This window comes from Halopseudomonas pelagia CL-AP6 (assembly GCF_000410875.1).
GTDB classification, from domain to species: Bacteria; Pseudomonadota; Gammaproteobacteria; order Pseudomonadales; family Pseudomonadaceae; genus Halopseudomonas; species Halopseudomonas pelagia.
Map to the genome: position 1 here is coordinate 1 of NZ_AROI01000013.1, position 53681 is coordinate 53681.

67 protein-coding genes (1 of these 67 running past the window's edge) are annotated in these 53681 nt (G+C 58.1%); 53 read left to right on the forward strand and 14 right to left on the reverse strand.

All coding sequences use genetic code 11. The features are described 5' to 3' along the window. Positions 1-187: 187 nt before the first annotated feature. The 28 genes from rpsJ (at position 188) to rplQ (ending at position 13749) form a co-directional block, all read left to right on the forward strand. Positions 188-499, forward strand: coding sequence for a 30S ribosomal protein S10 (gene rpsJ / locus K787_RS0111050; protein WP_028614853.1), 312 nt, complete (start codon positions 188-190; stop codon positions 497-499). Positions 500-592: 93 nt separating this feature from the next. After that, entirely contained in the window at positions 593-1228 is a 636-nt protein-coding gene (gene rplC, locus K787_RS0111055) for a 50S ribosomal protein L3 (RefSeq protein WP_028614854.1), read from the forward strand. Between the two features lie 12 nt (positions 1229-1240). Next, a complete protein-coding gene (gene rplD / locus K787_RS0111060; RefSeq protein ID WP_022962872.1) occupies positions 1241-1843 on the forward strand; it encodes a 50S ribosomal protein L4 in 603 nt (200 codons plus the stop codon). Next, positions 1840-2139: a 50S ribosomal protein L23 gene (gene rplW / locus K787_RS0111065; protein WP_022962873.1), complete on the forward strand. Its 300-nt coding sequence runs from the start codon at positions 1840-1842 to the stop codon at positions 2137-2139. The genes rplD and rplW overlap by 4 nt, the downstream gene beginning before the upstream one ends. 10 nt (positions 2140-2149) lie before the next feature. After that, positions 2150-2974 carry a 50S ribosomal protein L2 gene (gene rplB / locus K787_RS0111070; RefSeq protein WP_022962874.1) on the forward strand — a complete coding sequence of 275 codons (825 nt, stop codon included), beginning with the start codon at positions 2150-2152 and terminating at the stop codon, positions 2972-2974. Positions 2975-2986: 12 nt separating this feature from the next. Beyond that, positions 2987-3262: a 30S ribosomal protein S19 gene (gene rpsS, locus K787_RS0111075; RefSeq protein ID WP_022962875.1), complete on the forward strand. Its 276-nt coding sequence runs from the start codon at positions 2987-2989 to the stop codon at positions 3260-3262. 11 nt (positions 3263-3273) lie between these two features. Continuing rightward, on the forward strand, positions 3274-3606 hold the full coding sequence (gene rplV / locus K787_RS0111080) for a 50S ribosomal protein L22 (RefSeq protein ID WP_022962876.1): 333 nt from the start codon (positions 3274-3276) through the stop codon (positions 3604-3606). A gap of 12 nt (positions 3607-3618) precedes the next feature. Continuing rightward, positions 3619-4299, forward strand: a complete 681-nt coding sequence (gene rpsC / locus K787_RS0111085; RefSeq protein ID WP_022962877.1) for a 30S ribosomal protein S3 — start codon at positions 3619-3621, stop codon at positions 4297-4299. A gap of 11 nt (positions 4300-4310) precedes the next feature. After that, the gene (rplP, locus tag K787_RS0111090) at positions 4311-4724 is read left to right on the forward strand and encodes a 50S ribosomal protein L16 (RefSeq protein WP_022962878.1); all 414 of its coding nucleotides are present in this window, start codon (positions 4311-4313) and stop codon (positions 4722-4724) included. Continuing rightward, complete coding sequence (gene rpmC / locus K787_RS0111095) at positions 4724-4915, forward strand: 50S ribosomal protein L29 (protein ID WP_022962879.1); 192 nt, start codon at positions 4724-4726, stop codon at positions 4913-4915. Before rplP ends, rpmC begins: the two co-directional genes overlap by 1 nt. Positions 4916-4917: 2 nt before the next feature. Next, positions 4918-5181, forward strand: a complete 264-nt coding sequence (rpsQ, locus tag K787_RS0111100; RefSeq protein ID WP_022962880.1) for a 30S ribosomal protein S17 — start codon at positions 4918-4920, stop codon at positions 5179-5181. A 42-nt stretch (positions 5182-5223) separates the two neighbouring features. Further along, complete coding sequence (rplN, locus tag K787_RS0111105; RefSeq protein ID WP_022962881.1) at positions 5224-5592, forward strand: 50S ribosomal protein L14; 369 nt, start codon at positions 5224-5226, stop codon at positions 5590-5592. An 11-nt stretch (positions 5593-5603) separates the two neighbouring features. Continuing rightward, positions 5604-5918 (forward strand): 50S ribosomal protein L24, encoded by a 315-nt coding sequence (gene rplX, locus K787_RS0111110; RefSeq protein ID WP_022962882.1) that lies wholly within the window; start codon positions 5604-5606, stop codon positions 5916-5918. A gap of 17 nt (positions 5919-5935) precedes the next feature. Beyond that, positions 5936-6475 (forward strand): 50S ribosomal protein L5, encoded by a 540-nt coding sequence (gene rplE / locus K787_RS0111115; RefSeq protein WP_028614855.1) that lies wholly within the window; start codon positions 5936-5938, stop codon positions 6473-6475. A gap of 10 nt (positions 6476-6485) precedes the next feature. After that, complete coding sequence (gene rpsN, locus K787_RS0111120) at positions 6486-6791, forward strand: 30S ribosomal protein S14 (protein ID WP_022962884.1); 306 nt, start codon at positions 6486-6488, stop codon at positions 6789-6791. A 39-nt stretch (positions 6792-6830) separates the two neighbouring features. Next, complete coding sequence (rpsH, locus tag K787_RS0111125; RefSeq protein ID WP_022962885.1) at positions 6831-7223, forward strand: 30S ribosomal protein S8; 393 nt, start codon at positions 6831-6833, stop codon at positions 7221-7223. Positions 7224-7235: 12 nt separating this feature from the next. After that, positions 7236-7766: a 50S ribosomal protein L6 gene (gene rplF, locus K787_RS0111130; protein ID WP_022962886.1), complete on the forward strand. Its 531-nt coding sequence runs from the start codon at positions 7236-7238 to the stop codon at positions 7764-7766. Positions 7767-7776: 10 nt separating this feature from the next. Beyond that, positions 7777-8127 (forward strand): 50S ribosomal protein L18, encoded by a 351-nt coding sequence (gene rplR / locus K787_RS0111135; protein ID WP_022962887.1) that lies wholly within the window; start codon positions 7777-7779, stop codon positions 8125-8127. A 10-nt stretch (positions 8128-8137) separates the two neighbouring features. After that, on the forward strand, positions 8138-8641 hold the full coding sequence (gene rpsE, locus K787_RS0111140; protein WP_022962888.1) for a 30S ribosomal protein S5: 504 nt from the start codon (positions 8138-8140) through the stop codon (positions 8639-8641). 6 nt (positions 8642-8647) lie between these two features. Then, positions 8648-8830, forward strand: a complete 183-nt coding sequence (gene rpmD / locus K787_RS0111145) for a 50S ribosomal protein L30 (RefSeq protein WP_022962889.1) — start codon at positions 8648-8650, stop codon at positions 8828-8830. 3 nt (positions 8831-8833) lie between these two features. After that, complete coding sequence (rplO, locus tag K787_RS0111150; RefSeq protein WP_022962890.1) at positions 8834-9268, forward strand: 50S ribosomal protein L15; 435 nt, start codon at positions 8834-8836, stop codon at positions 9266-9268. After that, positions 9269-10600, forward strand: a complete 1332-nt coding sequence (gene secY / locus K787_RS0111155; protein ID WP_022962891.1) for a preprotein translocase subunit SecY — start codon at positions 9269-9271, stop codon at positions 10598-10600. Between the two features lie 24 nt (positions 10601-10624). After that, complete coding sequence (gene rpmJ / locus K787_RS24720; protein ID WP_084672050.1) at positions 10625-10741, forward strand: 50S ribosomal protein L36; 117 nt, start codon at positions 10625-10627, stop codon at positions 10739-10741. 170 nt (positions 10742-10911) lie between these two features. Beyond that, the gene (gene rpsM, locus K787_RS0111160) at positions 10912-11268 is read left to right on the forward strand and encodes a 30S ribosomal protein S13 (protein WP_022962892.1); all 357 of its coding nucleotides are present in this window, start codon (positions 10912-10914) and stop codon (positions 11266-11268) included. 20 nt (positions 11269-11288) lie between these two features. Next, a complete protein-coding gene (gene rpsK / locus K787_RS0111165) occupies positions 11289-11678 on the forward strand; it encodes a 30S ribosomal protein S11 (RefSeq protein ID WP_022962893.1) in 390 nt (129 codons plus the stop codon). A gap of 13 nt (positions 11679-11691) precedes the next feature. After that, positions 11692-12312, forward strand: a complete 621-nt coding sequence (gene rpsD / locus K787_RS0111170) for a 30S ribosomal protein S4 (protein WP_022962894.1) — start codon at positions 11692-11694, stop codon at positions 12310-12312. A 25-nt stretch (positions 12313-12337) separates the two neighbouring features. Further along, positions 12338-13339, forward strand: coding sequence for a DNA-directed RNA polymerase subunit alpha (locus K787_RS0111175; RefSeq protein WP_022962895.1), 1002 nt, complete (start codon positions 12338-12340; stop codon positions 13337-13339). 26 nt (positions 13340-13365) lie between these two features. Beyond that, positions 13366-13749 (forward strand): 50S ribosomal protein L17, encoded by a 384-nt coding sequence (gene rplQ, locus K787_RS0111180; RefSeq protein WP_022962896.1) that lies wholly within the window; start codon positions 13366-13368, stop codon positions 13747-13749. 367 nt (positions 13750-14116) lie between these two features. On the opposite strand, the gene uvrA is transcribed toward rplQ, so the two are convergent. After that, positions 14117-16951 carry an excinuclease ABC subunit UvrA gene (uvrA, locus tag K787_RS0111185; RefSeq protein WP_022962897.1) on the reverse strand — a complete coding sequence of 945 codons (2835 nt, stop codon included), beginning with the start codon at positions 16949-16951 and terminating at the stop codon, positions 14117-14119. Positions 16952-17169: 218 nt separating this feature from the next. On the opposite strand from uvrA, the gene K787_RS0111190 reads away from it, so the two are divergent. From K787_RS0111190 to K787_RS0111205, 4 genes are all read left to right on the forward strand, one after another. Beyond that, positions 17170-18540 (forward strand): MFS transporter, encoded by a 1371-nt coding sequence (locus K787_RS0111190; protein ID WP_022962898.1) that lies wholly within the window; start codon positions 17170-17172, stop codon positions 18538-18540. Between the two features lie 29 nt (positions 18541-18569). Continuing rightward, on the forward strand, positions 18570-19058 hold the full coding sequence (ssb, locus tag K787_RS0111195) for a single-stranded DNA-binding protein (protein ID WP_022962899.1): 489 nt from the start codon (positions 18570-18572) through the stop codon (positions 19056-19058). Between the two features lie 90 nt (positions 19059-19148). Continuing rightward, on the forward strand, positions 19149-19826 hold the full coding sequence (locus K787_RS0111200; RefSeq protein WP_022962900.1) for a histidine phosphatase family protein: 678 nt from the start codon (positions 19149-19151) through the stop codon (positions 19824-19826). Between the two features lie 86 nt (positions 19827-19912). Further along, entirely contained in the window at positions 19913-20791 is an 879-nt protein-coding gene (locus K787_RS0111205) for a sugar nucleotide-binding protein (RefSeq protein ID WP_028614856.1), read from the forward strand. Between the two features lie 60 nt (positions 20792-20851). Here the strand turns inward: K787_RS0111205 and K787_RS0111210 are convergent, their stop codons facing one another. Then, positions 20852-21547: an OmpW/AlkL family protein gene (locus K787_RS0111210; protein WP_022962902.1), complete on the reverse strand. Its 696-nt coding sequence runs from the start codon at positions 21545-21547 to the stop codon at positions 20852-20854. Positions 21548-21752: 205 nt separating this feature from the next. Here K787_RS0111210 and K787_RS0111215 point away from each other — a divergent pair, with 205 nt between their 5' ends. The 6 genes from K787_RS0111215 to K787_RS0111240 are packed head-to-tail and all read left to right on the forward strand — an operon-like array spanning position 21753 to position 26566. Then, the gene (locus K787_RS0111215; RefSeq protein ID WP_022962903.1) at positions 21753-22529 is read left to right on the forward strand and encodes a DUF3450 domain-containing protein; all 777 of its coding nucleotides are present in this window, start codon (positions 21753-21755) and stop codon (positions 22527-22529) included. After that, complete coding sequence (locus K787_RS0111220; protein WP_022962904.1) at positions 22526-23872, forward strand: MotA/TolQ/ExbB proton channel family protein; 1347 nt, start codon at positions 22526-22528, stop codon at positions 23870-23872. The genes K787_RS0111215 and K787_RS0111220 overlap by 4 nt, the downstream gene beginning before the upstream one ends. Further along, complete coding sequence (locus K787_RS0111225) at positions 23865-24380, forward strand: MotA/TolQ/ExbB proton channel family protein (protein ID WP_022962905.1); 516 nt, start codon at positions 23865-23867, stop codon at positions 24378-24380. The genes K787_RS0111220 and K787_RS0111225 overlap by 8 nt, the downstream gene beginning before the upstream one ends. 10 nt (positions 24381-24390) lie before the next feature. Next, entirely contained in the window at positions 24391-24810 is a 420-nt protein-coding gene (locus K787_RS0111230) for an ExbD/TolR family protein (RefSeq protein WP_022962906.1), read from the forward strand. Further along, positions 24810-25487 (forward strand): energy transducer TonB, encoded by a 678-nt coding sequence (locus tag K787_RS0111235; RefSeq protein WP_022962907.1) that lies wholly within the window; start codon positions 24810-24812, stop codon positions 25485-25487. Before K787_RS0111230 ends, K787_RS0111235 begins: the two co-directional genes overlap by 1 nt. Then, on the forward strand, positions 25487-26566 hold the full coding sequence (locus tag K787_RS0111240) for a tetratricopeptide repeat protein (protein WP_022962908.1): 1080 nt from the start codon (positions 25487-25489) through the stop codon (positions 26564-26566). Before K787_RS0111235 ends, K787_RS0111240 begins: the two co-directional genes overlap by 1 nt. Before the next feature lie 46 nt (positions 26567-26612). On the opposite strand, the gene K787_RS0111245 is transcribed toward K787_RS0111240, so the two are convergent. The 7 genes from K787_RS0111245 to K787_RS0111275 all read right to left on the reverse strand — a co-directional run bounded on the left by K787_RS0111245 (position 26613) and on the right by K787_RS0111275 (position 32586). Further along, the gene (locus K787_RS0111245; RefSeq protein WP_022962909.1) at positions 26613-27134 is read right to left on the reverse strand and encodes a DUF3299 domain-containing protein; all 522 of its coding nucleotides are present in this window, start codon (positions 27132-27134) and stop codon (positions 26613-26615) included. Positions 27135-27145: 11 nt separating this feature from the next. Further along, the gene (locus tag K787_RS0111250; protein WP_022962910.1) at positions 27146-28408 is read right to left on the reverse strand and encodes an ABC transporter permease; all 1263 of its coding nucleotides are present in this window, start codon (positions 28406-28408) and stop codon (positions 27146-27148) included. Continuing rightward, positions 28408-29121, reverse strand: a complete 714-nt coding sequence (locus K787_RS0111255; protein ID WP_022962911.1) for an ATP-binding cassette domain-containing protein — start codon at positions 29119-29121, stop codon at positions 28408-28410. The genes K787_RS0111250 and K787_RS0111255 overlap by 1 nt, the downstream gene beginning before the upstream one ends. A gap of 97 nt (positions 29122-29218) precedes the next feature. After that, a complete protein-coding gene (locus K787_RS0111260) occupies positions 29219-29851 on the reverse strand; it encodes a DUF2796 domain-containing protein (RefSeq protein ID WP_022962912.1) in 633 nt (210 codons plus the stop codon). A 121-nt stretch (positions 29852-29972) separates the two neighbouring features. After that, positions 29973-30863 carry a thioredoxin gene (gene trxA / locus K787_RS0111265; RefSeq protein WP_022962913.1) on the reverse strand — a complete coding sequence of 297 codons (891 nt, stop codon included), beginning with the start codon at positions 30861-30863 and terminating at the stop codon, positions 29973-29975. 101 nt (positions 30864-30964) lie between these two features. Continuing rightward, positions 30965-31618 carry a class I SAM-dependent methyltransferase gene (locus tag K787_RS0111270; protein WP_022962914.1) on the reverse strand — a complete coding sequence of 218 codons (654 nt, stop codon included), beginning with the start codon at positions 31616-31618 and terminating at the stop codon, positions 30965-30967. A gap of 62 nt (positions 31619-31680) precedes the next feature. Continuing rightward, entirely contained in the window at positions 31681-32586 is a 906-nt protein-coding gene (locus tag K787_RS0111275) for a LysR family transcriptional regulator (protein WP_022962915.1), read from the reverse strand. Positions 32587-32716: 130 nt separating this feature from the next. On the opposite strand from K787_RS0111275, the gene K787_RS0111280 reads away from it, so the two are divergent. From K787_RS0111280 to K787_RS0111350, 15 genes are all read left to right on the forward strand, one after another. Then, positions 32717-33706, forward strand: a complete 990-nt coding sequence (locus K787_RS0111280) for an NAD(P)H-dependent flavin oxidoreductase (protein ID WP_022962916.1) — start codon at positions 32717-32719, stop codon at positions 33704-33706. Then, positions 33703-35196, forward strand: coding sequence for an AMP-binding protein (locus K787_RS0111285; protein WP_022962917.1), 1494 nt, complete (start codon positions 33703-33705; stop codon positions 35194-35196). The genes K787_RS0111280 and K787_RS0111285 overlap by 4 nt, the downstream gene beginning before the upstream one ends. A 119-nt stretch (positions 35197-35315) precedes the next feature. Next, positions 35316-35789, forward strand: a complete 474-nt coding sequence (nrdR, locus tag K787_RS0111290; protein ID WP_022962918.1) for a transcriptional regulator NrdR — start codon at positions 35316-35318, stop codon at positions 35787-35789. Then, on the forward strand, positions 35782-36915 hold the full coding sequence (gene ribD / locus K787_RS0111295) for a bifunctional diaminohydroxyphosphoribosylaminopyrimidine deaminase/5-amino-6-(5-phosphoribosylamino)uracil reductase RibD (protein ID WP_022962919.1): 1134 nt from the start codon (positions 35782-35784) through the stop codon (positions 36913-36915). Before nrdR ends, ribD begins: the two co-directional genes overlap by 8 nt. A 12-nt stretch (positions 36916-36927) precedes the next feature. Next, complete coding sequence (gene nhaD / locus K787_RS0111300; RefSeq protein WP_022962920.1) at positions 36928-38184, forward strand: sodium:proton antiporter NhaD; 1257 nt, start codon at positions 36928-36930, stop codon at positions 38182-38184. A gap of 55 nt (positions 38185-38239) precedes the next feature. After that, entirely contained in the window at positions 38240-38908 is a 669-nt protein-coding gene (locus K787_RS0111305; protein ID WP_022962921.1) for a riboflavin synthase, read from the forward strand. 22 nt (positions 38909-38930) lie between these two features. Further along, entirely contained in the window at positions 38931-40025 is a 1095-nt protein-coding gene (gene ribBA / locus K787_RS0111310) for a bifunctional 3,4-dihydroxy-2-butanone-4-phosphate synthase/GTP cyclohydrolase II (RefSeq protein WP_022962922.1), read from the forward strand. A gap of 58 nt (positions 40026-40083) precedes the next feature. Then, positions 40084-40563 carry a 6,7-dimethyl-8-ribityllumazine synthase gene (gene ribH, locus K787_RS0111315; protein ID WP_022962923.1) on the forward strand — a complete coding sequence of 160 codons (480 nt, stop codon included), beginning with the start codon at positions 40084-40086 and terminating at the stop codon, positions 40561-40563. Next, positions 40560-41039: a transcription antitermination factor NusB gene (nusB, locus tag K787_RS0111320; protein WP_022962924.1), complete on the forward strand. Its 480-nt coding sequence runs from the start codon at positions 40560-40562 to the stop codon at positions 41037-41039. Before ribH ends, nusB begins: the two co-directional genes overlap by 4 nt. Before the next feature lie 30 nt (positions 41040-41069). Continuing rightward, positions 41070-42062, forward strand: coding sequence for a thiamine-phosphate kinase (gene thiL, locus K787_RS0111325; protein WP_028614860.1), 993 nt, complete (start codon positions 41070-41072; stop codon positions 42060-42062). Beyond that, positions 42055-42540, forward strand: a complete 486-nt coding sequence (locus K787_RS0111330; RefSeq protein ID WP_022962926.1) for a phosphatidylglycerophosphatase A family protein — start codon at positions 42055-42057, stop codon at positions 42538-42540. The genes thiL and K787_RS0111330 overlap by 8 nt, the downstream gene beginning before the upstream one ends. 32 nt (positions 42541-42572) lie before the next feature. Next, on the forward strand, positions 42573-43217 hold the full coding sequence (locus K787_RS0111335; RefSeq protein WP_022962927.1) for a retropepsin-like aspartic protease family protein: 645 nt from the start codon (positions 42573-42575) through the stop codon (positions 43215-43217). 124 nt (positions 43218-43341) lie between these two features. Then, the gene (ribA, locus tag K787_RS0111340) at positions 43342-43953 is read left to right on the forward strand and encodes a GTP cyclohydrolase II (protein ID WP_022962928.1); all 612 of its coding nucleotides are present in this window, start codon (positions 43342-43344) and stop codon (positions 43951-43953) included. Next, on the forward strand, positions 43953-44378 hold the full coding sequence (locus K787_RS22865) for a hypothetical protein (protein WP_161785941.1): 426 nt from the start codon (positions 43953-43955) through the stop codon (positions 44376-44378). The genes ribA and K787_RS22865 overlap by 1 nt, the downstream gene beginning before the upstream one ends. Next, positions 44378-45190, forward strand: a complete 813-nt coding sequence (locus K787_RS0111350) for a cobalamin-binding protein (RefSeq protein WP_022962930.1) — start codon at positions 44378-44380, stop codon at positions 45188-45190. The genes K787_RS22865 and K787_RS0111350 overlap by 1 nt, the downstream gene beginning before the upstream one ends. Positions 45191-45205: 15 nt before the next feature. On the opposite strand, the gene K787_RS0111355 is transcribed toward K787_RS0111350, so the two are convergent. The 5 genes from K787_RS0111355 to K787_RS0111375 all read right to left on the reverse strand — a co-directional run. Next, positions 45206-46312: a Wadjet anti-phage system protein JetD domain-containing protein gene (locus tag K787_RS0111355; protein ID WP_040640962.1), complete on the reverse strand. Its 1107-nt coding sequence runs from the start codon at positions 46310-46312 to the stop codon at positions 45206-45208. Between the two features lie 2 nt (positions 46313-46314). After that, positions 46315-49947, reverse strand: coding sequence for an ATP-binding protein (locus K787_RS0111360; protein ID WP_022962932.1), 3633 nt, complete (start codon positions 49945-49947; stop codon positions 46315-46317). Further along, entirely contained in the window at positions 49947-50615 is a 669-nt protein-coding gene (locus K787_RS0111365; protein ID WP_028614861.1) for a DUF4194 domain-containing protein, read from the reverse strand. Before K787_RS0111365 ends, K787_RS0111360 begins: the two co-directional genes overlap by 1 nt. After that, positions 50608-52047, reverse strand: a complete 1440-nt coding sequence (locus K787_RS0111370; protein WP_022962934.1) for a Wadjet anti-phage system protein JetA family protein — start codon at positions 52045-52047, stop codon at positions 50608-50610. The genes K787_RS0111365 and K787_RS0111370 overlap by 8 nt, the downstream gene beginning before the upstream one ends. A gap of 118 nt (positions 52048-52165) precedes the next feature. Further along, positions 52166-53681, reverse strand: the 3' portion of a protein-coding gene (locus K787_RS0111375) for a TonB-dependent receptor domain-containing protein (protein ID WP_022962935.1). It continues 344 nt past the right edge of the window; the window shows 1516 of its 1860 coding nt (coding positions 345-1860); its start codon lies off the right edge, out of view; the stop codon is at positions 52166-52168.

Here is a 53681-nt window from a genome sequence, read left to right on the forward strand (position 1 = left end):
TGCCGGCGTGGTTGCCAAGATTATCGCCTGATAATCTGGGCCATAAGCAAAAGCCCCCTTTTTTAGGGGGCTTTTGTATTTAGGTTGACAGTGGGTGGACGCATCAGTAGAATTGCGCCTCCCTTGGATGGGCCTACCCGGTGTTCGGGTGAGCTCTGAAGAATTGAAGCTTGGAGTTTCTGGTCAAATGCAGAACCAACAGATTCGTATTCGGTTGAAGGCTTTTGATCACCGCCTGATAGATCAATCAACCCAGGAAATCGTGGATACCGCGAAACGTACTGGGGCTCAGGTCCGTGGTCCAATTCCTTTGCCGACTCGCAAAGAGCGTTTTACAGTGCTGGTTTCACCGCACGTCAATAAAGATGCCCGTGATCAGTACGAGATCCGCACCCATAAAAGGGTTCTGGATATCGTGCAGCCTACCGACAAGACTGTCGATGCGCTGATGAAACTGGACCTGGCAGCTGGCGTTGAGGTTCAGATCAGCCTCGGCTGATAGTCCCATACGACGGGGGCTATAAGTCGTGTAACGCCCTGCAATGGGCGGCCATAGCGGGTAATAGCCCCGTGCACTCATGAGGTTTAAAGAATGACTATTGGATTAGTCGGCCGGAAATGCGGTATGACCCGCGTTTTCACTGAAGATGGTGTTTCCATACCGGTTACGGTTGTAGAAGTTGAACCGAACCGCGTCACACAGGTTAAATCCCTGGATACGGATGGCTACCAAGCCGTTCAGATCACCGTTGGTGAGCGTCGCGTTAGTCGCGTTAGCAAGCCGATGGCCGGGCATTTCGCCAAAGCCAATACCGCGGCTGGCCGTCGCGTCTGTGAATTCCGCTTTGAAGAAGGCGAGTTTGCTGCTGGCTCCGAAATCACCGTGAGCATTTTTGAAGCGGGTCAGATGGTTGATGTTACTGGTCAGTCCAAAGGTAAGGGCTTTGCCGGTACGATCAAGCGTTGGAACTTCCGCGGTCAGGATGCGACTCACGGTAACTCTGTATCGCACCGCGTTCCTGGCTCTATCGGCCAGTGCCAGACCCCAGGTCGGGTATTCAAGGGCAAGAAAATGGCTGGTCACATGGGTGCTGAGCAAGTGACCGTGCAGACCCTTGAAATCGTCCGCGTTGACGCCGAGCGTAATCTGCTGCTGATCCGGGGCTCTGTCCCAGGCGCACCAGGTAGCGACGTCATTGTCCGCCCGGCTGTCAAGGCCAAGGGTTAAGGGGGAGTTACCATGAATCTGAATGTAGCTGGTGCAAATGCGATCGAAGTATCTGATCTGACTTTTGCCACCGAGTTTAATGAAACCCTGGTTCACCAAGCCGTTGTTGCCTATATGGCTGGTGGTCGTCAGGGTACTAAGCAGCAGAAGACCCGTGCTGATGTGTCCGGTGGCGGTAAGAAGCCCTGGCGTCAGAAAGGTACCGGTCGTGCCCGTGCTGGCACCATCCGCAGCCCAATTTGGCGCGGGGGCGGTACCACTTTTGCGGCTCGTCCACAGAACCATGAGCAGAAGCTGAACAGGAAGATGTACCGTGGCGCGCTGCGCTCGATCCTGTCCGAGCTGATCCGCCTGGACCGTTTGGTAGTGGTTGAAGAGTTCTCTATGGAAGCTCCCAAGACCAAGGCCCTGGTTGGCATGCTCAAGGATTTGAATCTGGACAACGTGTTGATCGTTACTGACAGCCTTGACTCCAATCTGTACCTCGCTGCGCGCAATCTGCCGCATGTTGATGTACGTGATGTGCAGGGTTCAGATCCGGTCAGTCTGATCGCTTACGACAAGGTACTGATCACCGTACCTGCTGTTAAGAAGTTCGAGGAGATGCTGGGATGAACCAAGAGCGCATTTTCAAAGTACTGCTTGGCCCGCATGTATCCGAGAAGGCTACCGTGCTGGCTGACAGCAAGAACCAGTTCGTGTTCAAGGTGGATACCACCGCGACCAAGCTGGAAATCAAAAAGGCTGTCGAGCAATTGTTCAGCGTTAAGGTCAAGACTGTTGCGACCTTGAACGTTAAAGGCAAGACCAAGCGAACCGTTCGCGGCCTGGGCAAGCGTAATGACTGGAAGAAGGCGTACGTCAGCCTGCAGCCTGGTCAAGACATCGATTTTGCCAGCGCTGATAAGTAAGGGGTAAATCATGGCAATTGTTAAATGTAAACCTACTTCCCCTGGCCGCCGCTTCGTAGTCAAGGTCGTTAATTCCGACCTGCACAAGGGTGCTCCATATGCACCTCTGGTCGAGAAGCAAGGCAAAACGGGTGGTCGTAACAATAATGGTCGCATCACCACGCGTCATCGTGGGGGCGGGCATAAGCAACATTACCGTTTGGTTGATTTTCGTCGCAACAAGGATGGCATTCCAGCCACCGTTGAGCGTATCGAATACGATCCAAACCGTACCGCTCACATCGCGCTGCTGATGTATGCAGATGGCGAGCGTCGCTACATCATCGCACCTAAGGGTGTGAGCGCTGGAGACCAACTGGTCTCAGGTGCAGAGTCGCCGATTAAGCCCGGTAACTCCTTGCCGCTGCGTAATATTCCGGTGGGTAGCACCATTCACGCGATTGAGCTGAAGCCCGGTAAAGGTGCTCAGGTTGCTCGTAGTGCCGGTGCTTCCGTACAGCTGGTTGCTCGTGAAGGTGCCTATGTGACAGTTCGTCTGCGGTCCGGCGAAATGCGCAAAGTACTGGGCGAGTGCCGTGCCACCCTGGGCGAAGTGTCCAACGGTGAGCACAGCCTGCGTTCATTGGGTAAGGCTGGCGCCAAGCGCTGGCGCGGTGTTCGTCCGACCGTTCGTGGTGTTGCCATGAACCCGGTAGATCACCCGCACGGTGGTGGTGAAGGCCGTACTTCCGGTGGTCGCCACCCAGTATCGCCATGGGGCTTCCCGACCAAGGGTGCCAAGACTCGGTCCAACAAGCGCACAGACAAGATGATTGTCCGTCGCCGCAGCAAGTAAGGAGATACGACAGTGCCGCGTTCTCTAAAGAAAGGTCCTTTTATCGATCTTCACCTGTTAAAGAAGATCGAAGTGGCAGTTGAGAAGAACGATCGCAAACCAATCAAGACTTGGTCGCGCCGTTCTATGGTCCTGCCGCAGATGGTTGGTTTGACCATTGCTGTTCATAACGGTCGTCAGCATGTTCCGGTTATTGTTTCCGAAGACATGGTCGGCCACAAGTTAGGCGAATTTTCTGCAACGCGTACCTATCGTGGTCACGTAGCAGACAAGAAAGCCAAGCGCTAAGGGGTTAGAAGATGGAAGTTGCCGCTACACATAAAGGCGCCCGCCTCTCTGCCCAGAAAGCGCGCTTGGTCGCCGACCAGATCCGCGGAAAGAAAGTGGATGAGGCCCTGAACCTGCTGAAATTCAGCAACAAGAAGGCCGCTGAAGTCATCAAAAAGGTGCTCGAGTCGGCAATCGCCAACGCCGAGCACAATGATGGCGCAGACGTGGATGACCTTAAGGTGTCCACCGTGTTTGTCAACGAGGGTCGCTCTCTGAAGCGCATCATGCCACGTGCCAAAGGCCGTGCTGATCGCATCGTAAAGCGGTCTTGTCATATCACGGTCAAGGTTGCTGACAAGTAGGGAGTCGATCACATGGGTCAGAAAGTACATCCGATAGGCATGCGCCTCGGTATTGTTAAACAGCACACTTCGGTGTGGTACGCAGAAGGCCGCACTTATGCGGACTATCTGAATACAGATCTGAAAGTACGTGAGTACGTTCAGACCAAATTGAAAAGCGCTTCGGTCAGCCGCGTTGATATTCAGCGCCCGGCACAAACCGCCAAAATTACCATCCACACTGCCCGTCCAGGCATCGTGATTGGCAAGAAGGGCGAGGATGTCGAGAAGCTGCGTCAGGAACTGACCAAGCAAATGGGCGTGCCCGTGCACATCAACATCGAAGAGATCCGCAAGCCGGAACTCGACGGTGCCCTGGTCGCACAAAGCGTTGCTCAGCAGCTCGAGCGTCGCGTTATGTTCCGTCGCGCTATGAAGCGCGCAGTACAGAATGCCATGCGTATCGGCGCCAAGGGTATCAAGATCCAGGTAAGCGGCCGCCTTGGCGGTGCAGAAATTGCCCGGACCGAATGGTATCGCGAAGGTCGTGTGCCTTTGCACACCCTGCGCGCCGACATCGATTACGCGACGGCTGAAGCCCACACCACATACGGTGTGATTGGCGTCAAGGTTTGGATTTTCAAAGGCGAGATCATTGGTGGTCAGCCCGAAGAAACCAAAACTGCCGCTCCCAAGAAAAAAGCTGCTAAGTAAGGGGTACGCACATGTTACAACCCAAGCGTACGAAGTTCCGCAAGCAAATGACTGGCCACAACCGTGGCTTGGCACTTCGCGGTAGTAAGGTGAGCTTTGGCGAATACGCATTGAAAGCCGTTGGCCGTGGTCGTTTGACCGCGCGCCAGATCGAGGCAGCACGTCGTGCCTTGACCCGTCACGTTAAGCGTGGCGGCAAGATCTGGATTCGTGTGTTCCCGGACAAGCCGATCTCCAAGAAGCCGTTGGAAGTTCGGATGGGTAAAGGTAAGGGTAATGTCGAGTACTGGGTTGCCCAGATCAAGCCTGGCAAAGTCCTGTATGAGATTGAAGGTGTTTCCGAAGAGATGGCGCGTGAGGCTTTTGCCCTTGCTGCTGCCAAGCTGCCTCTCGCTACCACCTTTGTTAAGCGGACGGTGATGTGATGAAAGCAACAGAACTTCGTGAAAAATCTGCTGAGCAGCTCAACGAGCAGCTGCTCACCCTGCTGCGTGATCAGTTCAATCTGCGCATGCAGAAGGCAACCGGTCAACTCGGTCAGAGCCACCTGCTGAAGCAGGCCAAGCGTGATATTGCCCGAGTCAAGACCGTGCTCAATCAGAAAGGTGGTAATTGATCATGGCCGAGACACAAACAGTCAGTACCGTCACCGGCCGTGTGGTCAGTGACAAGATGGATAAAACCATTACTGTCGTCATCGAGCGTCAGGTAAAGCATCCGCTGTACGGTAAGTACATGCGCCGCTCTACCAAGCTGCATGCGCACGATGAAAACAACGAATGCCGCATTGGCGATACTGTCACCATTAAGGAAACCCGTCCCTTGGCCAAAACCAAGAGCTGGACCCTGGTGCAGATCGACGAGCGCGCGGAACAAGTTTAAAGCCCCGCGCGTTTGCGGATTTTTTAAGGGTCGGAGAAAGTTATGATTCAGACTCAATCCATGCTGGAAGTGGCAGATAACAGTGGTGCACGTCGCGTTATGTGTATCAAGGTTCTGGGCGGTTCTCACCGCCGCTACGCCGGCATTGGCGATATCATCAAGGTGACCGTGAAGGAAGCAATTCCCCGCGGCAAAGTAAAGAAAGGCCAGGTGCTTAACGCGGTCATCGTGCGTACCCGTCACGGTGTACGCCGTACGGACGGTTCTTTGATCCGTTTTGATGGCAACGCTGCCGTTCTGCTCAACAATAAAAATGAGCCGATCGGAACCCGCATCTTTGGGCCAGTGACGCGTGAACTGCGTAATGAGCGGTTCATGAAGATCGTTTCCCTCGCGCCCGAAGTGCTGTAAGGAGCCCGGTCATGCAAAAGATTAAACGTGAAGACGACGTAATCGTCATCGCCGGCAAGGATAAAGGCAAGCGCGGCAAGGTCCTCAAGGTCCTGGCTGATCAACGTCTGCTGATTTCCGGCGTCAACATTATCAAGCGGCACACCAAGCCTAATCCCATGGCTGGTTCGCAAGGCGGTATTGTTGAAAAGGAGGCGCCAATCCACGTCTCCAACGTGGCAATCTTCAACGCCGCGACTAGCAAAGCCGATCGTATTGGCTTCAAGGTCGAAGACGGTAAGAAGGTTCGTATTTTCAAGTCGACGCAAAAAGCCGTCGACGCTTGAGAATCTAGGTGCTTACCATGGCAAGATTGAAAGAACACTACCGGACTACTCTCGTTCCCCAGATCCAGGAAGAATTGGGCCTGAAGAACGTGATGGAAGTGCCGAAAATCACCAAAATCACCCTTAATATGGGTCTTGGTGAAGCTGTTGGTGATAAGAAGATCATCGAAACCGCAATGGCTGACCTGGAGAAGATCACGGGCCGAAAAGGCATCGTGACCTACGCTCGCAAGTCGATCGCCGGCTTCAAGATTCGTGACGGCTGGCCGATTGGTGTCAAGGTTACCTTGCGCCGCGAGCAGATGTACGAATTCCTGGATCGCCTGCTGTCGATCTCTCTGCCGCGTGTGCGTGACTTCCGTGGCCTGAACGCGAAATCGTTCGATGGCCGTGGCAACTACAGCATGGGCGTCAAGGAACAGATCATCTTCCCGGAAATCGATTACGACAAGATCGACGTTCTGCGTGGTCTGGACATTACTTTGACCACCACTGCCCGGACGGATGACGAAGGTCGCGCGCTACTGCGTGCGTTCAAGTTCCCGTTCCGTAACTAGGAGTCAGGTAATGGCAAAAGTCAGCATGAAAAACCGCGAGGCCAAGCGCACTCGCATGGTTGCCAAGTACGCTGCAAAGCGTGCTGAAATCAAGGCTATCATTGGCAATATCAACGCGTCTGTCGAAGACCGTTGGAATGCCCAAGTAGCTTTGCAAAAACTGCCGCGCGATGCCAGCCCGGTTCGTCAGCGTAATCGCTGCCGCATCACTGGTCGTCCGCACGGTGTATATCGCAAGTTTGGCCTGAGCCGTATCAAGTTGCGTGAAGCAGCTATGCGCGGTGACGTCCCCGGTCTGGTTAAAGCCAGCTGGTAAACCAGACCTTAATTACTCAGTTTCAGGAGCACAAAGCCCATGAGTATGCAGGACCCGTTAGCTGATATGCTAACCCGCATCCGTAATGCCCAGATGGCTGAAAAGTCCAGTGTCAGCATGCCTTCGGCAAAGCTGAAGGTGGCTGTCGCCAAAGTATTGAAAGAAGAAGGTTACGTAGCCGGTTATGACGTGCAGGGCGATACAAAGCCTGTACTGTCGATCGAGCTGAAGTACTTCGAGGGCAGGCCGGTTATTGAAGATATCAAACGCATAAGCCGTCCCGGTCTGCGTCAGTACAAGTCCGTTGACCAGATTCCTAAGGTCAAGGGTGGATTGGGTGTATCGATCGTCTCCACCAATAAAGGTGTTATGACTGATCGCTCCGCTCGCGCTGCCGGTATCGGTGGTGAAGTGCTCTGTACCGTATTCTGATAGGGGGTTACGATGTCTCGCGTCGCTAAAGACCCTGTCAAATTGCCACAGGGCGTAGAAGTTAAACTGAACGGTCAGGACATTTCCGTCAAGGGCGCCAAAGGCACTCTGGATCTGAATCTGCACTCGACAGTCGAAGTTGTTCAGGAAGACGGTGTACTGCGGTTCGCCGCTCGTCCGGGCAGCGTTAATATGGCCATGGCCGGTACCACGCGTGCGTTGGTACAGAACATGGTGACCGGTGTTACAGACGGCTTTGAGCGCAAGCTGCAGCTGGTTGGTGTTGGTTACAAAGCGCAGGCCAAAGGGCAGGTTCTGTCCCTGGCGCTGGGTTTTTCCCACCCAATCGAGTATCAGCTGCCTGAAGGTGTTTCTGCGGAAACCCCCAGCCAAACTGACATCATCATTAAAGGTATCGACAAGCAGCTGGTCGGTCAGGTAGCCGCGGAAATTCGTGATTTCCGTCGTCCCGAGCCCTATAAGGGCAAGGGTGTTCGCTACACCGACGAGATCGTGCGTCGTAAAGAAGCCAAGAAGAAGTAGGGCATAGCAAATGAGCGATAAAAAAGTTATTCGTCTCCGTCGCGCTCGCCGTTCGCGTTTGAAGCAGCGCGAGCTGGAAGCCGTACGTCTGTGCGTGTACCGTTCTTCGCAGCACATGTACGCACAAGTGATCGCAGCTGATGGCGCCACTGTTTTGGCCAGCGCTTCCACGCTGGACTCCGATCTGCGCAGTGGCAACACTGGCAATATCGAAGCCGCCAAGAAAGTCGGTTTGCTGGTAGCTGAGCGCGCCAAGGCCGCCGGTGTAAGTCAGGTCTCCTTTGACCGTTCCGGCTTCAAGTATCATGGCCGCGTGAAAGCGCTTGCCGACGCCGCTCGTGAAGGCGGGCTGGAATTCTAAGGGTAGAGCTATGGCTAATTTCGAGCAAAAGCGCGACGAAGGTTATATTGAGAAACTCGTTCAAGTTAACCGCGTTGCCAAGGTAGTAAAAGGCGGCCGTATCTTCGCTTTCACCGCACTCACTGTAGTCGGCGATGGCAAGGGTCGCGTGGGTTTCGGTCGTGGCAAGGCGCGTGAAGTGCCTGCCGCTATCCAGAAAGCTATGGAAGCTGCACGTCGTAACATGATCCAGGTGGACCTTAACGGTTCTACTTTGCAGTATCCGGTTAAAGCTGCACATGGTGCCTCCAAGGTATACATGCAGCCCGCTTCCGAAGGTACCGGCGTTATCGCTGGTGGCGCCATGCGCGCCGTCCTGGAAGCTGCCGGTGTGCATAACGTACTGGCCAAGTGTTACGGTTCCACCAATCCGGTCAACGTCGTTCGGGCCACTTACAAGGGCCTGAAATCCATGCAGTCGCCTGAGTCAGTTGCGGCCAAGCGTGGCAAGACCGTCGAAGACATCGTGGGGTAAGCTGTCATGGCTAATGCAACAATCAAAGTGACCCTGTTCAAAAGTGTTGTTGGGCGCCTGCCAAACCACAGACTCTGCGTCAAGGGTCTGGGTCTGCGTCGCATCAACCACACAGTCGAGGTCGAAGATACTCCGGCCATTCGTGGGATGATCAATAAGGTCTCCTACATGGTTCGGGTAGAGGGTTAAGACATGAAACTGAATGATCTGCGTTCCGCGCCAGGTGCACGCCGTAACAAGCTGCGCGTTGGTCGTGGTATTGGTAGCGGCCTGGGCAAGACTGCCGGCCGTGGTCACAAGGGTCTGAGCTCGCGTTCCGGTGGCACTGTTGCCCCCGGTTTCGAGGGTGGTCAGCAGCCTTTGCATCGCCGTCTGCCGAAGTTTGGTTTTACTTCGAAGATTGCCATGGTGACTGCCGAGATCCGCACCAGCGAGCTGAACAAGCTTGATGCTGACGTGATCGACCTGCAGGCTCTGAAAGATGCCAATATCATTGGCAACAAGTTTGTACGTGCCAAGATCGTCCTCTCCGGCGACATGACCAAAGCGGTCAATGTCAAAGGGCTGATGGCCACTAAAGGTGCACGTGCAGCAATCGAAGCAGCTGGCGGCAAGTTCGAGGAATAAATGGCTAAGCAAGGCGCTCTCTCAGGAATCAAACAAGGCGGCTTAACGGAACTGTGGACGCGTCTGCGTTTTCTTTTTCTGGCGATCATTGTTTACCGCATCGGGGCGCATATCCCCGTTCCCGGTATCAACCCTGATCGTCTGGCCGAGCTGTTCAGACAGAATGAGGGGACCATACTTAGCCTGTTCAATATGTTCTCGGGTGGTGCACTGGAGCGCATGAGTATCTTCGCTCTGGGCATCATGCCGTACATCTCTGCATCGATTATCATGCAGCTGATGACGGCGGTGAATCCCACCCTTGAGCAGTTGAAAAAGGAAGGTGAGTCCGGGCGTCGCAAGATCGCCCAGTACACCCGTTATCTGACTCTGGTGCTGGCCTTTATTCAGGCCGTGGGCATGTCAGTAGGTTTGGCGAGTCAGGGTGTCGCCTTCAATACCGGTTTTGGCTTCTACTTCCTGGCGGTGACCACCTTCGTGGCCGGCGCTATGTTCATGATGTGGCTGGGCGAGCAGATTACCGAGCGCGGTATTGGCAACGGTATCTCCATGCTTATCTTCGCCGGCATTGTAGCGGGGCTGCCAAGTGCAGTCGGGCAGTCGTTTGAAGCGGCTCGTCAGGGTGATATCAATATCTTCGCCTTGATTGCCATTGCGTTGCTGGCGATTGCGATGATTGCCTTTGTGGTCTTTGTTGAGCGTGGGCAGCGGCGGATTACCGTCAACTATGCCAAGCGTCAGCAGGGCCGTAAGGTGTTTGCCGCGCAAACCAGTCATTTGCCGCTGAAGGTCAACATGGCAGGTGTTATTCCGGCGATTTTCGCCAGTAGCATTTTGCTGTTCCCGGCTTCGCTGGGTACCTGGTTCGGCCAGGGTGAGGGTATGGGTTGGCTGCAAAGCATCTCCCAGTCACTTGCCCCAGGCCAGCCGTTGAATATCATTCTGTTTAGTGCAGGGATCATTTTCTTCTGCTTTTTCTATACAGCCTTGATGTTCAATCCGAAAGATGTGGCTGAAAATCTCAAGAAGTCAGGTGCGTTTATTCCTGGCATCCGCCCAGGCGAACAGTCTGCCCGGTACATTGATGGTGTGTTGACACGCCTGACCATGTTCGGTGCCCTGTACATGACCGCGGTCTGTTTGTTGCCGCAGTTCCTGGTGGTGTCGGCCAATGTGCCCTTCTACCTGGGTGGGACTTCGTTGCTGATCGTTGTAGTGGTTGTTATGGACTTCATGTCCCAAGTACAATCGCACCTCGTTTCTCAGCAGTACGAGTCTCTTTTGAAGAAATCCAACCTGAAAGGCTATGGCGGCAGCGGTATGCTGCGCTGAGTCGCCGGGTTCTAGGAGTCTGTTATGAAAGTTGCAGCATCAGTCAAGAAGCTTTGCCGTAACTGCAAGTTGGTACGTCGCAATGGTAGCGTTCGTGTCATCTGCAGTGCTGAGCCCCGTCACAAGCAGCGTCAGGGTTAATAATCCCTCTAGTTGATTGTCGACTACGTCTCAGGATAACCGCCACTCGGCCAGATAATTGGTCGGGTGGTTGATTTTTATATTTGTTAGCGCTACCCTACTGCACCCTTTTTCACACAACCTGTGAACATTTTGGTTGAGTCAGGTAGCTGTCAGACGGAGTAAATTGGATGGCCCGTATTGCAGGCGTCAACATCCCGGATAACAAACATACTGTTATCTCTTTGACCTATATCTTTGGTATCGGTCAAACCAAGGCACAGCAAATTTGTGCAGCAACTGGCATTGCGCCAAGTGCAAAAATCAAGGACCTCAGCGAGGAGCAGGTTGATCTGCTGCGCACCGAAGTGGGCAAGTCGAACACTGAAGGTGACCTACGTCGTGCGGTCAACATGAACGTCAAGCGTCTTATGGATCTTGGTTGCTATCGTGGTCTGCGTCACCGTAGGGGCCTTCCGGTCCGTGGTCAGCGCACTAAGACTAACGCTCGTACCCGTAAGGGTCCGCGCAAGCCGATCCGTAAGTAATCGCGAAGGAATATACAGATATGGCTAAGCCTGCTGCTCGTGTACGTAAGAAAGTTAAAAAGACAGTGGTTGATGGGATTGCCCACATCCACGCGTCTTTCAACAACACCATCATTACCATTACCGACCGTCAGGGCAACGCTCTGAGCTGGGCGACTTCTGGTGGTTCCGGTTTCCGTGGTTCGCGTAAAAGCACCCCCTTCGCTGCTCAGGTTGCAGCGGAGCGTGCCGGTCAGGCTGCTTTGGAATACGGCTTGAAAAACCTCGACGTTAATGTGAAGGGCCCAGGCCCAGGTCGTGAATCGGCTGTTCGTGCTCTGAACTCTTGTGGCTACAAGATCAGCGGCATCACCGATGTCACCCCCATCCCACATAACGGCTGTCGCCCGCCTAAAAAGCGCCGCGTGTAACCAGGAGACGGAAATGGCTAGATATATTGGTCCCAAATGTAAACTGTCTCGTCGCGAAGGCACTGATCTGTTCCTCAAGAGCGGCGCTCGCGCTCTTGAATCCAAGTGCAAACTGGAGAGTCCTCCTGGTGTGCATGGTCAGCGTCGTGGTCGTCTCTCCGAGTACGGCACCCAGCTGCGCGAGAAACAAAAAGTACGTCGTATCTACGGCATTCTTGAGCGTCAATTCAGCAACTACTACAAGGAAGCGGCCCGTTTGAAGGGTGCTACCGGCGAGAACCTGCTGCAACTGCTCGAGCGTCGTCTGGACAACGTTGTATACCGTATGGGCTTCGGCTCTACTCGTGCCGAGTCACGTCAGCTGGTCTCTCACAAGGCTATCAGCGTTAATGGCAAGACCGTCAACATCGCTTCTTTCCTGGTATCCCCGGGTGACGTAGTGGCTGTTCGCGAAAAGGCCAAGAACCAACTGCGTATTGGCGGTTCTTTGGAGCTGGCAGCGCAGCGCGGTCAATCCGAGTGGTTGGAAGTGGATGCAGCTAAGAAGGAAGGTGTCTTTAAAAGCCTGCCCTCACGGAGTGATCTGTACGCCGACATCAACGAAAACCTGATCGTCGAGCTTTACTCCAAGTAAGTGACAGACAGCAAAAGGTGCCCCCATGCAAAGTTCGGTTACCGAGTTTCTAACACCACGTCATATTGACGTACAGGAAACCTCTCCCACGCGTGCCAAGATCACTCTTGAGCCGCTGGAGCGTGGTTTTGGCCATACCCTGGGCAATGCGTTGCGTCGCATTTTGCTCTCCTCCATGCCCGGTTGTGCCGTGGTAGAGGCGGAAATCGACGGCGTTTTGCATGAATACAGCGCCATCGAAGGCGTACAGGAAGATGTCATCGAGATCCTGCTGAACCTGAAAGGTTTGGCGGTCAAGATGCACGGCCGTGATCATGTGACTCTTACCCTGTCCAAAAAAGGACCGGGTCAGGTGACTGCAGCTGATATTCAGCTGGATCACGATGTCGAAATCATCAACCCTGATCACCTAATTGCTACCTTGTCTGACAATGGTGTGCTGAATCTGAAAATAACCGTGGCCCGTGGCCGTGGTTATGAGCCGGCTGACTCGCGTCAGTCCGACGATGATGAAAGCCGCTCGATTGGCCGGTTGCAGCTGGACGCGACTTATACCCCGGTTCGCCGTGTGGCGTACGTTGTTGAAAGCGCCCGTGTTGAGCAGCGCACCAACCTCGACAAGCTGGTTATTGACCTGGAAACCAACGGAACGCTGGACGCTGAAGAAGCCATCCGCCGTGCCGCGACCATCCTGCAACAGCAGCTGGCCGCCTTCGTTGACCTGAAAGGTGAGAACGAACCCGTTGTTGAACAGCAGGAAGACGAGATTGATCCGATCCTGCTGCGTCCGGTTGATGACCTTGAGCTGACTGTACGTTCAGCCAACTGTCTGAAAGCCGAAAATATTTACTATATTGGCGATCTGATCCAGCGTACCGAAGTGGAACTGCTGAAGACCCCGAACCTAGGCAAGAAGTCCCTGACCGAGATCAAGGACGTTCTGGCCTCACGTGGTCTGTCACTGGGTATGCGTCTGGACAACTGGCCGCCTGCAAGCTTGAAGAAGGACGACAAGGTTTCGGCCTAATCGTCTCGACACCGAGGAATTGAGAGATGCGTCATCGTAAAAGTGGTCGTCACCTGAGTCGGACCAGCTCACACCGTAAAGCCATGTTCCAGAACATGGCGGTGTCGCTGTTCGCCAGCGAACTAATCAAAACCACTCTGCCCAAGGCCAAGGAATTGCGCCGTGTAGCCGAGCCTTTGATCACCCTGGCGAAGGAAGATACCGTCGCCAATCGCCGTCTGGCATTTGACCGCACCCGCAGCAAAGAAGCTGTCGGCAAGCTGTTCAATGACCTGGGCAAGCGTTATGCGGACCGTCCCGGCGGGTATGTGCGTATTCTCAAGTGCGGTTTCCGCGCTGGTGACTCTGCGCCTATGGCCTACGTTGAGTTGGTTGATCGCCCTGAGCTGGCTGCTGCCAGCGAAGAGTGATAGCAAAGCGTTAGAAAAAACCGGACCTTGTGTCCGGTTTTTTTGTGTCTGTGATTAGGGCGTTCACGGACATCGGAGCTGTTGCGCGGGTCTTGAGTGGTGTTCGGTATCAGTAAGTGATGCTGTGGATGCAGCGTTGTGGCCTGGGGCCAAGGGCCCCAAGCGCGGTGCTCTCTGATACCAACTCCAGAGAAGAGTTTCGCGGGAAGCAGGGAGATCTTGGCAGTAGCGCGTCCTTCACCCTGATCAGACCGTCGATGGCAGGGATGCCATCGATGAGCTACAGGGACGTACTTGCCGCGTGTCTGAGCAGGGTGAAGGGTGCGCTAATGCAGGCATGCAGGCCAAATCATTAGCGTGTACTAAATCAATCGCGATCCCGCTCAAGCACAGGCCCAAGAAACCGCCCAGTGTGTGACGCTTCGATAGTGCTTACATGCTCTGGCGTGCCGGTAGCAATGATGTACCCGCCTTTAGAGCCGCCCTCAGGACCGAGATCTACCAGCCAGTCAGCTGTCTTGATCACATCCAGGTTGTGCTCAATAACCACCAGGGTGTTGCCGTGATCGCGCAGGCGGTGCAGTACATCGAGCAACTGCTGAATATCGGCAAAGTGCAGGCCGGTAGTTGGTTCGTCGAGGATGTACAGCGTCTTGCCGGTGTCGCGCTTGGACAGTTCGCGGGCCAGCTTGACGCGCTGCGCTTCGCCGCCTGAGAGCGTCGTTGCGGACTGACCTAGACGGATATAGGACAGACCCACGTCGATCAAGGTTTGCAGCTTGCGCGCTAAGGCCGGGACTGCCTCGAAGAACGCGCGCGCCTCTTCAATCGTGAAGTCGAGCACTTCGTGAATGTTCTTGCCCTTGTACTTGATCTCCAGCGTCTCACGGTTATAACGCTTGCTCTTGCACACATCGCAGGGAACGTAGATGTCCGGTAGAAAATGCATTTCCACCTTGATCAGACCGTCGCCCTGGCAGGCTTCGCAGCGCCCACCCTTGACGTTGAAGGAGAAGCGTCCGGCCTTGTAGCCGCGCGAGCGGGCTTCCTGGGTGCCGGCAAAGAGTTCGCGGATGGGGGTAAACAAGCCGGTGTAAGTGGCCGGGTTGGATCTCGGTGTACGGCCGATAGGACTCTGGTCGATATCCACTACCTTGTCGATATGCTTCATGCCGTCAAAGCTATCGTAGGGAGAGGCTTCTAGTGTCGTGGCGCCATTCAGTTCGGTCGCGGTGATCGGGTACAGGGTATTGTTGATCAGTGTTGACTTGCCTGAACCGGATACGCCGGTGACACAGGTCATCAGGCCTACCGGGATTTCCAGATTGACCTTGTGCAGATTGTTGCCACAGGCGCCCTTAAGGCGCAGCCACTTGTCCTTCTGCGGCGGGTTGCGCTTAGCCGGTACCGGAATCTTGACCTTGCCTGACAGGTATTTGCCAGTCAGCGATGCAGGATTATTCATGACCTCTTCGGCAGTGCCGTGGGCGACGATTTCGCCGCCGTGCACACCAGCGCCAGGGCCGATATCCACCACGTAGTCGGCCAGGCGGATGGCATCTTCGTCGTGTTCAACAACGATAACCGTGTTACCCAGGTCGCGCAGATGGATCAGCGTCGATAGCAGACGCTCATTGTCGCGTTGGTGCAGGCCGATGGAGGGCTCGTCAAGAATGTACATGACGCCCACCAGGCCCGCACCGATCTGGCTGGCCAGGCGGATACGTTGCGCCTCACCGCCGGATAGCGTGTCGGCGCTGCGGTCCAGCGACAGGTAATCCAGGCCGACATTGACCAGGAACATCAGGCGCGCACGAATTTCCTTGAGGATCTTCTCAGCAATCTCGCCGCGGCTGCCATCCAGTGTCAGCCCGCTGAAATAGGCTGCAGCTTCGCCAACCGGTAAGGTGGTCACTCCGGGCAGGTTGCGGCCGTCGATAAACACGTGGCGGGCTTCACGACGCAGCCGCGTGCCGCTGCAGGACGGGCAGGGCTGAGTACTCAGATACTTGGCCAGTTCTTCGCGAACGCTCTGGGATTCGGTCTCGCGGTAGCGCCGTTCCAGGTTTGGCACGATGCCTTCAAAGGGATGATTGCGCATGACGATATCGCCACGATCGTTCAGGTAGCGAAACGACACCTTCTCCGTGCCGGTGCCGTGCAGCACCAGCTTGCAGTGCTTGTCGTCCAGTTCGCCGAAAGGAGTCTCCAATGATATGCCGTAATGGTCTGCCAGTGAGCTGAGCATCTGGAAATAGTAGACGTTCCGCCGATCCCAGCCGCGTATCGCACCTTCCGCTAGCGTAAGCTCGCCATTGACCAATCGCTTGCTATCAAAAAATTGCTTAACACCCAGGCCGTCACAGGTAGGGCAGGCGCCAGCGGGGTTATTAAAGGAAAACAGCCGCGGCTCCAACTCGCTGATGGAGTGGCCGCACTGGGGGCAGGCGAAGCGTGCGCTAAAGGTCAGTTCTTCGCCTTCTTCGCCGTCCATGGGCGCAACGATGGCGATGCCGTCGGCCAGGTTCAGGCAGGTTTCGAAGGATTCAGCCAGGCGCAGCTGCAGATCTTCGCGGACCTTGAAACGATCAACCACCACTTCGATAGTATGCTTGCGGTTCTTTTCTAGCGATGGTGCTTCATCCAGATCATGGATGCGGCCGTTAATGCGTGCGCGCACAAAGCCCTGGGCACGTAATTCATCCAGCAGCGCCAAATGCTCGCCCTTGCGCTCGCGCATAACGGGTGCCAACAACATCAGTTTGCTGCCCTCGGGCATCGCCATTACCTGGTCAACCATTTGGCTGACGGTTTGCGCGGCCAGCGGCAGATCATGGTCCGGGCAGCGGGGCTCGCCAACACGGGCGAACAGCAGGCGCAGATAGTCGTAAATCTCGGTAATGGTACCTACGGTGGAGCGAGGGTTGTGCGAAGTGGATTTCTGCTCGATGGAAATCGCTGGCGACAGGCCTTCGATATGGTCGACATCGGGTTTTTCCATCATCGATAGAAACTGTCTTGCATAGGCCGAGAGCGACTCGACATAGCGGCGTTGGCCCTCGGCATAGAGGGTATCAAAGGCCAGGCTCGACTTGCCCGAGCCAGATAAGCCGGTAATCACGATCAGTTTGTCGCGCGGCAGATCGAGGTCAATGTTCTTCAGGTTGTGGGTGCGCGCCCCACGGATCGAAATGGTATCCACAGTACATTTACCCTACGGCCAGCAAAGCAGAGCAGTATACGTTGTCCGGCACCGGCCCGGCAAAACACCAGACAACAAACCGATGACAGGGGAAGCCTGCTTTGCAACCGGAGATGTCTTTTTCTGCATGTCGTGAGCAGCATGTTAGAATCCCCGGTTTTTCGCGTAGCTACGGTTGCGCGCTTCAAACCCACCCCATCACTAAAGCAGGAAATGCCATGCACCAGGCCGATCGCATGACGTCCGCCGAACAACGCGCCGCTGGCTCGTTGGCTGCGGTGTTTGCCTTTCGCATGCTCGGCTTGTTTATGGTGTTGCCGGTACTGGCGACCTACGGTGGTTCCCTGCAAGGGGCAACGCCGCTGTTGATCGGCGTTGCTATCGGCGCCTACGGGTTGACCCAAGCCTGTCTGCAGATCCCCTTCGGGATGTTATCTGATCGCATTGGTCGCAAGCCGGTGATCATTGGCGGCTTGTTGCTGTTTGCTCTGGGCGGTTTGGTGGCGGCTCAGGCTGAGACCATGCAAGGGGTGATCATTGGCCGGGTGATTCAGGGCGCAGGGGCTATTGCCGCGGCCGTGATGGCGCTGGTCGCTGATTTGACCCGGGAGCAGCATCGTACCAAGGCCATGGCCATGATTGGCATGAGCATCGGCTTGTCTTTCGCTGTGGCGATGGTGGCCGGGCCGGTAATTGCAGCGCGCGCCGGGTTGCAGGGGGTTTTTTACAGCACTACGGCGCTGGCGTTGATCGGCATGCTATTGGTCATCTGGGTTGTGCCCACGCCCCAGCGCGCCCTGCGTCATCGGGAGGCGGGTGTGGTGCGTAGCGCTTTTCTGCCGAGCCTACGCAACAAGGATTTGCTGCGCCTGAACTACGGGATTGCTGTGCTGCATGCAATTCTGATGGCCAGCTTTGTCGCCATTCCGCTGGCACTGCAGGAGCAGGCAGGGCTACCCCGTGAGGAGCATTGGTGGGTATACCTGGCGGCGTTGCTGCTGTCTTTCTTCGCCATGGTGCCTTTTATCATCTACGCCGAGCGTCAGCGGCAGATCAAGCGCGTGGTGCTGGGTGCGATTGCACTGCTGGCGTTGGTGCAACCGATCATGTGGCTGGGTATGGGCTCCTTGTCTTGGCTGGTGGCGGCGATCGTGCTGTTCTTTGTCGGCTTCAATCTACTCGAGGCCACACTGCCATCGCTGCTGAGCAAAATTGCCCCGGCAGGCGGTAAGGGCACGGCCATGGGCTTGTATTCCACCTGCCAGTTTGCTGGAGCCGCGGTAGGTGGGCTGATCGGCGGCGCGGTATTTGGGGTCTGGGGTCTGGGTGGTGTTTTCCTTTGCTGTGCGCTACTCGCAGTTTCCTGGTGGGCGATTGGTGTTACCATGAGTGAACCTCCATATGTAACAAGCTACCGCCTACCTTTGTCCCTGGCGTTAGCTGGGGATGAAACTTTACCCCGGCGAATTCTTGCGGTTGCGGGGGTAGCAGAAGCGATTGTTGTGGCGGAAGAAGCCGCAGCCTATCTAAAAGTCGATACACAGGTACTGGATCGTGAGGCGCTGGACCGGGTCGTTAGCCCGGCCTGAACCGGACAGTACATCAGGAGAAAAGCATCATGGCCAGAGGCGTCAACAAGGTAATTTTGATCGGTAATGTCGGCGGCGATCCGGAAGTTCGCTACTTGCCTAATGGCAATGCTGTTGCCAACATCACCCTCGCCACCAGCGACAGCTGGAAGGACAAGCAAACCGGTCAGCAGCAGGAGCGCACCGAGTGGCACCGTGTGGTGTTCTTTGGTCGTATTGCTGAAGTAGTGGGCGAATATGTGCGCAAGGGCTCGAAGATGTACATCGAAGGCCGCCTGCAAACCCGAGAATGGGAAAAAGATGGCGTCAAGCGCTACACCACGGAAATCGTCGTGGATATCGGTGGTCAAATGCAGCTGCTTGACGGTAAGCCACAGGGTGGCGAGCAGGGCATGGCGCCGCGCCCGCAGCAACAGCGTCCGGCCCAACAACCAGCTCCGAAGCAGCAGCCAGCGCAACCGGCGCCGCAGCAGTCAGCTCCGGATTACGACAGCTTTGATGACGACATTCCGTTCTGACATAGAGCTGTTCATCGAACCCGGCATATTCGAGGATGCGTCATCCTCCGGTATGCCGGGTTTTATTTTGTCTTTTATACGGAACTGCTCATGTCTGAAATCTATTTTGTCCGCCACGGCCAGGCTTCTTTTGGCTCCAGTAACTATGATCAGCTTTCCGAGCTGGGGCATCAGCAGGCACGCTTGCTCGGCGAGTATTTTCTCCGCCGTGGCTTGCAGTTTGACCGTATTTTAACGGGCGACATGGTTCGTCATCGGGAAACCGCTGAAGGTATCTGCCAGGGGCTTGGGCTGCCGGCGACCGGTTTCGAGGTGTTCACCGAACTGAATGAATTCGACTTCCATTCGATTCTGCAGGCCTATCTTGTACAGTTTCCCGATCAGGCCTTACCCGATAAGCCTGCCGTAGCGGATTTTTTCAAGCGCTTGAAGAAGGCCATTCTGCTCTGGTCCCAGGACGGTTTGCAAGGTCAACTGCCGGAGAGCTGGCAAACCTTTGAGCAACGTTTACTGGATGTGCGTGCGCACATCATGGCGCAGTACAAAGGCCAGCGCGTATTGGCGGTCAGTTCCGGTGGCGCCATCGCCATGCTGGTGCGGCAGTTGCTACAGGCGCCGAGTGAAACCATGATTGAGCTGAATCTGCAGACGCGCAACACGGCGCTGATTCATTGCGTATTCAATCAGCACAATATGCGCCTGAGCAGCTTCAATAGCATACCGCACCTGGATAGCCCGGAATTGCAGACCTTGATTACCTACACCTGAAAGGGATGGAAACTGCCGCGTGACCTGAACGCCCATAGGTTGCAAAATGCAGTCAGGAATAGTGGTTCAAAAGATAAGGTTAAAACATGCGAATGCGCATTTTGTTGTTAGGCGCAGACTCTGAGCTGGGGCAAGCCTTGCTACACCTGGCGGCAGCGGAAGATATAGCCATTGATGCCATTGAGCGCCCAGCGCAAGGTTGGCAGCCGGAGCAACTCAAGGGCTGGTTTGCTCAGTACCAGCCGGATGCGGTGGTCAATCTGGCTTTTTACCACCAGCATTTCCAGCTGGGTTGCAACGATGCCGATAGTCTTGTGTTGCAGCGCAAGTTCGGGGAGGAGCTGATTGCATTGAGCAAGCAGGCCGACTGCCTGTTGTTTTTGCTCTCCAGTGCCCGTGTGTTCGATGGCTTGAAGAGCACGGCCTACACTGAGAAGGATGCATTGGCGCCGGGCGATGCACTGGGGCAATTGCATGTGGATCTGGAAAAGCGGCTCAAGGACAATTGCGAACGGCATATCATGCTACGTCTTGGCTGGGTGCTTGACGGCTCACCTGATGGGCAGTTGGTCCGGCTGCTTGAGCAGCTGCGGAGCGGGGAACCATTGCTGTTGGCTGAAGAATGGCGAGGTAATCCAACCCCGGTGGGTGATGCTGCCCGAGTGATGCTGGCAATCCTGAAGCAGCTGGACTGTGCCGCGCCGCTGTATGGCACCTATCATTACGGCAGTAGTGAGGCGTCCAGCTGGATAAGTTTCGTGAAAAGTCTGGCGCAGGAGTTGATGGCCAGCAAGCAGCTTGAGCAGGTGCCCACGATCCGTTCGGTGCCATTCGATCAACAGTTGGATAGCGTTTGGGAGCCGCAGAATGCGGTGCTGGCGTCACGTCGATTGCTAATGGCCTTCGGTATCAAGCCAAGGGCTTGGCGAAGCCAACTGCCCGATCTGCTCAGGCAGCTTAATTGACGCAATATTGGAAATGAAAACGGCCGCATAAGCGGCCGTTTCTGGCTGTGTGGCGGCGGCTCAGAATTTGTAGCCGAGACCAACCATGTAGACCATCGGGTCGACATCCACATTGACCTTCACCTTTTCACCGCCCAGCTTGGTGTGGCCTGTGGTGCTGATATCGATATAGCGCACCTGGGCATTGAGCATCAGTTTGTCGGTCAGCATCATGTCGGCACCGGCCTGCAGCGCCAGCCCCCAGGAATTGTCCAGACTCAGGCCTTGAAACCCTTTGTCCTTGGCTTCGCTACTCACGCTCTCGTCGAAAAACCAAGTGTAGTTGATACCGGCACCGAAGTAGGGCTGGAACACGCTCTCACTGGTTACTGGGTACCAGACTGCGCTGAGGGTTGGCGGCAGGTGTTTAATGTCTCCGAGTTTACCGTTAAGGCCTGAGAAGCCGCCAGGCATGCCCTTTACACCAACGCTGTGGCTGAAGGGGGAGGCTGCCAGCAGTTCCACACCGATTTGCGGGCTCAGCATGTACATCAGGTTGAGGCCAAGCTGGGTGTCGCTGTCCAGAGTCGCCTTGGAGCCTGCCACGCTGCCGAGTGTGGCGTGCTGGATGGCGCCGCTGTCTTCGCGGGGATCAACGGTAATGGCGCCGGCACGGACAATGATGTCACCGGCCTGGTGAGCATGGGCCACCGAAGTTGCCAGTAAAGCAGGTATGAGCAGAAGGCCTGCGGCCAGTTGAATAGTAGAACGTGACATTGTGTTAGCTCCTGGGCTTGTGATGATGGTGCAATGTTAGTGTTCGCTTTAAATGCGGTTATTGATCTGAAGCAAGAATTCCCTCAGGAGTGCTGCGGCAGTCTGCCGCAGCACTATTAAGGCTTGAACTATCAGGCGATTCAAATGATAATGCTTCTCTTTTGAATCGCCTGATATTCAGGCATGGACACTCCGGAGAGTCTGGATGAGAGCGGTTTTGATACTGTTGGCGGTCATGCTGCCAGCGGCTGTATCGGCGCAGGACGTTACTGAGCGGGCGCTGGGTGAAAGTGAGGCGCTGATGCGCGATGCGCAGGGCTCGCAACAGCGTATCGAGCAGTTGGATGACGCTACCCGAGAAGCCCTGTTGCGCTATCGCCAGGCGATGCAGCAACGCGAACAGTTGAGTGAGTACAACAGCCGCTTGACCGCTATGGTCGCTGCGCAGCAGGCCGAGCTGCAAAGCCTTGAAGGTCAGCTCAGCAGTATTGAAGATACTCAGCACGAGCTACTGCCGCTGATGCAGCGCATGCTGGATTCGCTGGAGCAGTTCGTTGCGCTGGATCTGCCCTTTCTGCCGGAAGAGCGCGGTGAGCGCATCGACCAATTGCGTGATTTGATGCTGCGTGCGGATGTCAGCATTGCGGAGAAATACCGTCGACTTATCGAGGCCTACCAGATTGAGAGCGACTACGGACGGACGCTGGAGGCTTGGCGTGGCAGTCTGGAAAAGGCGGACAGCGTGCGCGTGGTTGACTACCTGCGCCTGGGCCGGGTGAGTTTCTTCTATCAAAGTCTGGACGGTCGCGAGCAAGGCGTTTGGGACACCGAAACGCAGTCCTGGACCGCACTGCCCAATGCATACCGCAGAACCCTGGAACAGGGCATGCGCATGGCGCGTCAACAGCAGACACCGATGATGCTGCGCCTGCCATTGCCCCCTATTACCGAGCAGCAGCGCCAGCAGGAGGGCCAGCCATGAAGCATCTATTGATTGGCTTGTCGTTGGCGTTGCTGGCGCCGATGTGTCTGGCTCAGCCCGCGAGTCTGGATGATCTGCTGCGCAATATTCGCGATGTGCGCAGCAATGAGCAGAGCGCCATGCAGGAACGCGAGGCCCGCTTTGTCTCCGAGCGCGATCAACAGCAGCGCCGGATGCGGGAGGCCGAGCAGGCGCTGGCGCCGGTACAGGCTGAAGCAGACAGGCTCAAAGCAGAGTTCGACCGGCTTCAAACTGCGTTGGCTGAAGGTGAAGCTGAGCTTGAGCAGCGCAGCGGTAATCTTGGTGAGCTCTTTGGTGTGGTGCGTCAGACGGCAGGTGACACTCAGAGTCAGTGGCAGGATTCGTTACTGAATATGCAGTTTCCCGAGCGCATGCAGGCGTTGGAAGCCTTGTCAGCCAGTCGCGGTATACCAACGGTAGAAACGCTGGAAAACTTCTGGTATTTGCTGCAACAGGATATGACCGCCAGTGGCAAGGTTAGCCGCTTTGAAGCACCCGTTGTCGGGCGTGACGGCGAGCAGAGGCAGCTCCCGGTGGTCAGTGTTGGGCCTTTTGTGGCCTTGCAAGGCAAGGACTATCTGCTTTATCAAGCCGATACCAAGCGGCTGCTGGTGGCGCCACGCCAGCCGGCAGGTAGCGGCCTGATTGATGATTTCGTGCGGCCGCGCAGCGAGCTGGCCGATCTGCAGATCGATCCCACACGTGGCAATGTGATTCAGCAACTGCAGCAAACGCCGAGCCTGATCGAGCGTATCCACCAGGGTGGCGTGGTCGGCTACGTGATCATGGCCTTGGGTGTGCTGGGTCTGGTGCTGGCGCTGTGGCGGCTCGGCTGGTTGCAACGCACCAGCAGACGTGTGAACCATCAGGTTGCTGACCTGGACAATCTCAAACGGGACAATCCGCTAGGTCGAGTGCTGGGCGTGATTGGCAGTCGTCCGAAACTTGAACAGCTGGACACGCTGGAGCTTAAGCTGGATGAGGCCATTCTCAAGGAAACACCGTCTCTCGAGCGCTGGCAGGGGCTGATCAAGCTACTCGCTGCTGTGGCGCCGCTGTTGGGTCTGCTGGGCACGGTAACGGGCATGATTGCGACCTTTCAGGCGATAACCCTGTTCGGCACTGGCGATCCCAAATTGATGGCTGAAGGTATCTCCCAGGCGCTGGTCACCACCGTTCTGGGTCTGGTGGTGGCTATTCCGCTGCTCTTTATGCACAGCCTGGTTGCTGCACGCAGTAAGGCATTGATCCAGTTGCTGGAGCAGCAGAGTGCCGGCTTGATCGCGCTGCATCTGGGTGGCGAGGAGCCGCGAGATGGCTGAGGGGTTCTGGCTGCTCAGGGACTTCCTGGACAGCGGTGGCTTGGTGCTGTGGAGCATTCTGTTAGTCACTGTGCTGCTCTGGACCCTGATGGTCGAGCGGTTATGGTTTCTGGCCAGAGTGTTCCCGACTGAGGCGGTGCAGCTGCAGCAGCGCTGGCTGGCGCGTGCAGATCGCACCAGCCCGGCGGCGCGGCATATTCGCGCCGCCTGGTTGTCCCGCGCCCAGCAGCACCTCGGCCGGTTTCTGCCGATGGTGCGCGTATTGATTGCGCTCTGTCCGTTGCTTGGCTTGCTGGGCACCGTCAGCGGCATGATCGAAGTATTTGACGTAATGGCCTTGAGCGGTAACGGCAATCCGCGGGCAATGGCCGCCGGTGTGTCACGCGCTACTGTGCCGACCATGGCCGGCATGGTCATTGCCATCAGTGGCTTGTTCTGTCTGGCGCGACTGGATCAACAGTCGCGCCGGGCCTTGCAGCGGCTCAATGACCGACTGCGTTTTGAATAGGAAGTAGTCCATGCGAATGCGCAGACACCATGCGGGTAATGACGAGGAGGCCGGGATCGATATGACCCCGATGCTGGATATCGTCTTTATCATGCTGATTTTTTTTATCGTCACCAGTTCCTTCATCAAGGAATCGGGGATCACCGTCGACAGTCCGTCGGCGGCCAGCGCCAGCGAGCAGCCCAAGGGCAACATCCTGGTCGCCGTGAGTGCCAATGGCGAAATCTGGATAGACCGCCAGCAGGTCGATGTGCGCGCGGTGCGTGCGGCCGTTGAGCGTATGCGCGTTGATCAGCCGGATAGCTCGGTGGTAGTTCAGGCTGATCGTGAATCACGCAGTGGTCTGGTGATCCAGGTAATGGATCAGATCCGTCTTGCCGGGGTACAGGATGTCGCGTTGGCAGCCACTGCCGGAGCTGAGGGTCGCTGATGCGTCTGGCCCTGAGTTTTGCTGCGGCGTTGTTGGTCGCGCTGGCGCTGTTTGCATTGATGCTGGTGCTGGTCATGCCGCCGAGGGATAACGCTGACCCGGTCGAGGAATTGGCCAGGGTTAGCTTTGTGCGTTCGGTCAGTGATACCCAGAGCGACAGCCGCGAGCGCCAGCAACGCGAAGCGCCGGATCGGCCGCAGCCACCTGATCAGCCGCCCGTTCAGCCTACGCCGCCGCAACCTCAGGTCAGCGCCAGCATGGATCTGAATATTAGCGTGCCTAATGTGCCGACGCAGATTCAGGTCAGCAGCGCGCCTTCCCTGGAAGGTCTGACTGCGGCCAAGGATGAGGCCGCTCCGCAGCCAGCTGCGCCGCCGGCTGACGCTTCGCCCTCGGTTTCGGAAGAGGTCACTCCGCTCACCGATGTGCCGCCCAACTATCCGCAGCGAGCATTGGCTTCAGGTATCGAGGGTGAGGTCACATTGGCGTTTACCATCACCGCCGAGGGCCGGGTCGAGAATCTGCGGGTAACTGACGCGCAGCCGCCTGGTGTATTTGATCGCGAAGCCCGCCGTGCGGCGTTACGCTGGCGTTTTGCGCCACGGCGGGAAAATGGCCAGGCGGTAGCGCGTGAAGCGACCAAGACATTGTATTTCCGTTTGGATGGAGGTCGCTGATGCGTATTCTGGTCGTGTTACTGATGTTATGCGCCGCCGCAGTGCAGGCGCAATCGATCAATCCCGCCGCGTTCAGAGCGCTGAATGAGGCGCAGCAGGCTCAGCAGCGCGGTGATTATGCCGCTGCGGGCAAGCGCCTGCAGCAGGCGCTGGAACAGGCCAGCACCGGCAGTATCGAACAGGCTCTGGTGGAGCAGCGGCTCGGCTACCTGGCCATTGCCCGTGACCGCAACGCCGAGGCGATCGACTGGTTGCGCAAGGCCTTAAGCCGCGACCAACTGGAGGCCGAAGCGGCCAGCCAGGACCGGCGCAATCTGGCGCAGCTGCTGGCCTCCGAAGGACAGGCACGGGAAGCGGTGACCTTGCTGGAAACCGAACTGGCCGCAGAGGCTTTGCCGCGTGAGAATCGGCGCTTGCTGGTGCAGCTATATAATCAGTTGGAACAATATAGCAAGGCGTTGCCCTTGGCCGAGCAGGTGGTGCGCGAGGAACCCGGTGTTGATGCTGTCTGGTATCAACTGTTGGTGGGTATGAATTATCGTTTGCAGCGGTATCAGGCGGCGGAGCGCTGGTTGAAAGTGCTGCTAAAGCGCGAGCCTGGCAACGCCGAGTACTGGCGGCAACTGGCCGGTGTGCAGAGTCTTGATAAGCGCCAGCGTGCAGCGGCGGGCACGCTGCGATTGGCCTATGAAGGAGGTATCCGTTTTGCGGTCCAGGATCTGGATAACCTGGTCGCGTTACAGGTCAATGCGGGTGCGCCCTGGCAAGCAGCCAGACTGTTGGAGGCTCTGCTTCAGCGCCAACTGCTGCAGGCCAATGCGGTGCGCCAGGAGCGTCTGGCACAATTATGGCAGCAGGCCCGTGACCATGACCGCGCCAAGTCCGCCTGGACCGCGCTGGCGCTCAGTTCTGGCCGCGCTGATCATTGGTTGCGAGTGGCGGCCATTCAACTCAATCAGGGTGAGTGGGATGAGCTATTGAGTAGTCTGGAGCGGGCGCGCCCTGCGGCCAGCGCCGAGCAGCGCCGAACGCTGAATCAATGGGCTGCTTATGCTCGCCAGGCGCAGCAAGAAGGTTAAGCGCCTAGCTGAGTAGCGTCATCTCGGCAGGGTGCCCGGGGTAATCTCAGTAGGTGTAGGGCTCTATGCTGGCGTTGGCAATTTTGTAGCCAGCGTTGGCAAGGTCACTTTCCACCGCTTCAACCTGCATCGCACCGCTGATCCAAAAAGGCTGATACAGCGCCTCCAGCTTGATGCCTGCTTCGCTCTGCACATAAACGATCTGGTTCGAGGGTGGCGGCGGCACATGGATACAGGCGCCAAAGTAAGGGACCAGCAGGAATTCGTTTACCACGCCCTTTTCATTGATGCCCAGCGGCACGATATAACCTGGTAGTTTTACCTCGCGGCCATTGAGTTCTGCAACGACTGGCGCGGCAGGTTCCACTTGCACGGCCGGGTCGCCATACTCGCCCTCACTCAGCGTGTCGGCCAAGGCCGAAAGATCGTGGGTGGGTTGCGGCATGCCCATTATGTCTCGTGCCTCCGGGGGCACCAGATCGCCCCAGGTCAGTTCTTCAACAGCCATTGCCGGCAGCGCATACAGCGCGACCACTACCGCGCCGATCAGGGCGACACAAGTACGCATGCAATACCTCATCAGGTTCGTATCGACAGGCCGTCGACCAATGACTGGCGATAGGCGCGCCACGCGGGCACGCTGCCCATCAGTACGCTAGCCAGTAGAATAGCGCCCAATAGCGTCCATTCATACAGGCCGGGTGGCGTGATCGCGATGAACAGGCCGTAGTGTGAGAGCATCAGCGGCTGCCCGGCCCACAAGCCCAAATACAGCATGGCTAGCCCCAACAGAATACCAGCCATTGCCAGGCTGGCTGCTTCTAGCAGTAATAGTGCGAACACATGACGCGGTCGCGCACCGACCGAGCGCAGGATGGCCATCTCTCGTCGGCGTTCGTTAAGGCTGCTGAGAATCGCAGTGAGCATGCCCACCAAACCGGTTAACACAACAAAGATCGAGACGATGAACAATGCTTTTTCGGCCATGCCGAGCAGGCTCCAGAGCTCCTGGAGTGCCACCCCGGGCAAGATCGCCTGCAACGGTTCTCGGCTGTATTGATTGACGTCGCGCTGCACGGCAAAGGTGCTAATGCGGTTATTCAGGCCCAGCAATATGGCGGTGATGGCCTTGGGAGTTAGATCCATCTCGCGCGCCTGTTCGGCGCTAATCGCAGCTGAACCGCGCGCCGGCATGCCCTGCTGCCAGTCCACATGCAGTGCTTCCATGCCTTCCAGGCTGATATGAATGGTCCGGTCTACCGGCGTGCCGGTGCGGGCCAGAACGCCGCTGACCTGAAATGGCTTGTCGCCGTGATCGACAAAGCTCACCGCGCCCGTGCCGTGGGCCAGTACTAGCTCAGTACCTAGCTGGTAACCGAGCTCGCGGGCAATGTCAGCGCCGATGACAGCGTCGTACAGATCATTGAAAGGCTCGCCGGCGGAGAAGCTTAACGCCTGATCGCGGCCGTGCCGATAGTGTTCGAAATAGCTTTGACTGGTACCCATGACCTTGAAGCCACGGTGTGAGTCGCCTAGTGAAATCGGAATGGCCCAATCTACCCGCGGATGGGCGGCGAAGTGCTCGAAGCTGTCCCAGCGCACGTTGTTCGTCGCATTGCCGATGCGAAAGACCGAATACAGCAATAGCTGCACCGATCCGGAACGGGCGCCAATGATCAGGTCAGTACCGGAAATGGTGTTGGCAAAGCTGCTGCGTGCCTCGGTGCGAACCTTCTCTACGGCGAGTAGCAGTGTAACGCTCAAGCCGATGGCGATGACCGTCAGCAGCGCGGAAAAGCGGCGATTACCCAGGCTCTTGATCGCCAGACGCAACAGATACATCAGAGCTCCCCCTGTGGCTGAGCGGACAGGTTGATATCGCTTAATGATAGCGAACGGTCGAACAGCGGCTGCAAAGACGCGTCATGACTGACAAACAGCAGGCTGCTGCCAGCGGCGGCGCATTCGGCAAACAGGAGTTGCAGAAAGGCTTCGCGGCTATCCGCGTCCAGCGCAGAAGTTGGCTCATCGGCGATCACCAGCTCGGGGCTACCGATCAGCGCGCGGGCAGCGGCAACCCGCTGCTGCTGCCCAATGGACAATTCGTTGACCGGGCGATCCAGCAGGGCGCCGTCGGTCAAGCCAAGACTATGTAACAAGTGCAGCGCGGCGGAGGACAAGCTGTCATGCCGTTGCAGTGCGCGTTCTCGGCGCACGCGGGAGAAGTGGCAGGGCAGGGTGACGTTCTCTACCACCGACAGGTACGGCAGCAAGTTGAACATCTGGAATATGTAGCCAGTGTGGTCTGCGCGAAACCGGTCACGGCCAGCGGCGGACATGGTCGCCATGTCACGACCCAGTAGTGTGATGCTGCCACTATCGGGCAGGTACACGCCACCCAGCAGGCCGAGCAAAGTGGTTTTGCCGCTGCCTGACGGACCCTTGAGGAACACCCGCTCGCCAGACTGCAGTTGAAAGCGCGGTATGTTCAACAGTGTGGGTTGCCCAGGCCAGGCGTAGGTTGCGGCGTCCAGGTCTATGATGACGGAATTCATGGCTTGTACTGGGCTCACAGAGGGACGATAAGCCTATCAGTGATAGGCCGGCGCGCCTACCCGATATCGGGCAGGCACGGAGGTGCAGATTAAACGTTCAGAAACGGATCAGATTCTGCGCAGCGGTCAATTCACCGCCCTGTTGGCCTTTAGGGCCGATGGCCTGAAGTAGCAACCGTTCGGTGCCGGGGAAAGCGCTGAACAGAGCAACCTGAATCTGGTCAAGCTTGGCTGCCTGAGTGCAGGTGAAATGGAAGTGCGCCTGAATATCCGCGTGGGCCTCAGCCGCTTTTTCTTTTTCGCCGTGATCGTGGTCATGGCCATGCTCGTCGGCTACGGCGTCAAACAGCGGGCTGTTCAGTTCGACTTCCTTAAGGCTGCAGTCGGCGGCGGCTGGGAACACGAATAGCGCTTCGGCCTCATTCAGTTGCGTGCGTAAAGCTTTGACCTTGGCTTTATCTGCGTCGCTGGTTGGCAGGTACTCGAAACCCAGCAGGTTATCCGCGGGGGAGTCCAGCTCGATGCTCACGTCGTTGCCATCGACCACCAGGTTCAAAGAGCCTACGCCATGTTCGTGGGCGGAGAGACTGTCGTGGCCATGATCATGATCATGATCGTGCTTATCTTCGTGCTTGTGTTCGTCGTGGCCATGATCGGCGTGGTCGTGTGCTGCACTGGCAAAAGACATGGCGGCCAGCAGGCTGCCAATGATAAACGGGGTAGGGCGCATAGTAGGCCTCGCAAGAGATGCAAACGGAATAATATTGTCACTAAAGGAACGTTATCTTATTACGTTTTTATCGGCAAGACCAGTTGCATTGCCGGTGGGGACCGACAATGCAGAGGTGGTTTCAGTACAGGGCTTGGTAAAGCTTGCGGCGGTACTGGGTAGTTAACGGGTGCTCGCTGCCGAGTAGGTCGAAGACTTCCAGCAGCGTGCGCTGTGCAGCGCCGTCGGCATAGCCACGGTCGTGCTGGAACAGGCTGAGCAGGTGCGCTAGCGCCAGTTTATGGTTCTGATGGGTCAGCTTTAGAATCGCTAGCTGGAACGTTGCTTCACTGTCCTGGGGGCTCTTTTTCAGACGCTCAAGCAATTGCGCTTCCGAGGGGGAATGGCGTGCTTGGCGCAGAAAGCCGAGCTCGGCACGCAAGCTCTTCAACGCGAGCTTGTGCGCTTCACTATCGGCAATCTCAGCCAGAACCTGGTCTGCTTCATCCAGCTGCTCGTTAAGGCCCAGCGCGCGCGCCAGAAGCAGGCGCAGCTTATCGGTGGGCTCGCTGCTCAAGGCCTGTTGCAGCAGCGCGATGGCTGGCTGGAAATTGCCATTTAGTAACAGGTCATCGACCTGTTCACTGATGTCGGCTTCGGCGTCCTCCGACTCGGGTTCCGCCAAAGGCGGCTGGCTGACATGCGGCTCAAGCAGGGCGCGGATAGCGCTCTCTGGCTGGATGCCGGCAAAGCCGTCCACCGGTTGGCCATCCTTGAACAGCACCACGGTCGGCAGACTGCGGATGCCAAAACGTTCACTGAGGCCAGCCTGTTCGTCACAGTTGACTTTGGCCAGCAATAACTCACCTGCATGCTCCTCGGTGATCTTGGCCAGCATCGGCATCAGCGCCTTGCACGGCGCACACCATTCTGCCCAGAAGTCGACCAGGACCGGTTTGTGGAACGAGTTTTCCAGAACATAACGGTCGAAGGTCTCTTCGGTGACGTCGAAAATATAAGGTGACTGGCTCATGGATTGTCCATCGAAGAAAGAATCAGGCGATAGTGGGGTGGCGTGCAGCTGAAATCAAGGGTGCGTTGTTGCCCAGGCTGGGCTGCTGCTGGAAACGCAGGTCAGTCGTTATTGCCATACAAGGCTACTTCACGGAATGCCAGGGGTTCACCCAGGTCTGGCCAGGTCTGGCCCTGCAACGTATTTAGACGCGTATAGCAGGGATGCTGCAGATCGCGAACCCTTGAGTCGGCCAGAATCACGCGGGGCGCGCGCTGGCGGAAATGCTCAAGAAACACGCAGTTATCGCTGTCGTAAAGTACGTCCGCAGCGACGATCAGATCGATATCGCCGGTCACGGCAAAATAATCTGCCGCCAGAGTTAGGGATACGCCGTTCAGTTGCGCATTCAGAGCACTGGCCATCTGCGCCTGCGGGTCAATGTCGCAGGCAATAGTCTGCTGGGCGCCGGCCTTGGCGCAGGCAATCGCGACAATGCCGGAGCCGCTGCCAAAGTCCAGCACCCGCTTGTCTCGAACCTGCTGCGGGTGCTCGAGTACCCAGCGCGCCAGCGCCAGGCCGCTGCCCCAGCAAAAGCTCCAGTAGGGTGGTTGGTCAAGCAGCTGTTGGGTTTCCTCGCTGCTGAAGGCGCGATTCAGATTGGCAGGGTCGAGCAGCCAGAGTTCCAATTCTGGCAAACCCGGCAGGCGAGTGGCTACCAGTTGGGCATCGGACAGAACCTGATGCAGTTCGTCGTTCAGGGCGGCTAGGGTCATGGTGTGGTCCGCAATGGTATTGTGGCTATTGTAGCGTCGGTGGTTGCATGTGCGCAGCGCGGTCAAGCCGGCAAAATGGCTCGCAGGCGGCTGTGTAGAAACTCGATCAGCGTGCGCGTAGCCAAGGTCGGGTAGAGGTTGGGCGCGGTGAGCAGATACAACTGATCGCCCCAGGCGCTGACGCGCACGCGCTGCGTGGGTAACAGGCGCAGCAATTCGCCGCTGTCCAACTCCTGCTGCACGCTATAGAGCGGCAGCAGGGCGCAGCCAATATCGGCCAGAACCGCCCGTTTGAGGAACAGCATATCTTCGGTCTGCAGTCGCGGGCGCAGCGTCAGCGTGCGGGTCTCGCGGCCGTCGAAGAGCTCCAGTGGCAGGCGCTGGTCCGGCACGTTTACGCTGACCATATCGAGTCGCAGCAGGTCCTCCGGTTCCTGCGGTGTGCCTTGCGCCCGAAGATAAGCAGGACTGGCACAGAGCGCCCAATCGACCGGGCCCAGATCGCGGGCAACCAGAGCGTCGGGCGGAGTCGAAGTAACGCGGATGGCGACATCAATTTCGGCCGCTACCAGGTCAAAAATCCGGTTACTGAAGGTTAGCTGCAGGCTAACCTCAGGATAGAGGCTGGCAAACTCCAGCAACAAGGGGCCGACCACTTGCTGTCCCAGCGCGACTGGCACGCTGAGCCTGATATGCCCGCGCAGGTTCTTGCCCAGGTCTTCTACCGTGGCCTGCAGGGCATTCAGTTCCTGGCTGATGCGCGCGGCATGCTCGTACAGCGCCCAACCTATCTGTGTGGGTTCCACCTGGCGCGTGGTACGCCGGAACAGCTGCACCTGAATGCTTTGCTCCAGTGCCTTGAGTCTGCGGCTAACGTGCGAGCGCGAGGTGCCGAGCCGGCGTGCGGCGCTGCTCATGCTGCCGGCTTCGACGACGGCGCAGAGGAACTGCAGGGTTTTGATATCCACCTATTGTTGCCTATTTGTAAACAGTTTGGGCTCGTTGGCGGATATTGTAGATCAACCAGCCAGCTTCTATAGTCCAGGCACGTTAAATTTTGATGCTGTCATTACATGACTTAGTCCAAGGAGAACAACAATGAGTCTTCCCGCCGTTCTGCAGAACTCGCTCAAACTACCGGTTATCTGCTCGCCGCTGTTTATCATCTCCAATCCGGATCTGGTGATCGCCCAGTGCAAAGCGGGCGTGGTTGGTTCCTTCCCTGCACTGAACGCACGGCCGGCCGAGGAGCTGGAAGTGTGGCTCAAACGCATTACCAGTGAGCTGGCCGAGTACCAGGCGGCCAACCCGGATGCAGTGGTCGCACCCTTTGCCGTCAATCAGATCGTGCACAGCAGTAACGATCGCCTGCAGCACGACGTGGAAATGTGTGTGAAGTACAAGGTGCCGATCATCATCACCAGCTTGCGCGCGCCGGATGAGGTGGTAGGGCCGATCCACAGTTATGGCGGCTTGGTTTTCCACGACGTGATCAACGTCAAGCATGCGCGCAAAGCCATTGAAGCCGGTGTTGACGGTCTGATTCTGGTCTGTGCTGGCGCGGGCGGTCATGCCGGGCAACTCAGCCCCTTTGCGTTGGTGTCTGAAATTCGCGCCTTCTACGACGGCCCAATCATTCTCTCCGGTGCCATCTCCAAGGGCGAACAGATTCTCGCCGCGCAGGCCATGGGTGCAGACCTGGCCTACATGGGCACCCGTTTCATTGCCACCCAGGAAGCCAACGCCGACGCTGCCTACAAGCAGATGCTGGTGGATACCTCCGCGGACGACATCGTCTACAGCAACCTCTTTACCGGGGTGCACGGCAACTATCTCAAGCCCAGTATCCAGAATGCCGGGATGGACCCGAACAACCTGCCCGAAGGCGAGAAGAGCAGCATGAAGTTCGGCTCGGGCGGCAGTAACAAGAGCAAGGCCTGGCGCGATATCTGGGGCGCCGGACAAGGCGTGGGCAGCATTGCGGCGATTACCACCACCGCCGAGGCCGTCAGCCAGCTGGAGCAGGAGTACGCCAACGCGCGTGCTCGCATGCGGCAAATCGCCAGCCCCTACGGTGAGCCGTCATGACCGCGCAGCTGATCTGCGGCGAACTGGAGCGCAGTGGTGATCAGGTCGCGCAGCGTGCCCTGCAGTTGGCCGGTGGCCTTGCTCGGCTGGGGGTTGAAGACGGCGACGTGATAGCGGTGATGCTGCGTAATGGTCCGGTCTTTATCGATGCGATCCAGAGCTGCCAGACGGCAGGCTGCTTCTATTGCCCGGTCAACTGGCATTTCAAGGCTGATGAGGTAGCGTTCTTACTACAGGATTCGGCGGCCAAGGTGTTTCTGGTTGAAGCTGACCTGCTAGACAACCTGTTGGCCATTATTCCTGAAGGGGTGGTGGTCCTGGTCAATGGCGGCGATGGCAGCTTGCGCGCCGGACACCTGCGCTATGAAGCCTGGCTGGCCGAACAAGCGGTCTATGCTGGTGAGCCGCGTACGCCGCGTGCACATATGGCTTACACCTCAGGCACCACCGGGCGGCCAAAGGGTGTAAAGCGCCTGGCGCCTCCAGTTGAAGAGCGTGAAGCCATGGCCGCGGCCATGCGCGAGCTGTCGCGTGCCGCTTGGGGCATCGAGCCCGGCGTGCGCACGTTGGTGTCGGCGCCGCTCTATCACAGCGCCCCCAGCTCCTTTGCCCAGCAGTCGATTTTGCAGGCTGAGCTGATGGTCGTGATGCCGCGTTTTGACGCCGAGCAAACGTTGGCGCTGATCGAGCATTACCGCATCGATACAGTGTTTCTGGTGCCGATCATGTACGTGCGGCTGTTGCGCCTGCCGGCGGAGATTAAGGCAAAGTACGATCTGTCCTCGGTCCGCTTTGTCGCCTCGACCGGTGCGCCCTGTGCGCCAGATGTGAAGCTGGCGATGCTCGATTGGTGGGGCCCGGTCATCTATGAAACCTACGCCTCCAGTGAAACCGGCATGATCACTATTCAGGACCCGGTCTCGGCGCGCCGCAAACCGGGCAGCGTAGGCTTGCCGATTGGCCAGACGCGTGTCCGCATTGTTGACGAGCAGGGCAATGATTGTCCGCCGGGTGAGCCGGGCGTGATTTATGTGCGCCAGCCGGCCGTGCCAGACTTCACCTATCTGAACAACGACCAGGCGCGCGCCAAGGCCGGGCTGGGCGATCTGGCGACCGTGGGCGATATTGGCTATCTGGACGAGGAGGGCTACCTGTTCATCTGCGACCGCAAATCAGATATGGTCATTTCCGGCGGAGTAAACATTTACCCGGCAGAAATAGAGCACCAGCTGATCAGCCTGGCGGGTGTCGCGGATTGTGCGGTGTTTGGTGTGCCCGATAGAGAGTACGGTGAATCGCTGATGGCGGTGGTGGCTACCGTGGATCCGTCGCTCACCGAAGAGCGGGTCAAGGATTTCATTCGCCAGCGCATGGCCAGCTACAAGACCCCGCGGCAAGTGCATTTTGTCGCCAGTCTGCCAAGGGACGATAATGGCAAGGTTGCCAAGCGCAAGCTCAGGGATGCCTATTCTGCACCCCAGGCTGGCTGACTTCGCGCAAGCTGGCGCGGCATGTATGGATAAAGGCCACCTGCCGGGGTGCGGCGGTCATTTAACCCCGGCGCACATCGGAGTAAGATGTGCCGCGCATGCCCAACAGGAAGTCTGCTATGTACTGTCCCTTCTGTGGTGCCAATGATACCAAAGTGATCGATTCGCGGCTGGTGGCCGAAGGCGACCAGGTGCGCCGCCGGCGTGAATGCCTGGCCTGTCAGGAACGCTTTACCACCTTTGAAACCGCTGAACTGGTGCTGCCACGCCTGATCAAGGGTGACGATCGTCGTCAGCCCTTTGATGAGGACAAGTTGCGCGCGGGCATGCTGCGGGCGCTGGAAAAACGACCAGTCAGTGTCGAGCAGATCGAGGCCGCGATTGGCCATATCAAGCATCGCTTGCGCGCCACTGGTGAGCGCGAGGTAAAGGCGATGGTGGTCGGCGAGATGGTCATGAATGAGCTCAAGCAGCTTGATGAGGTGGCCTACATTCGGTTCGCCTCGGTCTACCGCCGTTTTCAGGATCTGAACCAGTTCCGCGAGGAAATCGAACGCCTTTCACGGCGTGACAAGGACGAGCCGGATGCTTGATCAAGATGTTCTCGACAGCCGCATGATGGCTCGCGCATTGCAGCTGGCGCATAAAGGTCTGTACACCACCGAACCCAACCCTCGCGTTGGCTGCGTGCTGGTGCGCGACGGCGAGATTGTCGGTGAAGGCTGGCATGCCCGTGCTGGCGAAGGTCATGCCGAGGTCAATGCGCTCGCCCAGGCAGGCGAACGGGCCCGTGGCGCCACGGCTTATGTCACCCTGGAGCCCTGCAGCCACACCGGCAAAACACCGCCTTGCACCGAAGCGCTGATCAACGCTGGTGTGGTCCGCGTGGTGGCAGCGATGCAGGATCCCAATCCCCTGGTCTCTGGCCAGGGCCTGGCGGGTTTGCGCAAGGCGGGCATTGACGTTGAATGCGGCTTGCAGGAAGCCGAGGCCCAGGCACTCAATCCTGGCTTTATCAAGCGCATGCAGACCGGCATGCCGTTTGTGCGCATCAAGCTGGCCATGAGTCTGGATGGCCGTACTGCCATGGCCAATGGTGAAAGCCAGTGGATAACCGGGCCTGATGCACGCGCCGATGTGCAACGTTTGCGCGCCCGCAGTGGTGCGGTGATCAGCGGCGCGGATGCGGTGTTACTGGACGATTCGGCACTCACTGTACGTGCTGCAGAGCTTGGCCTGCCTGAGGCAGAGGCTGCCGCAGCAGCGGCCAGGCAGCCATTACGGGTGCTGGTCGATGGGCGCTTGCGAGTACCGCTGGAAAATCGCTTGTTCCGTGAGCCGGGTCCGTTGTTGGTGGCGTGCAGGCTATTGCGTGGCCGGGTGCAGGGTTACGTTTTTGCTGGCGCAGAATTGCTTACTCTGCCGGATAAGGCGCAGGAGCACGTGGATCTGAAGGCGCTGCTGCTGGAACTGGCCAAAAGAGGCTGTAATGAAGTGCTGGTAGAGTCCGGCGCGCGCTTGGCTGGGGCTTTCCTCAATGCCGGGTTGGTGGATGAGTTGGTAGTGTACATGGCGCCAAGGCTGCTGGGCAGCCGGGCGCGACCCTTGTTGGAATTGCCCTTCGACAACATGGCCGAGGCCATGCAGCTCGATGTGACCGACATGCGGGTTGTCGGCCGTGACTGGCGCATCACGGCGCGACCGGTTTTTCCTTCCTGAGAGAGTTCTATCATGCAGATGGCAGTTCAGTGGTTGCTGGTTCTGATGGCAATAGCCGCGTTCCTGGGTGTGGTGCTTGAAGAGCTGATTCACGTTAACAAGGCCAAGGTGGTGCTGTTTTTCGGCGCGCTGGCCTGGATGATATTGTTTATTGCCGCGCCGGACGACGCTTTCCGCGAGCGTGTGCAGGCGGCCCTGAGTCACAACATCACCGATATCGCCGGGCTTTGGTTGTTTCTGTTGGCGACTATGACCTTCGTCGCCTACCTGAACAAGAAGGGCCTGATCGAAAATATCATCTATAGGATTCTGCCGGGGCAGATTACCGAGCGCAAATTGCTGTTCATGACCGGGTTGTTCTGTTTCGTCTTTTCCTCCATTGCCGATAACATTACCGCCACACTGGTATCGGTCGCGCTGGTTTTGAGCCTCAAGCTGGAGCTCCGCAAGACCCTGCGCTTTGCTACCCTGGTGGTATTCGCCGTCAACTCCGGCGGGGTGGCGATGATCACTGGCGACGTGACCACGCTGATGATTTTTCTCGCTGACAAGGTTGAAATCACCCATCTGTTGTTGCTGGCACTGCCGGCGCTATTGGCGGTGCTGCTACTGGCGGCCTTGCTGTCGATCGGGTTAAGTGGTGAGGTGATCATTGAAAAGGGTTCGCTGCAATCGGCGCGCGGTGTCGACAGGGTTATCTGCGTGCTGTTCCTGCTGACGATTGTCAGTACTATTCTGGGCAGCCTGCTGTATTCCATTCCGCCGGTGCTGACCTTTCTCACCGGCCTGGCGCTGATGTTTTTGATTGCACGGTTTTTCAATGAAGATATTGAAAATGACCCGATTCTGGAATATGTGCGCGCCATCGAATTTGAAACCTTGTTGTTCTTTCTCGGCGTTCTGTTACTGGTCGGCATGCTGCAGTTTATCGGGGTATTGCAAGGGCTTACGGCGCTTTATGATGTGCTGCCGGTGATGCTGGCGAACTTCCTGATGGGGCTGCTCTCAGCCTTGATCGACAACGTGCCATTGACGGCCGCACTGCTGAAATCCGATCTGGATATGAGCACCGCCGAGTGGATGGGGCTGACTTATGCTGTCGGAGTAGGTGGTTCATTGCTTATAATCGGCTCTGCAGCCGGCATTGTTGCCATGAGCAAATTGCCTGGGCTGACATTCATGACCTATATGCGCAGCTTTGGGCTGTTGTTTGTTGCCTACGCCTTTGGCTTCATGGCGGTCTATGGCATGGGTCTGCTGGTCAGTTGATGGTTCTTTAGTCCATTGGCTGGCGGCTCCTCAATCAAGCAAGCGAGACGTACAGATGTTTACAGGCATTATCGAAGCGGTCGGTCATATCCAGAGCATGCAGCCACGCGGTGGTGATGTGCGCCTGTACGTCAAGACCGGTAAATTGAGCCTGGATGACGTCAAGCTCGGTGACAGTATCGCGGTCAACGGCGTGTGCCTGACCGCAGTGGAGTTGCCGGGGGATGGTTTCTGGGCGGATGTCAGCCAGGAAACCATTCGGCGCACCGCGCTGTCGCGGCTCAAGGAAGGCAGCAAGGTTAATCTGGAGCAGGCGCTGACGCCATCAACGCGGCTGGGCGGCCACTTGGTCAGCGGCCATGTCGATGGCGTCGGCAAGGTGCTGTCCATGAATGAAGACGCTCGTTCCTGGCATTTCCGTATTGAAGCGCCAGCCAATCTGGCGCGCTACATCGCCGAGAAAGGCTCCATTACTGTCGACGGCACCAGCTTGACGGTCAACAGCGTGGACGGTGCTGTGTTTGATTTGAATATCGTGCCGCACACCATGCAGGAAACCGTCATGGGCGGGTATCAGGTCGGCAGTCCAGTGAACCTGGAGGTGGACCTGATTGCGCGCTATCTTGAGCGTCTGCTGCTGGGTGACAAGGCCGCTGAGCCTGGCTCCGCTAGCAGCGCTCTAAGCATGTCCTTTCTGGCCGAAAACGGCTACCTGAAGCCCTGATCAACGAGCCCGGGAGGGCCGTATGAAACTCAATACAATCGAAGAACTGCTGGTCGATATACGCGCCGGCAAAATGGTCATCCTGATGGATGACGAAGATCGTGAGAATGAAGGTGATCTGATCATGGCGGCGCAAGCTTGCCAGGCGGAGCATATCAACTTCATGGCGCGCTATGGCCGTGGTCTGATTTGCATGCCCATGAGTCTCGAGCATTGCGAGCGGCTAAAGTTGCCGCTGATGGTGCAGCGTAATAATTCCGGTTTTGGTACCAAGTTCACGGTGTCCATTGAGGCAGCGGTAGGTGTGAGTACCGGTATTTCCGCTGGCGACCGTGCGCGCACGGTGCAGGCAGCCGCGGCGCCCGGTGCGGTGGCTGAAGACATCGTCAGCCCTGGCCATATCTTCCCGCTGATGGCTCAGCCCGGTGGTGTGCTGGCGCGGGCAGGCCATACCGAAGCGGCCTGTGATCTGGCACGCATGGGCGGTTTTGGTGAATCCGGAGTGATCTGCGAGATCATGAACGATGACGGCAGCATGTCACGTCGCCCGGAGTTGGAAGCCTTTGCCGAACAGCACAATCTGAAAATTGGCACCATCGCCGATCTGATCCATTACCGCCTGCTTAACGAGCGCACAGTGACGCGGGTCTCTGAGCAGCCGTTGGAAACCGAGCTCGGTACCTTCAATCTTGTGACTTACCGTGACAGCCTGGAAGGTGCCGTGCACCTGGCGTTGACCCTGGGCAAGCTGGAGCCGGAAGAGCCCACGTTGGTCAGGGTACACAACATGGACCCGTTGCGTGATCTGTTTATGGTCAAGCAGCCGGAGCGCTGGAGCCTGCGCGCAGCGATGGCCAAACTGGCTGAAGAAGGTCATGGTGTAGTGCTGCTGCTGGGTAATCAGATGGGTTCTGACGAGTTGCTGCATCACGTCAACCAGCTGGCCGGTACTGACACCCCCGAGCGGCAGCCGACTACCTACAACACGGTAGGCGCTGGCTCACAGATTCTGCGCGACCTGGGCGTGCGCAAGATGCGTCTGTTGTCCAAGCCAATGAAGTTCAATGCCATATCCGGTTTTGATCTGGAAGTAGTAGAATATCTGCCCTGCGAATAAACGCACCCGATCCACGACTGCGCCTGGTGCACAGCCGGTTCTTTAAGAGAGAGACAACATGTCAGCTATACGTACCATCGAAGGCGATTTTATGGCGAGCGAAGGCCGCTATGCACTGGTTGTCGGACGTTTCAACAGCTTTGTGGTTGAAAGCCTGCTGTCCGGCGCCATTGATGCACTCAAGCGCCACGGGGTGAAGGAGGCCGATATCACCATTATTCGGGCACCCGGCGCGTTCGAGATTCCGCTGGTAGTCAAAAAAGTCGCCGAGATGCAGCAGTTTGATGCGATTGTTACTCTGGGTGCGGTAATCCGCGGCGGTACGCCGCACTTCGAATATGTCGCTGGCGAATGCGTCAAGGGCATCGGCAGTCTGTCTTTGGAATACGGTATTCCAGTTGCCTTCGGTGTACTGACCGTTGACAGCATCGAGCAGGCGATCGAGCGCTCCGGCACCAAAGCCGGCAACAAGGGCGCAGAAGCGGCCATGTCTGCATTCGAAATGGTCAGCCTGTGCAAGCAGTTGGGGGCCAAGTGAGCGAATCCGGCACTCAGCCGGCCGCTCCCGGCAGGCCCAAGGCTTCAGCCCGGCGCAAGGCGCGCAGCTTCGCGCTGCAGGCCCTGTATGGATGGCATGTAGCGGATCTGCCGCTGTCCGATATTGAAGCGCATTATCGTACCGATAACGATTTTGCCAAGGTCGACGGCGCGTATTTTCACGAGCTGCTGACCGGCGTGGGTAAAAATCTCACCGAGCTGGATGATTGTCTCGCTACCGTGTTGGATCGCCCGGTTAAAGAGCTGGACCCGATCGAGCTGGCCACGCTGCGTATCGGTGTTTACGAACTGATGCATCGCATTGACGTGCCATACAAAGTGGTCATCAATGAAGGCATCGAACTGGCGAAGACCTTCGGTGCCACTGACGGCCACAAGTACGTCAACGGTATTCTTGACAAGCTGGCGCCGCGTTTGCGCAGTGCCGAAGTCAACGCGTCTCGACGCGGGCGCTGACGTCGTCGGCAGGAGGCTGTGGCCATGCCGTTGGGTGAGTTCGATCTAATTCGTCGCTACTTCCAGGACTCTGCCCTGGAGGCAGCCGGCGATGTCGACGCGGTAACCCTCGGTATCGGTGACGACGCGGCCCTGCTGCGGCCCGAGCCAGGCAAACAGTGGGTAGTATCCACCGATACCTTGGTACTGGGCACCCACTTTCCTGAGCACTACCTCCCTGCGGACCTGGGTTATCGCGCGTTGGCTGTGGCGGTCAGCGATCTTGCGGCCATGGGCGCACGACCACTGAGCTTCACTCTGGCGTTGACGCTGCCACAAGCCGACGAAGGCTGGCTGGCAAGCTTTGCCGAAGGTTTGACCCAGGCTGCTCAAGACCACCGTATTTGCCTGGTTGGCGGAGACACGACGCGGGGGCCGCTGAATGTGGGCGTTACCGTAATGGGCCAGGTCGAGCCGCGCAGGGTGGTCCGTCGTCAGGGTGCGCAACCAGGTGATTTGCTCTGTGTGGGGGGGCTGCTGGGTGACGGTGGTGCTGGCCTGGCGCTGGTGCTTGGTGAGCGTTTGCCTGACGGATTAGCCGAGGGTGAAAGGGGTTACCTCAAGGCCCGGTTCTGGCGTCCGCGCGCGCAGTGTGAACTGGGCCTGGAGCTGGCGGGAATTGCCAGTGCCGGTATCGATATTTCCGATGGTCTGCTGGCCGACGCCGGCCATCTGGCCAGTGCCAGCGGGGTAGGCCTGAAGATCCGTCGCGCCGATCTACCTTGTTCCAAGGCATTGATGGCGTGGCCTGAAGCTCAGCGCCTGGAATGGATGCTCAGCGCCGGGGATGACTATGTACTGCTGTTTACCTTGCCGGTTGCCAGTACAGCTGCCCTAGCGGTATGGCGATCCCAGGGCTTCGCGGTTAGCGCCATTGGCCAGGTGGTTGCCGGGCAGGGGGTTTGGCTGGATGATGGTCAGGCACTGGTAAACATGGACCAGCCTGCGGGCTACCAACATTTCAAGGACACCCCTAATGACTGATCAGCAGCCGCACGCTCCCGCCTCAGTGTGGCGTAATCCGATCCATTTTCTCGCCTTCGGTTTTGGTAGCGGCGCCATCCCCAAAGCCCCTGGCACCTGGGGAACACTGGCAGCGGTACCCTTCGTGCTGCTGTGGCAGCAGTTACCCTTGAGCGGCTATATAGCGGTTCTGGTCGTGACCTTTGTGCTCGGCATATGGCTGTGTGACCGTACCGCCCGGGATATGGGCGTGCATGATCATGGCGGGATTGTCTGGGACGAGTTTGTCGGGCTCTGGCTAACCATGTTGCTCGCGCCGCCTGGCTGGCTCTGGTTGCTCGCCGGGTTTGCGCTGTTCCGCCTCTTTGATATCTGGAAACCTTGGCCTATCGGTTGGGTGGACAAGCGTGTGGGGGGTGGGTTTGGCATCATGCTCGACGATATTCTTGCAGGCTTGATGGCCCTTGTAGTGTTACTGGTCGCTGAGTGGCTGGTCTAAACGGACGCAACAGGTTTGCCTGGGAGGGCGCCATGCTCAAGCTCCATATTGTTACCATGAGTCTGCTGGCGCTGTTTAGTTCAACTGCGCTGGCTGAGCCGGTGGTCAGGGTGGTCGGGCTGTTTTCTGGCGCGGCTGTGGTCAATATTGACGGTCAGCGGCACATGTTGCGGATTGGCCAGCCAGGCGCCCAAGGGGTCGAGTTGTTGGCCGCCGATAGCCGCACCGCCACGCTGAGGATCAACGGGCAGACGCGCGAATTTGGCATGCAGCGCGACTACACTGAGGGTTTTGCTCAGCGTCAGACGCGGCAGGTTAGCATCCCCCGCGGCACCGGCGGGCACTATCGTGTTACCGGATCCATCAACGGCCATAGCGTACCTTTCATGGTCGATACCGGTGCAACCAGTGTGGCGCTGAATTCCTTTCAAGCCCAGCGGTTGGGCATCGATTACCGGACAACCGGCGTCGAGGTGCGGGCCACCACTGCGAGTGGTCAGGTACAGGGTTACCGGGTAAAACTCGGGCGTGTAAAGGTCGGCGAGCTGGAGTTGACCAACGTTGACGGCCTGGTCTTGGAAGGCGGCTTTCCCACCGAAGTGCTGCTGGGTAACAGCTACCTGAATCGCGTACGCATGGTCGACCAGGGCGGTATCCTGGTCTTGGAAAGTCGCTGAAATCGGCTCTGCGCCTCGGCTAAGTAAATGCCAAACCATTCCAACAGGTGCTTTACATCGCCGCGCGGGCAATCTCCTGATAATATAGCGGCCCCTTATTGCAGCGGCTGTACAGGAGACCGGTGTGTCAGTCACCTTTGTTGCGTCATCCAAATTGCCCACCCGATGGGGTACCTTTACCATGCACGGCTTCCTGGAACAGGATACCGGCAAGGAGCATGTAGTACTGACCATGGGCGATGTAGCCGACGGCCAGCCTGTGCTGGGCCGGTTGCACTCAGAATGTCTGACCGGCGATGCCTTGTTCAGCCTGCGTTGCGATTGCGGCTTTCAACTCGAAGCCGCTTTGCAAGCCATTGCCGAGGAGGGGCGCGGCGCGCTCCTATATTTGCGCCAGGAAGGCCGGGGTATAGGCCTGATGAACAAGATCAGGGCCTATCATCTGCAGGACGGTGGGGCAGACACGGTCGAAGCCAACGAACAATTAGGCTTTGGCGCCGATCAGCGCGATTATGGAATCTGCCAACCTATTCTTGAGCACCTGGGCATTACCAGCCTTAGGTTGCTGACCAACAACCCGCGCAAGGTCAAGGCGCTCGAGAGCTATGGTTTGAAAGTGACCGAGCGATTGCCACTGGAGTTCGGGCTCAACCCGCACAACAGCAAGTACTTGGCCACCAAAGCCGGCAAGCTGGGGCACATGCTTGGCGAGATGCATCAGGCGGAGGCCGAATGATGTTTGATGCACGTCCTCATTGGAAAGCCCTGCAGCGCAACTGGCGGATGCAAGCGGGTGTGACGCTCGGCCTGCCGATTGCGCTGGTGTGGTTTATCGGAGAGCAACCCGGGGCCTGGCCGGAAGGCGCTATCCCCCTGTTTGTGTTGGGGTTAGCCACGCTGTTTCTGTCCATCTGGCGCTTTCGGCATTACAAGTCGGCGTTGATCGCCGCTGAAGCGCTGGGCGACCAGCCACAGGCTGAGACCGCCTGGGCAGTTTTGCATAAACACCAACTGCTGGGTCTGATGAATGCCAAGTTCCCTGCGTGGATGGGTATGCTGCAGTTCGTCTGTAGCAACGAAATCGTACCGCTGATTCTCTTGGTGCTCGCCAGCATGGGCGTGATGCTGCTGTACCGGCCGCCCAGCGCCTGGGTGAAGTGATGCGCGCCGGCTGGCTGGCCGGTCTACTGCTGCTCAGCCTGCCGTTGGCGGCTGCTCCCCGGGTAGTCAGCCTGGCGCCGTTTCTGACTGATATGCTGGTGCAGCTGGACGCTGCCGATCAATTGGTCGGTGTGCTGGATGATGGTCAGTTGCCTGTCGAGCTGGATGCTATACCCCTAGTTGGCCGCCATCAGAGCCTGTCCCTCGAACTGATTCTGGCGCAACAGCCTGACCTGGTGCTGGCCTGGATCTCGGGCAACCCCCCTGAACTCTTGAATGCCCTTGAAACCTGGGGTGTTCGTGTCGAACGCTTTGATCCCCAGAGGTTGGCGGACATCGCCGATATGACACGGCGCCTGGGTGATTTGCTTGACGTGCCTGTTGCTGCCGAGGCCTTGGTCGCCGACTATGAACGCGACCTGAACAACCTCCAGCGGCCTTTGGCAACAGATGCACCTCGCGTCTTCATCCAGCTGTGGGATGAGCCCCTTTATACTGTCAGTGATAACCAGTTGATTGGCGATGCGTTGCGCCACTGTGGTGCGCGCAATGTGTTTGGCGACCTGCCGATTCTGGCGCCGCAGGTAGGGCGCGAAAGCGTCATTGCTGCGGATCCTGACATAATCATTGTCTTCTCCGACGAGCCGGCCCAAGCTAATTCCTGGCTTGAAAGTTGGTTCCGGTTCCCGAAACTTGGCGCGGTGCGCAGTGGGCGCCTGCACGTGCTTGATGGAGACAACCTGGTACGGCCCACTCCGCAGATTGTAGAAGGGTTGGCGGATTTGTGTGGCGTGATCTGGCGGGATAGCTAGAGTTTGCCCGCGCTCTCAGAGATGAATACTTGCCACCCACTCCTGATCCAGAAATCGCCCAGTCGCCCGGAGTGCGGGTAATAGCTGCTGATCGGCATAGTCGCAACCTGTGACACCCGGGTCGGTCTGGCGGGTTTTGCCGGCTTGCTCCGGGCGGTGGCCGGCGCCGTCGAGTAGTGCGCCGAGCAGTGGCTGATAACCGGGCTGCCAGGCTTGCAGCCTCGGCAGGCTGTGGCGCAGGGCTTTCAGTATGGCCATTCCGGCGTAGTCGAGATCACCCCAGAACCAGGGCTGCGCGCTTAACCAGTGTTGCTGGAAGGCCGCGCTGTCAGAGCCAGGTAAAAAGGCGAACCGGGTGTGGGCGCTGAGCAGGCGTTCGGCGCTTGCGCGAAAGCCGGCGCTATAGACCAGGGCGCATTCGGCTGGTGGTTGGCTGACCAGTTGCAGAAAGCTGTCCTGGTTTTCGACCAGTAGAATCTGGCTGAAGACCCCTGGCGCCCAGGCATTGAGGAGTAGAGGCCGGGGCCCCATCGCCGCCGCGCGCGGGCCAAACAAGGCGAATAGCAGCTCTGCGCGTTGGTCCAGCAGTTTCGAATGGCCGGCGAAGCAGCGCGCGGCAACATGTCTGGCGGTGCAGGGTTGGTCAAGATGATCACTGATCCGGACAAATCCATTCACGAGCTCAGACGCAGTAAAGCCAGGTACCTGCAGAGGATTGGTCAAGAGTGCCTGACCCTGGTCGGCAAAGACGGAGCGCTGTTGCTGGATAGCAGTAGACCATTCGAGCATATAGGGATCGACCCTGGGTTGATTCAGCCAGACTCGGAGCAACGCCTCGCTATCGGGATTCAATCGTAGCTGGGCGTTCTGGTAGGGTTCTTCGGCTGTTCTGGTAGGCGCTAGCTGGATACGGAACACGCCGTGGTCTCTGGCCAGGCTCTGCAACAGATGCCAGCGGTAACCGGTGTTCTGGTTGAAGTCGAATAGTGCCGGCAGATGGCGCGGTGTGATGCGCCGGGTCACCGCGCGCCGACGATCATCATGCAGCCGTTTCAGACACCAGCTCAACAAGTCGCGCAACCAGGCCTCCTCGGCCAGCCAGGTTGGCGCGGCAGGCTGCATGTTCACACATCCTCCATGAAATCCAGCATGCCCTGCTGGCGAATCACCCGGCGATGTTGCGCCCATAGATCGGCGACCTTGTCGGTATTCAAGTGCTGGCGATCGAGCAGTACGCGGGTGTTAAGCTCCCCCAGCGGCTGCGTGCTGGGTACCTTGCTGAATACGAACTGGTTGCTGATCAGGTCGAGGAAGGGGCCTGCCTTGCTGGTGGGCATGATAAAGATCAGTTGCAGGCCCAGGGTTTGCGTCAGGTAGCCGATCACCTCGCGGGAGCGGATCTCATCCATGTGCATGAATGCTTCATCGACAATCACCATGCGCAGATGACTGTCACCCTCGTTGAAGCGGAACGCGCTGGTGACCGCTGCGGCGCGAATGATATAGGCGGGTGTTTCCAATTGGCCGCCGGAGCCGGTGCCGTACTCGCTAAGGCGAATCGCCGGCTTGCCCTGGGGGTGCTTGAGAATGTCGTAACGGCGGTAGCGGCGGTAGTCACTGATACGTTCGAGTTCACGTAGGGCCTGTTGTTCGTCGCCATCGAGGAGCAGGGCAAGCAGACGATCGCGAACGCTGCTGGCCTGTTCCGACAAGCTGCTGTCGAACAGGCTGGCGCCATCGCCCAGATTGGGCGTTTCGATGATGTTGCGGAAAAAATCCCAGTACTCCTTGAATTCGGGAATCCAGCTCCACTCGAACTGGAAGCGCTCGCGGTCGGCGCCGAACTGATGGTGTTCGAGTTCCTTGTTGAGGTTTTCCAGAATGCGCCGGCCGTCGTTGATTGCCTGGTGGATCTCGTGGCAGAGGTCGCTGACAAAAGTGGTGTTGAAGGTGTCGCGCAGACTGGCGAGTTGCTCCTGCTTGGCCAGCAGCACATTGTTGCGCAGGCGGTTGTAGAGGTTGTCCAGTTGCAGGCGTAGCTGGCCGACGTGGCGATAGAAAGCAGCGCTGTGCAGCTCGGCGGGACTGTCTTGCAGCACTAGATCAGCAGGTTGCGCCTGCTGGTTGTAGTGTTCGATGGCGCGTTCCAGTTCGACCGCCTGTTGATGCAGGCGGCTGGTCATGGTTGCGCTCTGTTCACTGAAATCAAACTCGCCGTGGGCATGCGCCAGTTGGTCGTCGAGTGCTTGCAGGCGGGCTTGCGGATCAAGGCCGGGCAGCTCGGCGGCGGCGTCCAGTAATGCCTGTTCGGCGTTTTCCTTGCGTTCCAGCAACTGGTCGCCCTGGTCGGCAAACTGGTGAACCTGCGTGCTGGCGGTGGTCAGTTTTTCCTCCAGCCGACCCTGTTGCTGGTCCAGCTCCTTGCCCTGTCGGTCCAGCTCGCGGTAACGCTGGTTGACCTGCTCCTGCTGCTGCTCCAAATCACGGTATTCGCCCAGATCAATCCGCTCCAGCTGCTGCTCGACTTTGTGCAACTGTTGCTGGCTGGCGAGCAACTGGCCGGCGCAGGCGACATAATCGAGTGGCTGCAACTGGGCCAGGTATTTGTCCAACTGATCCAGTAGGGCGTATTCCTGGCGCAATTGCTGGCGCTGAACCTGCAACTGTTCCAGGTTGACGAGTTGTGCCTTTAGATTACGCTCCCGTGCAGCCGCGCCGAACACCAGTTGGCTGTCATCCAGGTCGCAGCGAAACAATGCATAGTTACCCGAGCCCAGGCCTTCCTGAGTAATGCCGCGGCGAGTTTGCCGCAACGCTTCGGCGTCCGCCACGCGCACCACGCTGCCGTAGGAGGCACACAGATAGTATTCGGCAATCCGGTGTCCGAAGCGCATGACCTGAATGATGGAATCATCCGGCAGGCTCAGGCGTTCGGCATCCTGGCGCGCCTTGTCGCCCTGAATCACCCTTGCGCGATTCCGATCGCGGCCACTCATCTGGCGTACGACGCGGATGGCAGCGGCTTCGTGCTCGGGCTCGACCAGAATGCCGTAGCGGCTGCCGCCGATATAGCCTTCGATTGCCATCTGCCAGTCGGGATCGACGACGTCGATATAGTCGCAAAGCACCCGTGGATCGGCCTGCGGGCATTGCTGGCGGATCGCGCGCAGGGCGTCTTCGACATAACCGGGGTAGGTCACGCGACTGGAATTGAGCGCGGTAATACGTTGTTCGGTCTGCTGTATCTGCCGATCGGTCTGGCTGAGTTCGGCGGCCTTGCCCTGGCTCTGACGATCCAGATGCTGGCGCAGGCTGACGCCTTCGGCGTCTTCTGCATGCAGGCGCTCAAGTAGCTGATTGTGCGCCTGCTGTTGGTTATGAATGCGGTCTAGTCCGGCATCCAGTGGTGACAGGTCGAGCAGATCACGGTTGAGCAGTTGGTCAAGCTCGGTTACCGGCTGCTGGTCGTCGGCCAATACGGCGTTGACCGCCTGTTGCCAGCCCCGGGAGACCAGTTGCGGCAACTGCAGGGCCAGGCTGTGCTGAGCCAGCAATTGCCGGGTGTTCTGCAGTGCTTCGATATTCCGGTCGCGCTGTCGGGCCTGCTGTAGCAGCGGGGCGATGGCATTTTGCACCTGAACACCGAGCTGCTCGCGCTGTTGCTGTAGCTGGTCCTTGCTTTGCAGTGCCGGGATGCCCTGGCGAACCGCCTCCAGGCGGACCTGCTCGTCGTGGGCCTGCTGCAGGCGCTCGGTGCTCAACCGCTGGTCATCCTGCAGGCTACGCAGGACGCTGGCCAGTTGCTGCTGGTTTTCCTTGGCAGTCAGATAGCCCTGCTGGTTCTGCTGCCAGCGCTGGGCGGCAGCCAGATAGTCGAGGCCGGTGCGCCCCAGCCAGCTCTGCTGATACTGCTCGGCCTGTTCGTGGGCGTGCTGCAGCGCATTCACTGCGCCACGGATGCGGCTGGCCTCCTGCTCCATGCCGTGCACGGTGCGCAGCAGATCGCGGATGCGTTTTATGGTGTCACCGAAGTCACGCGCTTCGAGTACTTCTTCGGCGACAAACTGGTCGATCGATTTGACCGGCTTGTAGGCCATGAAGTTGGCGAAGGTACGTGCGGCGTGCTTGGCCTCACGTACCGAGACGGCATCGCGTTTGCCTCGCAGAGCGCCATACAGACGGGCCAGATACTGGCTTTTCTTGTCGTAGACTTCGACCCGCGCCTTGCCCAGGCGCTGGCGCAACAGGTTGGGCAGCTCAGTTAGCGGAACCAGATGGCGGGCACCATCCTGCTCGCGTTGAAAGTCGCTCAGACTGAGCATTTCTCCTGGCAGCAGCATCAACAGCAGTTCATCCTGGCGCGCCTGCCTGCTGGTGCCGGCGGCGTCCAGGTGCGCGCGGACGCCTATCACTGCGGTAAAGGCTTCGGCCGTTTCACCCCGGGTCGCATGAAACACGCCGGCTATATAGCCATCGCTGTCCCAGGGGCGGGCGAAGGCACCGTCGTCACACCCCAGGACGTAGGAAGCGAGGGTGCGCACCTGTTTGCCGCCGCGCCCGCGCTGAGTGGTTTCGTCCTGGCCGGGGTTGTAATTGAACAGGTTGTCGTGGGCGGCGGTCATCAGTGTTTGCAGGGCGTCGGCGGCGGTGGTCTTGCCCGAGCCGTTGCCACCGGAAAACAGGTTGACCGGGCCATACTCCAACTCGGCATTCGGCAGGTTGCCCCAGTTGAGCGTGATTGATCGCTTCAGGTACATCAGTTGGGCTCCTGGTCGGACGCTGCGGGTAGGTCGGGAGCATCGTCATCCGTCGGGCTGGCCAACTGGCCAAGCGCGGTATCGGTCACCAGGCTGAGAATGCCGGGGCGGATGGTCAGCCAGGCTTCGCTCTCCGGACCGCTGTCGGCCGGGCTGCGGATCAGGTGCAGTTGGCGCATGCGCCGCAGCAGTGCCTGACGCTCGCCCTGCTGGTCGGGTAGGGTTCGCCCAAGCAGGTTGCGATAGGCCAGGTTGAGGGCTTCCAGCGGCAGCATGACCTGCCCCAGTTCATCCACATCGCCCTCGCGCAGGGCCTTGTCATACTCGGTGCGCAACACCAGGATCAGCATCACCTCCTGCTGGTTCAGCCTGTCGCGCAGGCCGCTCTGGTCCTGTTCGGCTGCATCAATCAGGCCGGGCACTTCGGCCCCCGGCGGAAAGACGCGGAGCAATTGAAAGCGCGGCTCATGCAGAATGCGGATGCGCAGCACCTGCAGGTAATCCTCTACCAGCTCGGCGACCTTCAGGTAACGGTCGTAGAGTTCGGCCTCACGCTTGCTCTGGTCGCGGCTGAGTACGCCCCGGTCAAGTAGGCGGATCATGAGTTCGGAGAAGTCGTCGTTGCTCAGGCCGCGTTCGGCCAGGGCGGCGTCGAGGGCATCACGCATGGTCGTCGTGTTCCAGTTCGATAATGAAGCCGTCGCGGCGGCGGAAATAGGTATCGGCAGCCACGACCTGTCCGGTCGGCTCGATGCGCACGCGCATACCGCGCGCGGCATGTTCGGCACCGGCCAGCTCGATCAGATGACTGAGCGCCAGCAGGTCGCTGGCGTTATTGATCGGCAGGTCGCGGTTGTCCACCTGGCGCGCTTCGCCGAGTGCGCTGCGCAGGTAGTCACGTAGATCGCCGGCGGTGATGCTGAAGGCCTTGTCCAGCAACTGCTGGATCGCTAGTTCACGCAGTGTGGCGGCATCCGCTGGTTGTTCCTCGGCCATCAGGCTGTGCACCGGGGGGCGCAAGCGTCGTTCGCGCAGGCGAATCTGGCCGGGATCAACCAGGCCGATCTGCACGCTGGCCATCTGCTCGCCGGCAGCATCCAGCCGTGCCCCGCGCTCGGCATCCGTTAGCGCGGCCAGTTCACGGCACAGGGCGACAATATCGTTATGCTTCTGGCTGTGCAGGTAACTGAGTTGGCGAATGATGATGTCGGCGCGCTGGGTAAAGCTCTGCAGCGTCTTGCGTAGCGCCGGCAGCATGATGTCTGCTGCATTGCGTAGGCGTTGTTCAATGCCGTCGAGCAGTTGCCAGAGCACCGAGCTCTGGGCGTCCACTACCAGGTCCGGCGACAGGCGGCGCAGCTCGCGCTCGGCATGGGCCTTCCACTCGCGTGGTTTGCGGCGGATACGCTCAATGGTCTTGAGAATGCGTTCGCGGTGTTTCTCCACGCTGTCAGCGGACAGGCGAATCGCCAGGTCGGGCTGGAAGCGCCGTTCCATGAACTCGAAGAACTGTTCGCTGGCCTGCTCGACCAACTGCTGGGCTTCGACTTCGCGTACCAGTTCCCGCTTGCGCTCTTCCAGTTCGGCAATGATGTCGGTGAAATCGGCGATGATGCGCTCGGACGCTTCATGGGCGTCCAACAGGTCATAGACCTCGCCGTGCTCGAGAAAGGCTGCCAGGGCGTTGAGCGTATTGCGCGTATTGCGGTGGCGGGTACGCACGCTGCGTCCACCAGCCTCGACCAGTGACTGGGTAAACAGACGGCCCATGCGGCTGAACGGGTAGGTTGATTCGAAAGTGGCCTGGTCCACCTGACGCTCAAGCCAGCCGTGCTCGATCAGGCTGTTGAGTACCCAGGCCGCCTGCTCACGGTTGCTCTTGAAGCGACCGCCGTCATCGTCATCGCCATCCAGCAAGGGAGCCCGTTCCAGAGCCTCGCTGAAAATATCCACCACCTGCTCACGCTTGAGTGACTCGCCATAGTCGGCGCTGGCGCTGTACAGCCGGTCATGCAGCACGCGCAGGCACTCTATGACCTGCTCGCGGTATTTGCTGGTCAGCGGGCGAAAGAATTGCAGGCGTGCGTCGGTAAAGAACATGGAGCGTCCGGGCCGGTAAAGATCAGCCGGTATTATGCCTTAAAGGGGGTGGTCGGCAGCAAGGATGGATGGGAAGGGGTATTCCCCTCTCCCGGATGGGAAAGGGGAAAAGGCTGCATCAGAGCTGGGGTGTCCAGGTTACTGATAGCAGGGCAGTGCGGCCTGGTTGTGCGTAGGCTAGGGTTTGCGATGGAGCCGGGAAAGGCCCTGTCGGACGTGAATACGTACCCAGAGCGTAATCGCGGTCGAACAGATTCTGCGCTTTCAGCTCCAAGCGCATGCTCTGATTGGCTTGCCAACTACCGCGCAGATCGAAGATGGCATAGCCGGACAGAGTGCTGTCGTTGGTCGGGTTGCTGTAGCGTTGGCTGAAAGCTTGCCAGGTGGCGCCAATACCGAAGGCGCCGAACTGGCGGTCGAAGTCCTGGCTGATAGTGCGTTTGGCTCGCAGTTGCAGGGTATGCCCGGTGTCGCGATCACGCGGGTCGATCAGCGCAATGGCTGTGCGGCTGTTCCAGCCCAACAGCGTCGCATTGATCGCGGCTTCGACACCCTGTATGCGTGCGCGATTGATATTTTCTACCTGTGAGGTGCCAGTGTTCCAGGCGATAAGATCCTTGATCGTATTGTGGAACAGAGCGGCTTCGATGTCGGCCTGGGCGAGTTGACCGCGCCATTGCAGTTCCCAGTTTTTTGAGGTTTCGGCGTTCAGGTCGGGGTTGCCGCCCCAGCCTGGAGGAGCATAGAGATCATTGAAGGTGGGTGCGCGGAAGCCCTCGGAGTAACTCAGAATCCATTGCTGCCAGTCGCCTACCGGAATAGCCAGAGCAGCATTGAAGCTGTTCTCTGTACCGAAATGCTGGTTATCGTCATGCCGCAGGCCGACTTCGGTAGAAAAGTCCTCGGTGCTCCAACGGTGCTGGGCAAACGCCGCCCAGTTTTCACGACTGGTTTTGCTGTAGGCATTGGTCGATGAAAGGCGATCTTTGTGCCAGTCGCTGCCCAGGGTCAAGTTGTGTTCTGGCGTGAGCGCCAACTGGTTCAGCCAACTGGCTGAGTGCCGGGTGGTTTCGATCGAGCCGTCATTCCACGGGCTGCCGGAGCCGACGGTCTTGTTGCGGTCAAAGCTACGACCCAGCTCCAGGCGGCTGTTCCATATCCCGGTCAGTTGGCCCTGCAGGTGGGCTTGGTAGCTGCTGACGCGAAATTGATCTTCCGGATTGCCGGGGTTGAGATCAAAGGCATCATCAAACTCGTTCTTGCCGCGCTGATCGTTCAGACTGAGACCTGCCTGCCAGTCGGCATTCAGTGCGTGGGTCACATTCAGGTATAGGGCTTTGTTGCGGTTTCCATCGCGGTCACGGTCGTTACCAACATTGTCCGTAGTACGGTCGAAGCCACGACTCTCATCCAGACTGGCGCCGAGGGCAAAGCGAGTATCCTGGTTGCCGCCGGTAAGGCCGATGCTGCGCTCCCAGATATGGTCTGTACCCACGCCGAGACGCAAGGTCGGTTGCAGGCCGGGTTCAGGTTGGCGGGTAAAAATCTGGATCACACCACCAATGGCATCGGCACCAAATACGGAGGAGCGCGGGCCGCGAACCACTTCGACGCGCTCGACGTTGTCGATATTC

What these genes read in the sequence shown, in the direction of transcription:
- K787_RS0111215 (WP_022962903.1), top strand. Translation starts at nt 21,753, where the DNA reads ATGAGAGCGGTTTTGATACTGTTGGCGGTCATGCTGCCAGCGGCTGTA.
- rpsK (WP_022962893.1), top strand. Translation starts at nt 11,289, where the DNA reads ATGGCTAAGCCTGCTGCTCGTGTACGTAAGAAAGTTAAAAAGACAGTG.
- rplE (WP_028614855.1), top strand. Translation starts at nt 5,936, where the DNA reads ATGGCAAGATTGAAAGAACACTACCGGACTACTCTCGTTCCCCAGATC.
- K787_RS0111330 (WP_022962926.1), top strand. Translation starts at nt 42,055, where the DNA reads ATGACTGATCAGCAGCCGCACGCTCCCGCCTCAGTGTGGCGTAATCCG.
- K787_RS0111305 (WP_022962921.1), top strand. Translation starts at nt 38,240, where the DNA reads ATGTTTACAGGCATTATCGAAGCGGTCGGTCATATCCAGAGCATGCAG.
- rpsE (WP_022962888.1), top strand. Translation starts at nt 8,138, where the DNA reads ATGGCTAATTTCGAGCAAAAGCGCGACGAAGGTTATATTGAGAAACTC.
- rpmJ (WP_084672050.1), top strand. Translation starts at nt 10,625, where the DNA reads ATGAAAGTTGCAGCATCAGTCAAGAAGCTTTGCCGTAACTGCAAGTTG.
- rplD (WP_022962872.1), top strand. Translation starts at nt 1,241, where the DNA reads ATGAATCTGAATGTAGCTGGTGCAAATGCGATCGAAGTATCTGATCTG.
- K787_RS0111225 (WP_022962905.1), top strand. Translation starts at nt 23,865, where the DNA reads ATGGCTGAGGGGTTCTGGCTGCTCAGGGACTTCCTGGACAGCGGTGGC.
- K787_RS0111210 (WP_022962902.1), bottom strand. Translation starts at nt 21,547, where the DNA reads ATGTCACGTTCTACTATTCAACTGGCCGCAGGCCTTCTGCTCATACCT.
- K787_RS0111245 (WP_022962909.1), bottom strand. Translation starts at nt 27,134, where the DNA reads ATGCGTACTTGTGTCGCCCTGATCGGCGCGGTAGTGGTCGCGCTGTAT.
- secY (WP_022962891.1), top strand. Translation starts at nt 9,269, where the DNA reads ATGGCTAAGCAAGGCGCTCTCTCAGGAATCAAACAAGGCGGCTTAACG.
- rpsN (WP_022962884.1), top strand. Translation starts at nt 6,486, where the DNA reads ATGGCAAAAGTCAGCATGAAAAACCGCGAGGCCAAGCGCACTCGCATG.
- rplP (WP_022962878.1), top strand. Translation starts at nt 4,311, where the DNA reads ATGTTACAACCCAAGCGTACGAAGTTCCGCAAGCAAATGACTGGCCAC.
- rplR (WP_022962887.1), top strand. Translation starts at nt 7,777, where the DNA reads ATGAGCGATAAAAAAGTTATTCGTCTCCGTCGCGCTCGCCGTTCGCGT.
- rplQ (WP_022962896.1), top strand. Translation starts at nt 13,366, where the DNA reads ATGCGTCATCGTAAAAGTGGTCGTCACCTGAGTCGGACCAGCTCACAC.
- K787_RS0111365 (WP_028614861.1), bottom strand. Translation starts at nt 50,615, where the DNA reads ATGCGTGATGCCCTCGACGCCGCCCTGGCCGAACGCGGCCTGAGCAAC.
- ssb (WP_022962899.1), top strand. Translation starts at nt 18,570, where the DNA reads ATGGCCAGAGGCGTCAACAAGGTAATTTTGATCGGTAATGTCGGCGGC.
- ribBA (WP_022962922.1), top strand. Translation starts at nt 38,931, where the DNA reads ATGAAACTCAATACAATCGAAGAACTGCTGGTCGATATACGCGCCGGC.
- ribH (WP_022962923.1), top strand. Translation starts at nt 40,084, where the DNA reads ATGTCAGCTATACGTACCATCGAAGGCGATTTTATGGCGAGCGAAGGC.
- rpsQ (WP_022962880.1), top strand. Translation starts at nt 4,918, where the DNA reads ATGGCCGAGACACAAACAGTCAGTACCGTCACCGGCCGTGTGGTCAGT.
- K787_RS0111360 (WP_022962932.1), bottom strand. Translation starts at nt 49,947, where the DNA reads ATGTACCTGAAGCGATCAATCACGCTCAACTGGGGCAACCTGCCGAAT.
- K787_RS0111235 (WP_022962907.1), top strand. Translation starts at nt 24,810, where the DNA reads ATGCGTCTGGCCCTGAGTTTTGCTGCGGCGTTGTTGGTCGCGCTGGCG.
- K787_RS22865 (WP_161785941.1), top strand. Translation starts at nt 43,953, where the DNA reads ATGTTTGATGCACGTCCTCATTGGAAAGCCCTGCAGCGCAACTGGCGG.
- K787_RS0111240 (WP_022962908.1), top strand. Translation starts at nt 25,487, where the DNA reads ATGCGTATTCTGGTCGTGTTACTGATGTTATGCGCCGCCGCAGTGCAG.
- K787_RS0111285 (WP_022962917.1), top strand. Translation starts at nt 33,703, where the DNA reads ATGACCGCGCAGCTGATCTGCGGCGAACTGGAGCGCAGTGGTGATCAG.
- rplO (WP_022962890.1), top strand. Translation starts at nt 8,834, where the DNA reads ATGAAACTGAATGATCTGCGTTCCGCGCCAGGTGCACGCCGTAACAAG.
- rplB (WP_022962874.1), top strand. Translation starts at nt 2,150, where the DNA reads ATGGCAATTGTTAAATGTAAACCTACTTCCCCTGGCCGCCGCTTCGTA.
- K787_RS0111250 (WP_022962910.1), bottom strand. Translation starts at nt 28,408, where the DNA reads ATGTATCTGTTGCGTCTGGCGATCAAGAGCCTGGGTAATCGCCGCTTT.
- rplN (WP_022962881.1), top strand. Translation starts at nt 5,224, where the DNA reads ATGATTCAGACTCAATCCATGCTGGAAGTGGCAGATAACAGTGGTGCA.
- K787_RS0111175 (WP_022962895.1), top strand. Translation starts at nt 12,338, where the DNA reads ATGCAAAGTTCGGTTACCGAGTTTCTAACACCACGTCATATTGACGTA.
- K787_RS0111205 (WP_028614856.1), top strand. Translation starts at nt 19,913, where the DNA reads ATGCGAATGCGCATTTTGTTGTTAGGCGCAGACTCTGAGCTGGGGCAA.
- rplV (WP_022962876.1), top strand. Translation starts at nt 3,274, where the DNA reads ATGGAAGTTGCCGCTACACATAAAGGCGCCCGCCTCTCTGCCCAGAAA.
- rplW (WP_022962873.1), top strand. Translation starts at nt 1,840, where the DNA reads ATGAACCAAGAGCGCATTTTCAAAGTACTGCTTGGCCCGCATGTATCC.
- rpsM (WP_022962892.1), top strand. Translation starts at nt 10,912, where the DNA reads ATGGCCCGTATTGCAGGCGTCAACATCCCGGATAACAAACATACTGTT.
- rpsD (WP_022962894.1), top strand. Translation starts at nt 11,692, where the DNA reads ATGGCTAGATATATTGGTCCCAAATGTAAACTGTCTCGTCGCGAAGGC.
- rpmD (WP_022962889.1), top strand. Translation starts at nt 8,648, where the DNA reads ATGGCTAATGCAACAATCAAAGTGACCCTGTTCAAAAGTGTTGTTGGG.
- K787_RS0111350 (WP_022962930.1), top strand. Translation starts at nt 44,378, where the DNA reads ATGCGCGCCGGCTGGCTGGCCGGTCTACTGCTGCTCAGCCTGCCGTTG.
- K787_RS0111190 (WP_022962898.1), top strand. Translation starts at nt 17,170, where the DNA reads ATGCACCAGGCCGATCGCATGACGTCCGCCGAACAACGCGCCGCTGGC.
- K787_RS0111335 (WP_022962927.1), top strand. Translation starts at nt 42,573, where the DNA reads ATGCTCAAGCTCCATATTGTTACCATGAGTCTGCTGGCGCTGTTTAGT.
- K787_RS0111260 (WP_022962912.1), bottom strand. Translation starts at nt 29,851, where the DNA reads ATGCGCCCTACCCCGTTTATCATTGGCAGCCTGCTGGCCGCCATGTCT.
- K787_RS0111370 (WP_022962934.1), bottom strand. Translation starts at nt 52,047, where the DNA reads ATGTTCTTTACCGACGCACGCCTGCAATTCTTTCGCCCGCTGACCAGC.
- ribD (WP_022962919.1), top strand. Translation starts at nt 35,782, where the DNA reads ATGCTTGATCAAGATGTTCTCGACAGCCGCATGATGGCTCGCGCATTG.
- nrdR (WP_022962918.1), top strand. Translation starts at nt 35,316, where the DNA reads ATGTACTGTCCCTTCTGTGGTGCCAATGATACCAAAGTGATCGATTCG.
- rpmC (WP_022962879.1), top strand. Translation starts at nt 4,724, where the DNA reads ATGAAAGCAACAGAACTTCGTGAAAAATCTGCTGAGCAGCTCAACGAG.
- trxA (WP_022962913.1), bottom strand. Translation starts at nt 30,863, where the DNA reads ATGAGCCAGTCACCTTATATTTTCGACGTCACCGAAGAGACCTTCGAC.
- K787_RS0111270 (WP_022962914.1), bottom strand. Translation starts at nt 31,618, where the DNA reads ATGACCCTAGCCGCCCTGAACGACGAACTGCATCAGGTTCTGTCCGAT.
- K787_RS0111280 (WP_022962916.1), top strand. Translation starts at nt 32,717, where the DNA reads ATGAGTCTTCCCGCCGTTCTGCAGAACTCGCTCAAACTACCGGTTATC.
- K787_RS0111255 (WP_022962911.1), bottom strand. Translation starts at nt 29,121, where the DNA reads ATGAATTCCGTCATCATAGACCTGGACGCCGCAACCTACGCCTGGCCT.
- K787_RS0111220 (WP_022962904.1), top strand. Translation starts at nt 22,526, where the DNA reads ATGAAGCATCTATTGATTGGCTTGTCGTTGGCGTTGCTGGCGCCGATG.
- rplF (WP_022962886.1), top strand. Translation starts at nt 7,236, where the DNA reads ATGTCTCGCGTCGCTAAAGACCCTGTCAAATTGCCACAGGGCGTAGAA.
- rplC (WP_028614854.1), top strand. Translation starts at nt 593, where the DNA reads ATGACTATTGGATTAGTCGGCCGGAAATGCGGTATGACCCGCGTTTTC.
- nhaD (WP_022962920.1), top strand. Translation starts at nt 36,928, where the DNA reads ATGCAGATGGCAGTTCAGTGGTTGCTGGTTCTGATGGCAATAGCCGCG.
- K787_RS0111230 (WP_022962906.1), top strand. Translation starts at nt 24,391, where the DNA reads ATGCGAATGCGCAGACACCATGCGGGTAATGACGAGGAGGCCGGGATC.
- K787_RS0111355 (WP_040640962.1), bottom strand. Translation starts at nt 46,312, where the DNA reads ATGCAGCCTGCCGCGCCAACCTGGCTGGCCGAGGAGGCCTGGTTGCGC.
- rpsC (WP_022962877.1), top strand. Translation starts at nt 3,619, where the DNA reads ATGGGTCAGAAAGTACATCCGATAGGCATGCGCCTCGGTATTGTTAAA.
- rpsH (WP_022962885.1), top strand. Translation starts at nt 6,831, where the DNA reads ATGAGTATGCAGGACCCGTTAGCTGATATGCTAACCCGCATCCGTAAT.
- K787_RS0111200 (WP_022962900.1), top strand. Translation starts at nt 19,149, where the DNA reads ATGTCTGAAATCTATTTTGTCCGCCACGGCCAGGCTTCTTTTGGCTCC.
- rpsJ (WP_028614853.1), top strand. Translation starts at nt 188, where the DNA reads ATGCAGAACCAACAGATTCGTATTCGGTTGAAGGCTTTTGATCACCGC.
- rplX (WP_022962882.1), top strand. Translation starts at nt 5,604, where the DNA reads ATGCAAAAGATTAAACGTGAAGACGACGTAATCGTCATCGCCGGCAAG.